This is a genomic window from Flavobacterium sp. 1355 (assembly GCF_017833415.1).
Lineage (GTDB): Bacteria > Bacteroidota > Bacteroidia > Flavobacteriales > Flavobacteriaceae > Flavobacterium.
Genome location: NZ_JAFICC010000010.1, coordinates 115,344 through 173,014, shown reverse-complemented (window position 1 = coordinate 173,014; position 57,671 = coordinate 115,344). Strand labels below are relative to the sequence as shown.

The 57,671-nt window shown below is 34.8% G+C and carries 48 protein-coding genes and 2 riboswitches (2 of these 50 cut by a window edge); of the genes, 38 read left to right on the top strand and 10 right to left on the bottom strand.

The window, feature by feature from the left end; translation table 11 throughout:
- The 4 genes from JOD96_RS14360 to JOD96_RS14345 all read left to right on the top strand — a co-directional run.
- Positions 1-573: the final stretch of a DUF5686 and carboxypeptidase-like regulatory domain-containing protein gene (locus JOD96_RS14360; protein ID WP_209564928.1), read on the top strand. It extends 1,929 nt beyond the left edge of the window; 573 of the gene's 2,502 nt are visible here — the last part of the coding sequence; its start codon lies off the left edge, out of view; it ends in the stop codon at positions 571-573.
- A gap of 133 nt (positions 574-706) precedes the next feature.
- Positions 707-1,306: a DNA-3-methyladenine glycosylase family protein gene (locus JOD96_RS14355; protein WP_209564927.1), complete on the top strand. Its 600-nt coding sequence runs from the start codon at positions 707-709 to the stop codon at positions 1,304-1,306.
- A gap of 112 nt (positions 1,307-1,418) precedes the next feature.
- The gene (locus JOD96_RS14350) at positions 1,419-1,949 is read left to right on the top strand and encodes an inorganic diphosphatase (protein WP_055097158.1); all 531 of its coding nucleotides are present in this window, start codon (positions 1,419-1,421) and stop codon (positions 1,947-1,949) included.
- A 112-nt stretch (positions 1,950-2,061) separates the two neighbouring features.
- Complete coding sequence (locus JOD96_RS14345; protein WP_209564926.1) at positions 2,062-4,611, top strand: sodium-translocating pyrophosphatase; 2,550 nt, start codon at positions 2,062-2,064, stop codon at positions 4,609-4,611.
- 177 nt (positions 4,612-4,788) lie between these two features.
- Here the strand turns inward: JOD96_RS14345 and JOD96_RS14340 are convergent, their stop codons facing one another.
- A complete protein-coding gene (locus JOD96_RS14340; RefSeq protein WP_209564925.1) occupies positions 4,789-5,403 on the bottom strand; it encodes a deoxynucleoside kinase in 615 nt (204 codons plus the stop codon).
- The gene (locus tag JOD96_RS14335) at positions 5,403-6,218 is read right to left on the bottom strand and encodes a hypothetical protein (protein WP_209564924.1); all 816 of its coding nucleotides are present in this window, start codon (positions 6,216-6,218) and stop codon (positions 5,403-5,405) included. Before JOD96_RS14335 ends, JOD96_RS14340 begins: the two co-directional genes overlap by 1 nt.
- A 223-nt stretch (positions 6,219-6,441) precedes the next feature.
- Here JOD96_RS14335 and JOD96_RS14330 point away from each other — a divergent pair, with 223 nt between their 5' ends.
- From JOD96_RS14330 to JOD96_RS14320, 3 genes are all read left to right on the top strand, one after another.
- Positions 6,442-7,317 carry a GLPGLI family protein gene (locus JOD96_RS14330; RefSeq protein WP_209564923.1) on the top strand — a complete coding sequence of 292 codons (876 nt, stop codon included), beginning with the start codon at positions 6,442-6,444 and terminating at the stop codon, positions 7,315-7,317.
- Positions 7,318-7,349: 32 nt separating this feature from the next.
- Entirely contained in the window at positions 7,350-10,043 is a 2,694-nt protein-coding gene (locus tag JOD96_RS14325; RefSeq protein ID WP_209564922.1) for a carboxypeptidase-like regulatory domain-containing protein, read from the top strand.
- 96 nt (positions 10,044-10,139) lie between these two features.
- Entirely contained in the window at positions 10,140-12,380 is a 2,241-nt protein-coding gene (locus JOD96_RS14320; RefSeq protein WP_209564921.1) for a hypothetical protein, read from the top strand.
- Positions 12,381-12,436: 56 nt separating this feature from the next.
- Here the strand turns inward: JOD96_RS14320 and metK are convergent, their stop codons facing one another.
- Positions 12,437-13,687 (bottom strand): methionine adenosyltransferase, encoded by a 1,251-nt coding sequence (gene metK, locus JOD96_RS14315; protein WP_209564920.1) that lies wholly within the window; start codon positions 13,685-13,687, stop codon positions 12,437-12,439.
- Positions 13,688-14,483: 796 nt separating this feature from the next.
- On the opposite strand from metK, the gene JOD96_RS14310 reads away from it, so the two are divergent.
- The 11 genes from JOD96_RS14310 (at position 14,484) to JOD96_RS14260 (ending at position 25,524) form a co-directional block, all read left to right on the top strand.
- Positions 14,484-14,669 (top strand): hypothetical protein, encoded by a 186-nt coding sequence (locus tag JOD96_RS14310; RefSeq protein ID WP_209564919.1) that lies wholly within the window; start codon positions 14,484-14,486, stop codon positions 14,667-14,669.
- 49 nt (positions 14,670-14,718) lie between these two features.
- The gene (locus tag JOD96_RS14305) at positions 14,719-16,023 is read left to right on the top strand and encodes an O-acetylhomoserine aminocarboxypropyltransferase/cysteine synthase family protein (protein ID WP_209564918.1); all 1,305 of its coding nucleotides are present in this window, start codon (positions 14,719-14,721) and stop codon (positions 16,021-16,023) included.
- Between the two features lie 214 nt (positions 16,024-16,237).
- Positions 16,238-17,326, top strand: coding sequence for an aspartate kinase (locus tag JOD96_RS14300; protein WP_209564917.1), 1,089 nt, complete (start codon positions 16,238-16,240; stop codon positions 17,324-17,326).
- 605 nt (positions 17,327-17,931) lie between these two features.
- Positions 17,932-18,132 (top strand): hypothetical protein, encoded by a 201-nt coding sequence (locus tag JOD96_RS14295; protein WP_209564916.1) that lies wholly within the window; start codon positions 17,932-17,934, stop codon positions 18,130-18,132.
- Between the two features lie 188 nt (positions 18,133-18,320).
- A riboswitch (SAM riboswitch) is annotated at positions 18,321-18,428 on the top strand.
- A gap of 76 nt (positions 18,429-18,504) precedes the next feature.
- Positions 18,505-19,488 carry an alpha/beta fold hydrolase gene (locus JOD96_RS14290; protein WP_245188416.1) on the top strand — a complete coding sequence of 328 codons (984 nt, stop codon included), beginning with the start codon at positions 18,505-18,507 and terminating at the stop codon, positions 19,486-19,488.
- A 1-nt stretch (position 19,489) separates the two neighbouring features.
- Complete coding sequence (gene thrA / locus JOD96_RS14285) at positions 19,490-21,904, top strand: bifunctional aspartate kinase/homoserine dehydrogenase I (protein ID WP_209564914.1); 2,415 nt, start codon at positions 19,490-19,492, stop codon at positions 21,902-21,904.
- A 90-nt stretch (positions 21,905-21,994) separates the two neighbouring features.
- Complete coding sequence (locus tag JOD96_RS14280; protein WP_209564913.1) at positions 21,995-22,420, top strand: OsmC family protein; 426 nt, start codon at positions 21,995-21,997, stop codon at positions 22,418-22,420.
- A 140-nt stretch (positions 22,421-22,560) separates the two neighbouring features.
- Complete coding sequence (locus JOD96_RS14275) at positions 22,561-23,733, top strand: trans-sulfuration enzyme family protein (RefSeq protein WP_209564912.1); 1,173 nt, start codon at positions 22,561-22,563, stop codon at positions 23,731-23,733.
- Positions 23,734-23,815: 82 nt separating this feature from the next.
- Positions 23,816-24,331 (top strand): alpha/beta hydrolase, encoded by a 516-nt coding sequence (locus tag JOD96_RS14270; RefSeq protein WP_209564911.1) that lies wholly within the window; start codon positions 23,816-23,818, stop codon positions 24,329-24,331.
- A gap of 95 nt (positions 24,332-24,426) precedes the next feature.
- Positions 24,427-24,930, top strand: coding sequence for an RDD family protein (locus JOD96_RS14265; protein WP_209564910.1), 504 nt, complete (start codon positions 24,427-24,429; stop codon positions 24,928-24,930).
- Between the two features lie 183 nt (positions 24,931-25,113).
- Complete coding sequence (locus tag JOD96_RS14260; RefSeq protein ID WP_008466594.1) at positions 25,114-25,524, top strand: RrF2 family transcriptional regulator; 411 nt, start codon at positions 25,114-25,116, stop codon at positions 25,522-25,524.
- Between the two features lie 88 nt (positions 25,525-25,612).
- Here the strand turns inward: JOD96_RS14260 and JOD96_RS14255 are convergent, their stop codons facing one another.
- Positions 25,613-26,395 carry a sulfite exporter TauE/SafE family protein gene (locus JOD96_RS14255; protein WP_209564909.1) on the bottom strand — a complete coding sequence of 261 codons (783 nt, stop codon included), beginning with the start codon at positions 26,393-26,395 and terminating at the stop codon, positions 25,613-25,615.
- 309 nt (positions 26,396-26,704) lie between these two features.
- Between JOD96_RS14255 and JOD96_RS14250 the strand changes: the two genes are divergently transcribed.
- From JOD96_RS14250 to JOD96_RS14185, 15 genes are all read left to right on the top strand, one after another.
- The gene (locus JOD96_RS14250; RefSeq protein ID WP_209564908.1) at positions 26,705-27,592 is read left to right on the top strand and encodes a sulfite exporter TauE/SafE family protein; all 888 of its coding nucleotides are present in this window, start codon (positions 26,705-26,707) and stop codon (positions 27,590-27,592) included.
- 27 nt (positions 27,593-27,619) lie between these two features.
- Positions 27,620-28,330, top strand: a complete 711-nt coding sequence (locus JOD96_RS14245; protein ID WP_209564907.1) for a phosphoadenylyl-sulfate reductase — start codon at positions 27,620-27,622, stop codon at positions 28,328-28,330.
- A gap of 102 nt (positions 28,331-28,432) precedes the next feature.
- Complete coding sequence (cysD, locus tag JOD96_RS14240; protein WP_072970415.1) at positions 28,433-29,332, top strand: sulfate adenylyltransferase subunit CysD; 900 nt, start codon at positions 28,433-28,435, stop codon at positions 29,330-29,332.
- Between the two features lie 133 nt (positions 29,333-29,465).
- Positions 29,466-30,710: a sulfate adenylyltransferase subunit 1 gene (locus JOD96_RS14235; protein ID WP_209564987.1), complete on the top strand. Its 1,245-nt coding sequence runs from the start codon at positions 29,466-29,468 to the stop codon at positions 30,708-30,710.
- Positions 30,711-30,794: 84 nt separating this feature from the next.
- The gene (locus JOD96_RS14230) at positions 30,795-32,885 is read left to right on the top strand and encodes a HEPN domain-containing protein (RefSeq protein ID WP_209564906.1); all 2,091 of its coding nucleotides are present in this window, start codon (positions 30,795-30,797) and stop codon (positions 32,883-32,885) included.
- The gene (gene cobA / locus JOD96_RS14225; protein WP_209564905.1) at positions 32,878-33,654 is read left to right on the top strand and encodes a uroporphyrinogen-III C-methyltransferase; all 777 of its coding nucleotides are present in this window, start codon (positions 32,878-32,880) and stop codon (positions 33,652-33,654) included. The genes JOD96_RS14230 and cobA overlap by 8 nt, the downstream gene beginning before the upstream one ends.
- Positions 33,655-33,830: 176 nt before the next feature.
- Entirely contained in the window at positions 33,831-34,412 is a 582-nt protein-coding gene (locus tag JOD96_RS14220; RefSeq protein WP_209564904.1) for a bifunctional precorrin-2 dehydrogenase/sirohydrochlorin ferrochelatase, read from the top strand.
- Positions 34,413-34,572: 160 nt separating this feature from the next.
- Positions 34,573-35,625, top strand: coding sequence for an NAD(P)/FAD-dependent oxidoreductase (locus JOD96_RS14215; RefSeq protein ID WP_209564903.1), 1,053 nt, complete (start codon positions 34,573-34,575; stop codon positions 35,623-35,625).
- A 165-nt stretch (positions 35,626-35,790) separates the two neighbouring features.
- The gene (locus JOD96_RS22540) at positions 35,791-35,922 is read left to right on the top strand and encodes a hypothetical protein (protein WP_262898523.1); all 132 of its coding nucleotides are present in this window, start codon (positions 35,791-35,793) and stop codon (positions 35,920-35,922) included.
- Between the two features lie 150 nt (positions 35,923-36,072).
- A riboswitch (SAM riboswitch) is annotated at positions 36,073-36,188 on the top strand.
- Positions 36,189-36,504: 316 nt separating this feature from the next.
- Entirely contained in the window at positions 36,505-37,509 is a 1,005-nt protein-coding gene (locus JOD96_RS14210) for a homocysteine S-methyltransferase family protein (protein ID WP_209564902.1), read from the top strand.
- A gap of 546 nt (positions 37,510-38,055) precedes the next feature.
- Positions 38,056-40,731 (top strand): methionine synthase, encoded by a 2,676-nt coding sequence (metH, locus tag JOD96_RS14205; RefSeq protein WP_209564901.1) that lies wholly within the window; start codon positions 38,056-38,058, stop codon positions 40,729-40,731.
- A 142-nt stretch (positions 40,732-40,873) separates the two neighbouring features.
- Complete coding sequence (gene metF, locus JOD96_RS14200; protein WP_209564900.1) at positions 40,874-41,830, top strand: methylenetetrahydrofolate reductase [NAD(P)H]; 957 nt, start codon at positions 40,874-40,876, stop codon at positions 41,828-41,830.
- 245 nt (positions 41,831-42,075) lie between these two features.
- The gene (locus tag JOD96_RS14195; RefSeq protein WP_209564899.1) at positions 42,076-42,729 is read left to right on the top strand and encodes a class I SAM-dependent methyltransferase; all 654 of its coding nucleotides are present in this window, start codon (positions 42,076-42,078) and stop codon (positions 42,727-42,729) included.
- A 91-nt stretch (positions 42,730-42,820) separates the two neighbouring features.
- The gene (locus JOD96_RS14190) at positions 42,821-44,044 is read left to right on the top strand and encodes a dicarboxylate/amino acid:cation symporter (protein WP_209564898.1); all 1,224 of its coding nucleotides are present in this window, start codon (positions 42,821-42,823) and stop codon (positions 44,042-44,044) included.
- Positions 44,045-44,110: 66 nt separating this feature from the next.
- Entirely contained in the window at positions 44,111-45,520 is a 1,410-nt protein-coding gene (locus JOD96_RS14185) for a pyridoxal phosphate-dependent decarboxylase family protein (RefSeq protein ID WP_209564897.1), read from the top strand.
- 46 nt (positions 45,521-45,566) lie between these two features.
- Here the strand turns inward: JOD96_RS14185 and gldA are convergent, their stop codons facing one another.
- A complete protein-coding gene (gene gldA / locus JOD96_RS14180) occupies positions 45,567-46,463 on the bottom strand; it encodes a gliding motility-associated ABC transporter ATP-binding subunit GldA (protein ID WP_209564896.1) in 897 nt (298 codons plus the stop codon).
- Between the two features lie 145 nt (positions 46,464-46,608).
- On the opposite strand from gldA, the gene JOD96_RS14175 reads away from it, so the two are divergent.
- Positions 46,609-47,187: an outer membrane beta-barrel protein gene (locus tag JOD96_RS14175; protein WP_209564895.1), complete on the top strand. Its 579-nt coding sequence runs from the start codon at positions 46,609-46,611 to the stop codon at positions 47,185-47,187.
- Between the two features lie 298 nt (positions 47,188-47,485).
- Here the strand turns inward: JOD96_RS14175 and metE are convergent, their stop codons facing one another.
- Positions 47,486-49,810, bottom strand: coding sequence for a 5-methyltetrahydropteroyltriglutamate--homocysteine S-methyltransferase (metE, locus tag JOD96_RS14170; protein ID WP_209564894.1), 2,325 nt, complete (start codon positions 49,808-49,810; stop codon positions 47,486-47,488).
- 154 nt (positions 49,811-49,964) lie between these two features.
- Here metE and JOD96_RS14165 point away from each other — a divergent pair, with 154 nt between their 5' ends.
- Complete coding sequence (locus tag JOD96_RS14165) at positions 49,965-50,426, top strand: Lrp/AsnC family transcriptional regulator (protein WP_056190279.1); 462 nt, start codon at positions 49,965-49,967, stop codon at positions 50,424-50,426.
- A 69-nt stretch (positions 50,427-50,495) separates the two neighbouring features.
- A complete protein-coding gene (locus JOD96_RS14160; protein ID WP_209564893.1) occupies positions 50,496-51,842 on the top strand; it encodes a deoxyguanosinetriphosphate triphosphohydrolase in 1,347 nt (448 codons plus the stop codon).
- Here JOD96_RS14160 and JOD96_RS14155 read toward each other — a convergent pair whose 3' ends face one another.
- From JOD96_RS14155 to JOD96_RS14140, 4 genes are all read right to left on the bottom strand, one after another.
- On the bottom strand, positions 51,843-52,847 hold the full coding sequence (locus tag JOD96_RS14155; protein WP_209564892.1) for a DUF3078 domain-containing protein: 1,005 nt from the start codon (positions 52,845-52,847) through the stop codon (positions 51,843-51,845).
- A gap of 46 nt (positions 52,848-52,893) precedes the next feature.
- Positions 52,894-54,675, bottom strand: a complete 1,782-nt coding sequence (locus JOD96_RS14150) for a 1-deoxy-D-xylulose-5-phosphate synthase (RefSeq protein WP_209564891.1) — start codon at positions 54,673-54,675, stop codon at positions 52,894-52,896.
- A gap of 65 nt (positions 54,676-54,740) precedes the next feature.
- The gene (locus JOD96_RS14145; protein ID WP_209564890.1) at positions 54,741-55,604 is read right to left on the bottom strand and encodes a hypothetical protein; all 864 of its coding nucleotides are present in this window, start codon (positions 55,602-55,604) and stop codon (positions 54,741-54,743) included.
- 17 nt (positions 55,605-55,621) lie between these two features.
- Positions 55,622-56,377, bottom strand: a complete 756-nt coding sequence (locus JOD96_RS14140; RefSeq protein WP_209564889.1) for a hypothetical protein — start codon at positions 56,375-56,377, stop codon at positions 55,622-55,624.
- A gap of 64 nt (positions 56,378-56,441) precedes the next feature.
- On the opposite strand from JOD96_RS14140, the gene JOD96_RS14135 reads away from it, so the two are divergent.
- Both JOD96_RS14135 and JOD96_RS14130 read left to right on the top strand, forming a co-directional pair.
- Positions 56,442-56,885 (top strand): nucleoside deaminase, encoded by a 444-nt coding sequence (locus tag JOD96_RS14135; protein WP_209564888.1) that lies wholly within the window; start codon positions 56,442-56,444, stop codon positions 56,883-56,885.
- Positions 56,886-57,111: 226 nt separating this feature from the next.
- A protein-coding gene (locus tag JOD96_RS14130) for an alpha-2-macroglobulin family protein (protein ID WP_209564887.1) crosses the window boundary here: on the top strand, positions 57,112-57,671 show its beginning. It continues 5,128 nt past the right edge of the window; 560 of the gene's 5,688 nt are visible here — the first part of the coding sequence; it begins with the start codon at positions 57,112-57,114; its stop codon lies off the right edge, out of view.

Sequence of the window (57,671 nt, the reverse complement as noted above, 5' to 3'; positions counted from 1 at the left end):
TTTAGTCATTTCTTTGTGAATTTTAGTTATGGTTTAAAAGGTGTTTTGAACAGTGATTTTGCTTACGAAAAAATACAGCTTTTTTACAAACAGCCTATTATTATTGGGCCACTAGGAAGATCAAATATTATTTTGGAAACCGGAAAAACATTTGGTACAATTCCATTAGGATTAATGAGTGTAATTCCTGGAAACCAGACTTATTTTACTATCGAAAATACCTTTAGTAATTTGAATTTCTACGAATTCATAACTGATCAATACACGACCCTACAATGGAATCATGATTTTGGCGGAAGATTATTTGCCAGAATTCCTTTTATGAGAAAGTTAAACTGGAGAGAGTTTGTGGGAGTTAGAGCTGTTCATGGAACAATTTCTAAAGCTAATCGCGAAATCAATGCTTCCGGATTGCCATATAATGCACCAGAAAATGTGTATTGGGAATATAATGCCGGGATTGGAAATATCTTCAAAGTTTTCCGAATTGATTTTTCATGGAGAGGAAATTATTTAGATATGCCGGATGCCCACAAATTTGCCATAAAAGGATCTTTCGGATTTTATTTTTAAAATATAAGCGAAAGCTTGCAATTTAATAATCTCGCAAAGCCGCAAAGGCGCAAAGAATTTAAAACTTAGCGACTTGGCGCCTTTGCGAGATTCTTTTTTTATTTAATTTTGGAATAGATTTAAAGCCCAAGCAATGCAAGAAGCCATCGATTTTCTATCAGCCAAAAATCCAATTTTTCTTGAAATCATAGAAAAATACGGATTGCCACAAATTCCAAAACGCCCTCAGGGTTTTGAAACTTTGGTCTTGCTTATTCTCGAACAACAAGTTTCTATAGATTCGGCGAAAGCCACATTCTTAAAAATCAAAGCACATACAATTTGCACCCCTGAAAAAATGTCGGTTTTATCAGACGAAGAATTTAGAAATCTGGGTGTAAGCCGGCAGAAAACAAAATACATTAAAATTCTGGCAGACGCCGTTTTAAACAAAGAATTGGATATTGAAAGTCTGGCAACAAAATCTCCGGTGCAAGTTCGGGAAGAGCTTATCAGATTAAAAGGAATCGGGAACTGGACAATTGATATCTATCTGATGTTCTGTTTACAAGAGCCTGATTTGATTCCGTTAGGTGATATTGCAGTTGTAAATACAATCAAGGAATTACTGGACATTCATGACAGACAGGAAATGGAAATTCATTCCCAGCAATGGAGTCCATATCGCTCTTATGCAACATATTTATTGTGGCATTATTACCTAAATAAGCGAAATAGAAAAATTACATATTAACTATCTGTTATTTAAAAGAAAAGTACATAGATTAATGGCTGTTTTTGTTTGTAAAAAAGGATTGTTTGGGTTACTTTTGCAACCGAAATTATAGATATAATAAAAAACGAAAATGACCGCAGACAAACTAACGACTTTCGATGTATTAATCGAAATACCAAGAGGAAGCAGAAATAAATATGAGTACGATTTTGAAATCAAAAGAATGCGTTTCGACAGGATGCTATTCTCTTCAATGATGTACCCTGCTGATTACGGATTTATTCCTGAAACTTTGGCTCTTGACGGTGACCCTCTTGATGTATTGGTTTTGGTAAACGAACCAACTTTTCCTGGATGTGTTATGGAAGTAAAACCAATTGGTGTTTTCCACATGGCAGATGATAAAGGACCAGATGAAAAAATTATTTGTGTACCAGTTTCAGATCCAATCTGGAATTCTTTGACAGACTTGTCAGATATGAACCCACACTTAGTAAAAGAAATTGAACACTTTTTCCAGGTTTACAAAGACCTTGAAAACAAAAAAGTAGATGTTGAAGGATGGGGAGATGTAAACGAAGCTTTTGCTATTATTGCAGAGTGCACGAAACGTTTTAACGATATCGAGAACAAACCAGAAGGATTATTTAGCATTAAATAATTTTTACCCTCATATTTTATAAAAAAAGCAATACTCCGTCAGGAGTATTGCTTTTTTGTTTAAATTCGTTTTAGTTAGATTGTTGACTATTAACCAAAACCATTAAATAATTATGAATGCATTTATGATTTACCTGCCAATTGTCATGGCAGTTTTAGGATTACTTTTCATGGGAATAAAAAGGACTTGGGTTTTAAAGCAGGATGCCGGCGATGGAAAGATGAAAGAGATTTCAGATTACATCTACGAAGGCGCATTGGCCTTTCTAAAAGCAGAATACAAATTATTAACCATATTTGTAATTATTGCAAGCATAGCTCTGGCAGGAATTACGTTTTTACCGGGAGTTAAAACACATTTATTAATCGTAGTAGCATTTATATTTGGCGCATTATTTTCGGCTTATGCAGGAAACATAGGTATGAAAATAGCAACCAAAACAAACGTTAGAACCACTCAGGCTGCACGTACCAGTTTACCGCAGGCTTTAAAAGTATCTTTTGGCGGAGGAACCGTTATGGGACTTGGCGTTGCAGGTTTAGCAGTTTTAGGTTTAACGTCATTTTTTATAATTTTCTTTAATTTATTATCCGGAGGCGTTTGGAAAGACACAGAAACAATGACTGTAGTTCTTGAAACGTTAGCGGGATTTTCTCTTGGTGCCGAATCAATAGCATTATTTGCCAGAGTAGGAGGCGGAATTTATACAAAAGCAGCTGATGTAGGAGCCGATTTAGTAGGTAAAGTTGAGGCAGGTATTCCAGAAGACGACCCGCGAAACCCTGCAACAATTGCAGATAACGTAGGCGATAACGTAGGTGACGTAGCAGGTATGGGAGCCGATTTATTTGGATCATATGTAGCAACAGTTTTAGCGGCTATGGTTCTTGGAAATTATGTTATTAAAGATATGGGCGGGAACATTGTGGATGCATTTGGCGGAATTGGACCAATTTTGCTTCCAATGGCAATTGCCGGTTTCGGAATTATATTTTCGATTATAGGAACGCTTTTGGTAAAAATCTCAGATGATAATGCCAAAGAAGCCCAGGTACAAAAAGCATTAAATATAGGAAACTGGGTATCAATTGTTTTAACAGCAATCTCGTGTTTCTTTTTAGTACAATATATGCTGCCGGAAACCATGCAAATGGGCTTTTTTGGAGAAGGTTCAAAAGATATTTCATCAATGCGTGTTTTTTATGCAACTTTAGTTGGTTTAGTAGTAGGAGGAGCAATTTCTTCCGTTACAGAATACTATACCGGACTAGGAACAAAACCCGTATTGGCTATTGTTCAAAAATCATCAACAGGAGCAGGAACAAACGTAATCGCAGGTTTGGCAACGGGAATGATTTCCACTTTCCCTACCGTGATTTTATTTGCGGCTGCTATCTGGATTTCGTATGCTTTAGCTGGATTCTACGGTGTTGCATTGGCAGCTTCGGCAATGATGGCAACTACGGCAATGCAATTGGCAATTGATGCGTTCGGACCCATTTCTGATAATGCCGGAGGAATCGCCGAAATGAGCGAACTGCCAAAAGAAGTTCGTACAAGAACAGATATTTTAGATTCGGTTGGAAACACAACTGCAGCAACCGGCAAAGGTTTTGCAATTGCATCTGCTGCGTTAACATCTTTAGCCTTGTTTGCAGCCTATGTGACTTTTACAGGAATTGACGGAATCAATATATTTAAAGCGCCTGTTTTGGCCATGTTATTTGTTGGTGGAATGATTCCGGTGGTTTTCTCTGCTTTGGCAATGAATTCTGTTGGAAAAGCAGCCATGGATATGGTTTATGAAGTTCGTCGTCAGTTTAAGGAAATTCCGGGAATCATGGAAGGAACCGGAAAACCGGAATATGGAAAATGTGTTGAAATTTCTACAAAAGCCGCTTTACGCGAAATGATGCTTCCTGGAATCTTAACAATTGGTTTTCCGATAGCAATTGTGCTTATTGGCAAATTAGTTTATGCACATAATAACCAGCTTGTTGCCGAAATGCTGGGTGGCTACATGGCCGGAGTTACCGTTTCTGGTGTCCTTTGGGCTGTTTTTCAAAATAACGCAGGAGGTGCATGGGATAATGCTAAAAAATCCTTTGAAGCCGGAGTTATGATCAACGGAGAAATGACTTACAAAGGTTCTGACGCGCATAAAGCAGCTGTAACCGGAGATACCGTTGGAGATCCGTTTAAAGATACTTCAGGGCCATCAATGAATATCTTAATCAAATTAACTTGTTTGATTGGTTTAGTAATAGCTCCCATTTTAGGAGAAGGACATTCTACAGAAGGAGCAGGAATGGCTTCTTGTTGCAGTAAAACTGAAATGCATGCCGGAGTTCATTCTAAATGCGGAGATTTATCTAAAATGACCAAAGAAGAATGTATTAAAATGTGTAAAGAAAAAGGATGTACAGCAGAAGAAACCGCAAAATGTCTGGCAAGTTACGATGCAAACGGAAAATATGTACATCAAAAAACAGATTGTTTTGATACAACTAAATACAGCAAAAATCGAGTTGAGGTTAATTTGTCTACAATTAATGGAGTTACAACAGGAACCGTTACCAAAACCGAAAATGGTAAAACAACAACCGAGGTTTTTGAAGGTACTGAAGCTGAAGTAAAAGCAAAAATTGAAGCAGCGAAATAATTTAGTAATATCCTAACAGGTTTTCAAAACCTGTTAGGTATCATTTCCGTTCAGATTAGATAAAAAAGTACTATTATACCAAACAGGTTTTTAAAACCTGTTAGGATAGCAAAAGAAAATGCCTCTAAAATTTAGAGGCATCTTTATTATTTCGTGAAAATTCGTGAAAATTGTGTTTTAAAACAACCCATTCAATTCAGCATCAATTCTATTAATTATATTCCCTAAATCTTCAGGATTATCAACAAAATTAATATTATCAACATCAATGATTAATAATTTTCCTTTGGTATAGGTCTGAATCCATGCTTCGTATCTTTCGTTTAGACGGCTCAGATAATCTATGGAGATTGAGTTTTCGTACTCACGACCACGTTTATGTATTTGTCCGACTAAATTTGGAATCGAACTTCTTAAATAAATTAATAAATCCGGAGCTTTCACTAAAGTTTCCATTAGTTCAAATAACGAAGTATAGTTTTCAAAATCACGGCTTGTCATCAATCCCATCGAATATAAGTTGGGAGCAAAAATGTGTGCATCTTCATAAATCGTTCTGTCCTGAACTATTTTTTTTCCGCTTTCGCGAATTTGCTGCACCTGACGAAAACGGCTGTTAAGGAAATAAATCTGAAGGTTAAATGACCAACGCTCCATTTGGTGGTAGAAATCATCAAGATAAGGGTTGTCAACTACATCTTCATAATGGGGCTCCCATTTAAAATGTTTAGCTAATAACTTCGTTAATGTTGTTTTTCCAGCTCCTATATTTCCTGCTATTGCTATGTGCATTACGGTGTTACGATTTTATAATTGGTAATATCTTTAGATGTAAAAATAGATAAAATTTGGTCTTTGTAGCAGAATTTATCAAAGGTTTTTTCTAAAATTTCCACTTCAGAAATTGTGTCCGAATTTGTATCAGAAATGTCTTTAAAAAATAAGAAACCATCCTTACTAAAAACATATTGATGACTGTTGACGATTATGATTTTATCAAAATCCGGCAATTTGCCTAAAGCTGTTACTTTTCCAAAAATGTCACACGAAAACCAATTGTTTTTTTTATCGATCCAATAAAAATTATTAAAATCGGTTTGATAATATTGTATATTTTCGGTTAATGGTGTAGAAACAGTTTTATATTCATTTTTCAAATAATCAAAAAGCCCAATTTGTTGATTTAATGTGTTGTAAATCCAGAGTTGGTTCTGCGTTGACATACCAATAAGCGTAACGACAATCGGGATATTGCTTTGGGAGAAATTAATCTCAGTAATTTTATTCAATTGATTGTCGAGTAAAACAACACTATTAAAATCCTCATAAAATAAAACAATTTTAAGTGGGTTTTGCAAATCAGCTTTGGTGAGATTTCCCAGTGAAATGTTCTTATATTCAAAAACTTCACTTCCTTTTACTTTTGTAAAAACATTGTTTTTTATAAAATAAGAGTATCCAAAAGAGTCATACCCCAAAAATATATCGGCGTCAATTTTTGAATGTGAAATAACTATAGGCTTTACTTTTTGATTTTGGCCCAAACAAACAGAGAAGAAACATGCAATAAAAATCAGCAATAAAAAATTGTTCAGAGTTTTGTTCATGTTTTTTCAGTTTAAGAAGACGCCAAAGTACAAAAAAACCGCAGTAGAAGTTAATTCTATAGATAAGATTTTGGACTTAAACCTTTTTTAATTGTAATAGTCTAATTAATAGCTTACTCTGTCGATTTTCTGTAAGCGTTTATATATTTAATTTTCACGCCTTTAAAATTAATAATACATTTGAATGTAAGTTTTATCGGATTACCCAATTAAAAAAATACCAATGAAAAAGATATCATATTATTTGTTTTTAATGCTTGTAGTAAGTCAGGTACAGGCACAAAAAGATTTTCAGGGAATGGCTGTTTATGAGTCAAAAACACAGGCTCCTAAATTTGAAGGTATGCGTGGAAATCGTGATATAACTCCCGAAATGCGCCAGAATATGGAGGAACGCATGAAAAAAATGCTGGAAAAAACGTTTATTCTGAACTTTGACAAATCAGCGTCAATTTACAAGGAAGAAGAAAAGCTGGAAGCTCCCGGACAGCAAGGCGGCGGAATGAGAATCATGATGAACTCTTTTATGGGCGGTGGCGGAACTTTTTACAAAGATGTAAAAACAAAATCGTATACGGTTGATAAGGAATTTATGGGAAAAGAATTTCTCGTTGTTGATTCCCTGCCAAAACTAGACTGGAAACTGGAACAGGAAACCAAACAAATAGGAGGTTATAATTGTTATAAGGCAACGGCTGTAAAAGAAGCGAGTAAAACTGATTTTAGAAATTTCAGGCCAAAAAATAACGACGATGCAAAAAAAACACCCGGAGAAACAAAAACAAATTTTGAAGACAATTTTGAAATGCCAAAAGAAATTGTAGTTACCGCTTGGTATACACCAGAAATCCCGGTAAATCAGGGACCTGAAAATTACTGGGGATTGCCAGGTTTAATTTTAGAAGTAAACGACGGAAGAACCACTATTTTGTGCTCTAAAATTATTTTGAATGCTAAAGAAAAAGTAGAAATAAAACCTTCTAAAAAAGGTAAAGTTATATCTCAGAAAGATTATGATGAGACAGTAATAAAAAAAATGGAAGAATTTAGAGAAATGAACCGCGGACGTGCGAGCGGACCCGCGTCAATGGGAAGATAGTTACATCTAAATATTATTTTAATACCTTTTCAATGAACAAATTACTTTGTTTCTTCGTTTTTTTATACACCTGTTTTTCATTTTCTCAAAGTGTCCGTTTTGATGGTTTTATTCAGGATGAACAAAAAAATCCTCTTGAAATGGCCAATATTATGGCCATAAATGCTGCAACAAAAGCAATGGATTCATACGGAATTACTAATGATAAAGGAAAGTTTCAGCTTACGTTAAAGCCAAACAGTTCCTATATCATTAAGGTAAGTTATCTCGGAATGAAATCAAAAGAAATCACTATTTCTACACAAACCGCAAATATGGTACAGAATATCGTCATGGATGGTACCGGAATTGAGCTTGAGGGTGTTGAAATTGTTCGTGAAATGCCTGTCTCTATAAAAGGAGATACAATTGTTTACAACGCAGATTCTTTTAAATCTGGAACAGAAAAGAAGCTCGAAGATGTTTTGAAGAAGCTTCCTGGTGTTGAGGTAAATGCTGATGGAGAAATTGAAGTTGAAGGGAAAAAAGTCTCAAAGTTAATGGTTGAAGGTAAGGATTTCTTTGATGGTGACACCAAATTGGGAGTCAAAAATATTCCCGCTGATGCCATTGATAAAGTTCAGGTTTTAAGAAATTACAACGAAGTAGGTGCTTTAAAGGGTCTTGAAAATGATCAGGAGAATGTAGCGATGAATATTAAACTAAAAGAAGGCAAAAAGAATTTCTGGTTTGGAGATGTAACAGCCGGAACCGGTGTTGGGGAACTGGACAGCCGATATATCATTAATCCTAAATTATTTTACTACAGCCCAAAATATAGCATTAACCTAATTACTAATTTTAATAATATTGGCGAATTACCGCTTACGGCCCAGGATTATTTTAAGTTCACGGGCGGATTTAAAAATATGATGAAAAAGGGTGGAAGCAATTTTAATGTTTCTTCTAATGATTTAGGGATTTCGATTTTGAGAAATAATCGAGCAAAGGAAATTGAAACGAAATTTGGAGCCACAAACTTTTCTTATTCACCTACAAAAGAATGGAATATAAGCGGTTTCGGAATTTTGTCTTCTTCTAAAACAGATCTGGAAACCAAATCGCAAACGACAATTTTAGATTCCGGAGACCAGCAAAAACGAGACGAAGAGACACATCAAAAAAATAATTTAGGACTTTTTAAATTGAGTTCAAGTTATAAACCAAATACAAAACTTCAGTTTGATTATGATATTTTAAGCAAATTATCCAAACAGGATGAAGATACGGATTTGCTTCGTGAATCTGTTGTAAACAATATTTCTGCTGCTGAAACAATATTTACTGCAAAAAAACAAGATCCGCTATCAATTAATCAGAATATGAGTTTGTACTACACACAAAGCGAAAAAAATATTTTTGCTTTTGAAATGCAGCATCTATATCAGGACGAAAATCCGTTTTATAATGCCAATTTACAAACACAGCCATTCGACTTATCGGGTTATATTACCGTTCCGTCAAATGAGAGAAACGATTTAAATCAAAACCGTTTTGTAAAAACCAATAAAATCGATGCAAAACTGGATTACTATTATATGGTAACACCAAAAAGCAATATCAATATTACATTAGGAAATACTTATTCGTATCAAAATTTTAATTCGCACATCTTTCAAATGTTAGATAATGGGTATAAAAATGACCTGAATAACCCTGAAAACAATAATGATGTAAATTATAATTTTAATGATGTCTTTTTGGGATTTCATTATAAAATCCTGACAGGTAAATTTACCTTAACCCCAGGTTTTAGTGTACATTCTTATGTAATGAAAAACACACAGTCGGGAACAGATTATGCACAGAATTTCATAAAAATATTACCGGATTTCTTTGCTTTATATCAAATAAAAAAATCAGAAACATTGACATATAATTTCTCCTTAACCAATGATTTTACAGACGTTAATCAGCTTGCTGCCGGTTATGTTTTATCAGATTACAGCAGTTTGTTTCGCGGAAATCGTTTTTTAGAAAATGCAACTTCACAAGTACACATGCTTCGGTATTTTAAGTATAATATGTTCAACTTCGAGAATATTTTTGCCTTTGCAACTTATACCAAAAAAGTAGATGCTATTAAAACAAAAGCTGATTTTGACGGAATTAATCAGTCTTCATCTCCTTATAATTCAAATTTAGCCGATGAAACTTTTTCAGGAATGGGAAGTTATGGACGCTCTTTTCTAAAAAATTACAAAGCATCGGCAAGTGCAAATCTTAACTGGTCAAAATTCAATAATATCCAAAATGATGAATTGTCAACAACAGAAAGTTTTGTGCAAAGTTATACTGTAAAAGCTTCAACAAATTATAAAAATCTGCCTAACATAGAATTTGGTTACAATCTTTTAATTAATAAATACAGTGGTTCGACTTTTTATACCGATAAACCTTTTGCAAGATTAGATTATTACTTTTTAGACAGTTTCTCTTTTGTTTCAGAATATGAATTCTATCATTATTACAACACAAACAAAACGGTTGATAATGAGTATGATTTTTTGAGCGCAAGTTTAATATATCAGAAAAAAGACAGTAAATGGGAATACAAAATCTCGGCTACAAATTTGTTAAATACCAGATATCTTAACGATGACAGCTTCTCGCAGTTTTCTACAAGAGTCTCTCAATACACTGTCCAGCCGCGTTACATTATATTTTCGATGAAATATAATTTATAGTATATATTAAGTATCTATTTTGAATTTTAAGACCCTTGAATTTGATAATAATCGAATATCTTTACGTTTAATATTAACAAGTCAAAAAAATTAAGGATGCGCAATTTTATATGGAGTTTCTTAGCTTTCTTTTGTTTAGTGTCTGTTGCTTTTTCTCAAACAAAAAACATCGAAAAAGGAACTTATCTGTCAACAAACAAGGGGCAAAAAATTAAATTAAACTTATTAGATGATGATAAATATGAATTAGTCTTTTATTCCGGAGGATATAAAATCCAAGGGGATTCACTGGTGTTTTCTGAAACTAAAAAAGCAGATGAATCTTTTAATCTGACTTTTAAAAATGATAAGAAAGCAAAAAAAATAAAAATTAAGTTTTTAGACCCGTCCTATTATTCTTTTTATATCGGAACGCAAAATGGTACAGAAGAAGTTCAGTACCAAAGAATTGCAGACATTAAAACAACGGTCGATCCTGAGTGGAAAAGTGTAGATGTTGATTTTGAAATAGAAAAAACCGACTTTTTATATCTAGTTTATGAAGGATATGATACTGATTCTAAAATTTACAAATACGCGTTGCCTAAAGATGTTTCTGAAATAACTATAAAATATGAGTTTGATGTTTTAGGAGATTTAAAAATATCTGGCTTTTATGACAAAAAAACAAATGAGCTTAAAATTTCCGGTCCGGGAGGAAAAGATCCAATAGTTTTTTTAAACGAAAAAAACACTCCGCCTGCAACGATTACTCAAAGTGTTGCTCCGATTGAAAAACAAAGCATTTCAAAATGGACTTATCCTGGAAAAGAAGCTTATTCAGAAGATTATGGTGCTGCTGCAGCGGCAGATAGTGCTGCAGCGGTTGTAGATGCCTATACACAACCCAAAATAGATTTCAAATTTAAAGTTGAAAATAATTTAAAGGATGCCATCGCAGCTACAAAAAATGCCAAAACTAAATTCCTGGTTGTTTATTCAGACAGTAAAAATGCTTCGGCAAAAGCCGACTTTGATGCTTTTATTAAAGATCAGGAAGTTCAGGTTGGTTATAATATGTATGATGTTTATGATCCTCAATATGATATTTTTAATTATTATCTGGCCACTGCCGATGATAAAAAATGGCTAAAGGCCAACAAATTAACAGACAGCCCAAGCGTAATAGTTTTAAACGGGGACGGGGATATTTTGACTTCTGCAAAATCTACTTTAAATGATCAAAAGGAAAAATTTAATTACTACGATGATTTTTGCAAAAAAGTACAGAGAGCAAATGCTTTTTATACTTTTAATAAAGTTATAAAAAACAAAAAAGCAACCGATGCTGATTTGGTTTCTGCTTTTAACAGAGCCGCTATACTCGAATTACCTTACGATTACGACTCAGATTATACTGTTGTTGCAGAATCTAATGCTGCTGAATTTAATCTAAACAATGCTTCTTTGGATAAAAAAGAGGTTTTGCAAATTTGGAAGAAATTAATTGAGGCACATCAAAAAGATGCTAAACCCAATATGCTTTTGGTAGGGACAATCCTGAAGGAAATTAAGAATCAGGGATTTTATAAGCAATTCTTCAAAGAAGACCGAGTGCTGAATGATGCTGATTTTCTTTCTATAGATTATTTGATTAAATATTATGATGCGATTGAAAAAGCAAATACAGAAGTTGAAAATCCAACATATGAAGTTGCTAAAATCGGTAATCTAAGTACTGAAATTTCATCTGCCTTGCAAATGAACAGTTATGTTTCGCAGGAAGGTGTTGAAGGAAGTGCGAGTCAGGATAAAATCATTTCTATCTACAAAAAACTAATTGCAGCCGGAAAAGGCGGGTTTGATTGTTATAAAAATTATTTTGCTTATTTAAGTCAGGATAGCGAAACAAAAACTAACGATACCGCTTATTTAAAAGAATTTAGTACGTATTATGATTCTTATTTATCTGCAGAAAAAGGAAATGTAATTGAGAAACTTGATAACATGTACGCTACAATAGATCCTAATTCTGAGTATGCTTACGGAGGATGGAACTCGTTTAAAGATTATCATTCGAATCTGGCAAATTCTGCTTCCTGGTCAGTAGTATTAAAACCCGAAAACTCAGATTTTATTAAGAAAGCGATTAACTGGTCAGAATATAGTTTGGTAGTAACCAAAAACAATCCGTATTATTTGGACACTTTGGCACAGTTATATTACAAAGACGGGCAAAAAGAAAAAGCTATTGAGACACAGAAAAAAGCATTGCAATATTCAGCTACAGTTTATGAAGAACAAACCTTAAACGACATGAAAGAAGTATTGGACAAAATGCAAAACGGAACATATTAAAACTAAAAAAAGCCATTCTGATCAGAATGGCTTTTTTATATAGAATGCGGTTTAGATTATAATCCAAATGCAGTTTTTACCTGATCAACAAAATCAAGTTTTTCCCATGTGAATAACTCTACCGTTAAACTTTTTTCATGTCCTCCGGGAGCGAAGAAAGTTTTGGTAACAACTTCTGGTTTACGTCCCATATGTCCGTAAGCAGCAGTTTCGCTGTAGATAGGGTTTCTTAATTTCAAACGCTGCTCGATAAAGTAAGGACGCATATCAAAGATAGTTTCTACTTTTTTAGCAATTTCGCCATTAGTTAGGTTTACTTTAGAAGTTCCGTATGTATCAATAAAAATACCCATTGGTTCTGCAACTCCAATTGCATAAGAAACCTGCACTAAGATTTCGTCAGCAACACCTGCAGCAACTAAGTTTTTAGCGATATGACGTGTAGCATAAGCAGCACTTCTGTCAACTTTACTTGGATCTTTTCCAGAGAAAGCACCACCACCATGAGCTCCTTTTCCACCGTAAGTATCAACGATGATTTTTCTTCCTGTTAAACCAGTATCTCCATGAGGTCCTCCAATTACGAATTTTCCTGTTGGGTTGATATGGTAGTTGATTTTATCATTGAATAAATGAGCGTGAGCAGGATTTTTTGCAATGATTCTTGGGATCAAAATTTCGATAATATCTTTTTTGATTTTAGCCAGCATAGTAGCTTCTTCGTCAAAATCGTCGTGTTGCGTTGAGATTACAATCGCATCAATACGGGTTGGTTTATTATCATCACTATATTCTAAAGTAACCTGAGATTTTGCATCAGGGCGTAAATAAGTGATTTCTTTGTTTTCGCGTCTTAAAATCGCTAATTCCTGTAACAATTTATGAGATAAATCAAGAGCCAGAGGCATGTAGTTTTCTGTTTCATTAGTTGCGTAACCAAACATCATTCCCTGATCTCCTGCACCTTGCTCTTCTGGCTTAGCTCTGTCAACACCCTGATTGATATCTGCAGATTGCTCATGAATTGCAGAAAGAATCCCACAAGAATTCGCTTCAAACATATACTCGCTTTTAGTATATCCGATTTTACGGATTACTTCGCGGGCAATTTGCTGAACATCAAGATAAGTATTTGATTTTACTTCACCAGCCAAAATAACCTGGCCAGTTGTAACTAAAGTTTCACATGCTACTTTTGAATTAGCATCAAAAGCCAAAAAGTTGTCAATTAATGCATCCGAAATTTGATCTGCAACTTTGTCTGGATGTCCTTCACTAACAGATTCTGACGTAAATAAATAAGCCATAATAATTTATTAAATTAAAATTAATGCGAGGTGAAAAATTGCTGAAAAGGCTAAAGGAGGGTTCCTGCTTTAGCATTTTTTACTGCTGAAATTAAATCTTTCAGCATTCATAACAAATCATTTCATTATGAAGAGGTTGCAATCAGTTCAAATTTTTCCTCTGTATTCGCGTGCAAAGGTATAAAACCATTTTGATTTGCAAATTAAAGTTCAACTTTTTTTGTTTTATTACGCAGAAATTTAACATAACATACTACTTTGATAGGGTAATAGAAATATTTTATGTTTTTATTTGGCAGTTCTCAAAAAAGTTACCAAATTTGCCAAATCAAAACGAAAGGAAATAAAGAAAACATGAAATTAATCTTAAACAATATGTCTTGTATGATGCCGGAAACTTCCGCAGAGAGACTATTGTAGATTATTTTCAAATATATAATATAGAACCTCTGCCAGCTGCAGAGGTTTTTTTTGTAATAAATTGAAATATTACAATAGTCAATATCAGTAAAAACAACCTTTAAATGTTAAAAGATATCTTTTTGTTTGGTAGTTAGAAAATAGTTACTATATTTACTCTATCAAATTAGTCGAATTAAATAATTTAGAAAACAATATTATAAATATGAAAACAATAGCAGATAAAATGATGATGATATGTTGTATGCGCAAATGCGCTCCCCTCTGCTGTTGCTAAAAGTGAAAGATAAAATCTTTGTTATAGTTAAACTATAAACCCTTTTGGTAAGCCAGCCAAAAGGGTTTTTTTATTAATACTTTAAAAATTTATAAAATTATGAAAACACTAAATTCAATCGCATTCGAGTATTTGTTAAGAACAGATGCTCAAAAAAATAACAATAAGCCAGAAGAAAAAATACAAACTATAGAACAAAATCAGGAACAACATACAAAAGGTCAGCAATCCTTACTGTTTCGAATGTATGAACTGGAAGAAGAGAATGTTTTCTTTAAAAATTAAACCATAAAATTAAAAATACTATTTAATACTATTAAAAAAACTAAAAATCATGAGTACACAAAAATTTGCAACAAACGCATTACACGCAGGGCACGATGTTTCTAAAAATTCAGGAACAAGAGCAGTGCCTATTTATCAGACATCATCATATGTTTTTAATGATTCTGATCACGCAGCCAATCTTTTTGGTCTGGCCGAAGCAGGATTTATTTATACAAGATTAAATAACCCAACAAACGATGTTCTGGAACAACGGCTAGCCGCACTTGAGGGAGGAATTGGAGCAGTTGTTACGGCATCTGGAGCATCGGCAATCTCGACAACTTTATTGACTTTGCTAAAAGCCGGCGATCATATCGTAGCATCAAATAGTTTGTATGGCGGAACATATAACTTGTTAAAAGTGACTTTGCCCAGATTAGGCATTACAACAACATTTGTAGATCCTTCTGATGCAGGCAACTTCACTAAAGCAGCAAAAGAAAATACCAGGGCTTTCTTTGTGGAATCTCTTGGTAATCCAAAACTCGATGTGCTGGACCTGAAAGCAATTTCGCAGGAAGCAAAATCTTTTAAAGTTCCATTTATTGTAGATAATACCGTAGCCACTCCTTATTTATTAAGACCAATTGAATACGGAGCAAATATTGTGATTCACTCTTTAACCAAATATATATCAGGAAACGGAACATCATTAGGAGGCGTTATAATTGATGCCGGGACTTTTGACTGGTCAAACGGAAAATTCCCTGAATTTACAGAACCATCAGCAGGATATCATGGTTTGGTTTATCACGAAGCTTTAGGAAATGCTGCTTTTATTGCAAAAGCAAGAATTGAAGGTTTACGTGATTTTGGTTCGGCACTGAGCCCGTTTAATGCTTTTCAGATTATTCAGGGATTAGAAACGCTGCCAATCCGAATTAAGAAACACAGTGAAAATGCTTTGGCTTTGGCCGAATGGTTAGAGCAGCAGGATGAGGTAGTATGGGTAAATTATCCGGGTCTGAAATCGAATAAATATTTTGATTTGGCTAAAGAATATCTGCCGGAAGGACAAAGCGGAATTATAACTTTTGGATTAAAAGGAGGTTTTGATGCTGCTAAAAAAGTAGTAGACCAAACGAAGATATTCTCGCTTTTGGCAAATATAGGAGATACAAAATCATTGATTATTCATCCGGCAAGTACCACTCATCAGCAATTGACTGATGATGAACAATTAGAGACAGGAGTTTCTAAAGACTTAGTTCGTCTTTCTGTCGGAATCGAAGATATTGAAGATTTAATTGCCGATCTGCAAACGGTTTTCGCAACCATTACGCAATCGCAATACAGTATCAATAAAAATTAGGTTTTTTTGTTTTTTGTTTGAAAAATTGCCTTTAGTGATGTGGTGTTGCTAAAGGTGATTTTTTATGAAAAAGCACTCAGCATAAATGTTTGAACCCTATAAGTGATATAAGTTCATTTACAGAGCGCACAGCAGTGCGTCTAACAATATAAACGTTGAAAAATTAAGTGAACTTATATCACTTATAGGGTTTAATTAATTAAAATTAAAAATTATGTCAAAGCTTAAAATAAATATAATCCTTTTTGGAATTGGCAATATAGGAAGTACATTAATCAATCAGATTATAGAAAGTCAGGAGTTCTTTCTTCAAAACAGAAATATCGATTTTCACTTTCCTATCATTACCAATTCTACTGTAGCTTTTTTTGAGAAAGAAGGCGTTGGATATGCCTGGGAAACCAATTTTGTACAATTGGCCGTTCCGTTTAAGGTAGAAGACATTGTTGAATTTGCCAAAGAAAATGAATTCGAAAATTTGATTGCCGTAGATGCAACAGCGAGTGATGAATTAATACACCATTATAATACGTTGATCCAAAACGGCTTTAATATTGTAGCGGTAAATAAAAAAGCCAATACATTGCCAATCGAACTTTATAAGGAAATAAGAGCGAACCTGAAAAAGTACGATAAAGAATTTCTGTATGAAACATCCGTAGATATGGGCGTTCCCGTTTTACAGCCTTTAAGGGATTTGTATTACTCCGGAGAAAAGATCACAAAAATACGCGGCGTTTTTTCAGATAATCTGAGTTATGTTTTTAATCGGTTTTCGTCAGATGAGGTTACTTTTTCATCAGTTTTAAAAGATGCAAGTCTTTTAGGTTTTATGCGTTCTACATTTAAAGAAGATTTATCGGGAAATGACACAGCAAAAAAACTATTAATCTTAACAAGAGAAATAGGGAAGGATTTTGAGCTTTCTGACATAAAAATTAATTCACTTATAAAAGAAGAACATCTCGAGAAACACGGTACCCTCAACAAAGAAGCTATTGACAAATACTTCAAAATTGCAAAAATAACCCAGGCAGATAATCATGTTCTGAGATATGTTGGGGAATTTGATGTTCAGAAAAATACACTCGAAGTAAAATTGGTTTCAGAACCTGCGTCTTCTGCCATAGGACAACTCAAAGGCTCCGATACCATTTTTGAGATTTACACGCAATCTTATGCTGATGTTCCTATTGTGATCAAAAGTGCATCGGCATGTAAACAGGCTATTTCCCGCGGAATTATAACAGACATCTTAAAAGTAGCCGAAAAAATTAAAAATAAGGAAGCGGTCTGGCTTTAAGAATAATAAGTTTTAAAAATGTTCTTTGATAAACTGATTTGCGGAGAAAATCATATTATTTGTAGGTTTTTACTTAATTTTCATTGAACAAAAGTTTTGTAAGATGTTTTATATCGTTAAAAAGTCTTTTTTTGTCGGATTTTCGTATTAATTTATTGGTTTTCATTTGTGTAATTAAAAATAAAATTGCATATTTGTTAAACCCAAAAGCTAATCAATTGAACTGGAAAGTCTCTAAAATGTTTTGCGCCATTACGGTAAAAACCGTTGGGAAGTCTATTGCTTAAAAATTGTAAGAATACAATCATTATATGCAAAGCCTCCCAATTAATATCAGGAGGCTTTTAAATTATACAAAATGCAGAAATTTTTTAAAATAACAAATAAATCACAGGTTAATAAATCCCTACAGATGAACAAGATGTTCACTGTCGCAGCTATTTGTGCATGCGTCTGTTGATTCCAAAAGAATATATAAGTGTAAACAACTTAAAACCCTTTTGGCGTCAGAAACCAAAAGGGTTTTTTTATTCCATCGGGTTGCCTTAACAAAAAAATAAAAGATTAATAAAGATTATAACACAACTGAACTAAAACTTAATATCATGAAAACAGCAAACTACTTAACAAAAGCATTTTCTAAATTGAAAAACATCAGAACCAAAAGAAACAATCCGCCGCCAACAAACGAATTGATTCATCCAAGTTTTGGAATTACTGAGACAGATAAAAACGCAGAAAAAAAAGCACCAAATTCATTATTGTTTTTGATGTATTCTAAAGAAAATGAAACACTTTTCATCTAAATCGAAAAGTACCAACGGATAGGGTAAAACCCGCTTAATTTTACTGGGCATAATGTTCGGTAAATTTTTGCGTACAATAGTTTTTGATTTAAAGTATATTCATTGATTTCAAGATTTGATTCAGATAAATTTGCTTGTTTAAGAAAATAGTAGTTAATTTGCACCGTTAAGTTCAGAAACGTATTGAAATGTTATAAAGAAAGGACGAGGGATTAGACCCGATGAATCCTTAGCAACCCTTCGTTAATTCGAAGAAGGTGCTGCATTCTACCACGCCCAACGTGGAAAGATAACAACAAGAATTTGTCTGGTTTCATCTAGACTTTCTTTCTAATATTTCCAGATACAAATCATAATACAACAGATTTGAAATTGGAAAATATACCAAACCCTATAAACATACAAAATTTCACCACAGAAAATGGTGCACGCTATCATACATTACCTTTAAGTTTTACGCTTTCTGGTTTGCCGTTGCACAGTGCTCCAATTGTTCTGGTAAATCATGCCCTGACAGGAAATGCTGAGGTTACCGGCGAAAACGGCTGGTGGAGCGATTTAATAGGCAACGGGAAAACAATCGATACCAACATTTATACCGTGCTGGCATTTAATGTTCCCGGTAACGGAAATGACTCGTTTATCATTGAAAATTACAAGGATTTTACGACCAGAGATATTGCCAGAATTTTTTTAACAGGACTTGAGGCCCTTAATATAAATTACGTCCATACTATAATCGGCGGTTCTGTTGGCGGCGGAATTGCCTGGGAAATGCTGGCCTTGCAGCCAAAAATTGCAGAACATCTAATCCCGATTGCAACAGACTGGAAATCGACAGACTGGATGATTGCCAATTGCTTTTTGCAGGAACAGATCCTTAATAATTCAACAAAACCAATTGAGGACGCCAGAATTCATGCGATGTTGTGTTACAGATCTCCGGAATCATTCAAAGAAAAATTTCAACGAACCATAAATACGAATCTTTCTGTTTTTAATATAGAAAGCTGGCTGGCGCATCACGGAGAAAAATTACAAAAGAGATATCAGTTATCATCCTATAAACTGATGAATCAATTGCTTAAAACAATAGACATTACCAGAAACAGCGATGATTTTGAAACATTGTTGTCTAAAACAACTGCGTCGATTCATATTATAGGAATCAATTCGGACTTGTTTTTTACACCAAAAGAAAATCGCGAAACTTATGAAGAATTAAAAAAGTTCAAAGACAATGTTTTTTACAGCGAAATAGATTCTGTTCACGGGCATGACGCTTTTTTAATCGAGTACAAACAATTAGACCATTTACTTGCCGATATTTTTAAGGCAGAAACAATAAAAAGATAAAATGAAAATATTAAAATTTGGAGGTAAATCATTATCAAACGGAGAAGGACTTAACAAAGTTGTCTCAATTATTACAGATAAAGTAAATCAGGGCGAGCAAATTGCCGTTGTTGTTTCTGCGCGCGGAAATGCTACAGATGAATTGGAATTTATTTTAAGCATTGCCGCAAAAAACGGAAGTTATAAAGAATTATTAGAGAACTTTAAAAAATATCAGATCTCAGATTATCCGCAGGTTGATTTATCAGAAGAATTTAATGTCCTGGACAAACTTTTTGAAGGAGTTAGTTTAATTGGCGATTACAGCAATAAAATTAAAGATCAGATTTTGTCTAAAGGAGAATTGCTTTCGGCCAAATTATTGACTGCAATTTTGATAGAAAAAGGAATTCCTGCCAATTTTGTTGATACAAGACATCTTTTAAAAACAGATTCTAAATTTGGTGATGCCCAGCCTCTTGAACAGCTTTCTAAGAAAAACGTTATCAACTACTTTAAAGAACATAACGGAAAAACAGTAAATATTGTAACTGGTTTTATTGGTTCAAACAACAATAATGATACTACTACTTTAGGAAGAAACGGAAGTAATTATACCGCTTCTTTAATCGCAAATTATTTAAATGCAGAAGAGCTTCAAAATTTTACTCACGTTGACGGAATTTATACCGCAAATCCCGATTTGGTTGCAGATGCAAAAAAGATAGAGTTTTTATCTTTTAATGAAGCAAACGAGCTTGCCAACTTTGGAGCAACAATCCTGCATGCCAAAACGATAATTCCGTTATTGGAAAAAAACATTCCTTTACGAATTTTAAATACTTTCAATCATGAAAACAGAGGAACATTAATCACTTCTGATTCAACAAAAGAAGGAATTAAAACACTTTCTGTTTTAGAAAATGTGTCACTGGTAAATCTTGAAGGACGAGGATTACTTGGAAAAGCAGGTGTTGATGCCCGAATTTTTAAAGTAATGGGCGATCATAATATCAGTGTGAGCATCATTTCGCAGGGATCTTCAGAAAGAGGAATTGGCCTGGTTGTAGCAACTGAAAAAGCAACTACAGCAATGGTTGAATTAGAAAAAGAGTTTGAAAATGACTTTTATTCTAAAGATGTAAATCAGATTACAGTAACAGATAATGTATCTGTAATTTCTATTATCGGTCAGGATTTGAGTACATTCCATAAACCATATACTGCTTTAATTAAAAACAAAATTGTTCCGATATTATTCAACAACACTGTTACGGGTAAAAACGTGAGTTTGGTGGTAAAAAAATCCGAACTAAACAGAGCTTTGAGCGTAATTCACGGAGAGATTTTTGGAGTTTCTAAAAAAATCAACATTGCAATTTTTGGTCATGGCTTAGTTGGCGGAACTTTAATAAACCAAATATTAGAATCAACTGCAGCAATCGAAAAACGAAAAGGCATTAAACTGAATGTTTTTGCTATTGCCAATTCTAAAAAGGTGCTTTTAAATAAAAACGGCGTAACTTCAGAATGGAAGGACGATATTCAAAAAGAAGGCCTTGCATACACAATTAATGATGTTATCGCCTACGCGAATGAGCATCACTTAGAAAACTTAATTGCAATTGATAATACCGCAAGTGCTTCATTTGTAGAAAATTATATTTCACTTATCGAAAGCAGTTTCGACTTGATTTCTTCAAATAAGGTAGCCAATACCTTAAGTTATGGTTTTTATAAAGAAATCAGAAAAGCATTGGCCGAAAATCAAAAGAATTATTTGTACGAAACCAATGTTGGCGCCGGATTGCCGTTAATTGATACAATTAAATTATTACACCTTTCGGGAGAAAATATCACAAAGATTAAAGGCGTTTTCTCTGGAACACTGAGTTATTTATTTAATAATTTTTCTGCAAAAGACGCTCCGTTTAGTGAGATTTTGCAGGAAGCAATTAATAACGGATATACAGAACCTGACCCGCGTGAAGACTTATGCGGAAATGATGTGGGCAGAAAATTACTGATTTTGGCAAGAGAATTAGATTTACAAAATGAGTTTGAAGAAATTTCGATTCAAAACCTGATTCCGGAGCATTTACGTGACGGAAATGTTTCAGATTTCCTAACGAAACTAAAAGAATTCGATCCGATTTACGAGAAAATCAAAGTCGATCAAAAACCAAATCACGTTTTAAGATACATCGGTGAATTGTCCGGAGATTTGCAAAACGACAAAGGAATTTTAGAAGTAAAACTAGTATCTGTTCCTTCAGACACTGCTTTGGGCGGACTAAAAGGTTCAGATTCATTCTTCGAAATCTATACAGAATCTTACGGAGATCGTCCAATCGTAATACAAGGAGCCGGTGCAGGTTCTGCGGTTACGGCAAGAGGTGTTTTTGGAGATATTTTGAGATTATCGGAGAAAGAGTGATATCGGTCCAGTTTTGTCATTTCGATCCCGAAGCCTCGGGATCGAAATGACAAGATTGTGGATAATAAAAAAATAAAAAAATAACACACAATGAAAGTAACCCTAAACAGAGTAAACGACGCATTCCATTTTAAAGTAAAAAATGAAAGAGGTCATGTAGTCGATGTTGATAGCAGAGCCGAATTTGGCGGTAGTGACTTGGGAGCGAGTCCAATGGAATTAGTATTAATGGGTGTTGCGGGATGCAGTGCTATTGATATGATTTCTATCCTAAAAAAACAACGTCAGGAAATCACTTCTTTTAATGCTGAGGTAGAAGGAACCCGCGTTCAGATTGACGAAGCAAAACCATTTAAGGAAATAGATGTAGTTTTCTATTTAGAAGGCGATATCAATCCTGAAAAAGCACAACGTGCCGCTCAGCTTTCTTTCGAGAAATATTGCTCAGTTGCCAAAACAGTAGAACCAACAGCAACAATTAAATACAAAGTTGTTCTAAACAACGAATCATTATAGAATTAGATAATTTGGGAATTTGTCAATTAGAAAATGCTCGGATTGAATAAAAGATTAGACTCGTTTTAGTTTGGCTTTAAGTTTTGCTCACTGTAAAACCTGAAATTTTAAACCTGAAACAAAAAACAAAAAACAACACAATGAATACAGAAGAATTTGGTTTTGAAACACAAGCCATAAGAACACAATTAGAAAGAACTCAGTATCTAGAGCATTCGGTGCCATTATACTTATCGTCAAGCTTTGTATTTGAAGATGCAGAAGATATGAGAGCTTCTTTTACAGAAGAAAAAGAAAGAAACATTTACAGCCGTTTCAGCAACCCGAACACAACAGAGTTTGTCGATAAAATCTGCAAAATGGAAGGTGCAGAAGCCGGATATGCTTTTGCAACAGGAATGGCGGCAGTTTATTCTACATTCGCAGCTTTATTAAATGCCGGAGATCACATCGTTTCTGCCAGCAGCGTTTTTGGATCTACTCACGCATTGTTCATGACTTATTTTCCTAAATGGAATATCGAAACATCTTATTTTGATATCAACAAACCGGAAACAATCGAGAGTTTTATTAAACCAAATACAAAAATATTATACGCAGAATCGCCGACAAACCCGGGAGTAGACGTAATCGATATGCAATTATTGGGAGATATCGCCAAAAAACACAATCTGATTCTAATAATTGACAACTGTTTTGCAACACCATATATTCAGCAGCCAATTAAATTTGGGGCGCATTTGGTTGTGCATTCAGCAACTAAATTAATAGACGGTCAGGGTCGTGTGTTGGGAGGCGTTACAGTTGGAAGCGAGGATCTTATCAGACAAATTTATCTGTTCTCGAGAAATACAGGCCCGGCTTTGTCACCATTTAATGCCTGGGTTTTGTCAAAAAGTTTAGAAACTTTGGCAGTACGTGTTGAGAAACATTGCGAAAACGCATTGAAGGTGGCAGAATTTTTAGAAGCTCACCCAAATGTAAACAGTATCAAATATCCATTCCTGAAATCGCATCCACAATATGAGATTGCCAAAAAACAGATGAAATTGGGCGGCAATATTATTGCGTTTGAAATTAAAGGCGGAATTGAAGCAGGAAGAAAATTTTTAAACAATATAAAACTTTGTTCACTTTCGGCAAATATTGGAGATACAAGAACTATTGTGACGCATCCGGCATCAACAACACACAGCAAATTATCTGAACCAGACCAATTGGCAGTAGGAATCACACAAGGGTTGGTCCGCGTTTCTGTTGGTTTAGAAACAGTAGAAGACGTTATTGCAGATTTGAAGCAAGCACTTGCTTAACGTAAATTATACAAAAATTAAGAGGGCTATTTATTTAATAGCCCTTTTTAGTATCTGAAATTTAGTTTTTAAAATTTATATTATGCCAAAACCCAGATTGGTTATTTTATCAGATTTATTTGGAGGTAAAAACCCGGAATGGATAAAACATTATACAGAGATATTAGAATCAGATTTTGATACTCAATATTATGATATTCTTCAATTGGCGGGTATTTCTCCTGATAATGATGAAGCAAATATTCACAGTCAATTTATAAACGGCGGAATAGACAATGTCATAAAGGCATTATTGGCTTATGAGAAAAAAGAAATAACGATTTTGGGATTTAGCATAGGAGGAACCATTGCCTGGAAAGCTTCTTTAAAAGGGTTAAATGTATCTCAGCTAATTGCAGTTTCATCTACAAGATTACGTTTTGAAACAAAAACACCTAACTGCAAAATCAAATTATATTTTGGAGAAAAAGATTTAAAAAAGCCAGACCCAAAGTGGTTTTCAGACTTAAAAATAGCTGGAGAGATTTTGCAAAACGAAAGCCATCAGCTATATCTACAGCAAAAAAATGCTTTTGTAATTTGTAAAAATTTAAGGTAGACTCTTTTCTTACTTTTTAGCAATTCTTTCGTCAAAAAGTATATTTTTGTTGTTCCATAACTAAAAACATTAACAACAATAAAAACCAATTACACATGAGCAACTCTACTTATATTCTTGATGAAACATTACTGGCTTCAAGCGGCCAACGCTTTTTAAATTACATTTTAGATTTTATATTTGTTACAATCATATTTGTAATGATATGTTTATTTATCGGTGTTCTTATTGGTTTGTTTGGCCTCGATGGTTTGCGGGAAGCAATGGATGGTATGGGAGATTCCGGGTGGAATTTGGTGTTGGTAGTTATATATTTATCCTATTTTTTTATCACCGAAGGAATATTTGGCAGATCGATTGGTAAGTTTATCACAGGAACAGTTTTAGTTGATGAAAATGGTGAAAAACCAGATTTTGGATCAGTTGTCAAAAGATCTTTTTCTCGTTTAATCCCTTTTGATAATTTCTCTTTTTTAGGAAGCAGAGGATGGCATGACTCTATTTCTGATACATATGTTGTCAATAAAAAAGCCTTAGAGGAAGAGGTTCGATTGTTTCATGAATTGAAATTAATTGGTGCAACTGAAACAGAATCATAAATTATCCGTTAAGCTAAAATTGCTACAGAAGCAAATTAGTTAAACTATACTAATTTAGTAGAATATAACTTTCGTTCTGTTATATTCTCATTTAAAAAGTTTATTTTTGTTGCAGAAAAATATATAGTTTGTTACTTTGGAATAGAAATCTAAAGTCAACACTCTAACATCTAAAATATAAAAATGCTTTCAAAGAAAACAAAATACGGAATTAAAGCTTTAACCTATTTAGCCAGACGAGAAAATAACGAACCTGTACAAATAGCCGAAATTGCAAAAAGCGAACATATTTCGATTAAATTCCTGGAAAGTATTTTATTGCTGCTAAGAAACTCCGGTTTCCTTGGAGCAAAAAAAGGTAAAGGTGGCGGCTATTATCTGATAAAAGATCCAAAGGACATTAGTATGGCAAAAGTCTATCGTATTCTCGAAGGACCAATCGCCTTATTGCCTTGTGCAAGTCATAATTTCTACGAAAGATGTGATGATTGTGATGATGAATCTACTTGCGCTGCAAGACGATTAATGACAGAAGTTCGTGACAATACACTCAAAATATTAGAAAGTAATTCTTTGGCAGATATTGCCTTTTAGGTCAAATTTAATAATGAAAAACATAAAAGAAAGACCATCTCAGAAGTATGAAATGGTCTTTCTTTTTATATGTAATAACTCTTTGGTCTTAAAAAATCAACTTATAACCAGCAAGAAAAAGCATAACGGCAATAGCATTTCTAAGAAATAAATCAGGAACCTTTCCGCTTAAGCTGCTTCCGATATAAATTCCCGGAAGAGAACCTAATAATAATTGTCCCAATAAAGCTAAATCTAAATTTCCCATAGAAGCATGACCAATTCCAGCCACTAAAGTTAATGGAACGGCATGTGCAATTTCGGTTCCTACCAAACGAGGCGTGGGCAAAAGCGGATATAAAAAAAACAAGGTTACTGTTCCTAAAGCTCCCGCCCCAATAGAAGTCAGCGTTACAGTTGCTCCCAATAAAACCCCAATTGCAATAGTCAGCATATTTTGAGTAGTGCTTTCGTTATGGAATTTATCCCCGGCATGTTTTTGAGAAAAATTCAAAAGTTTCTTTTTGAATATAATAGCGACCGATGTAAATAATAATGCCCAGCCTAAACTGTATTTAATAACTCTGTTTATAGTTTCAATGTCTGTTTTAATACTATTCAATATCCACAAAGTTATCAAAGCAGCAGGAACACTCCCGAGAGTTAACCAACCCGTAATTTGCCAGTTTATATTGCTTTTTTTGTGGTGTACAAAAACACCTCCCATTTTGGTAAATGCCGCATAAAGTAAATCTGTACCAACTGCTTTAGTAGGTGGAATACCAAAGTACAGTAAAATTGGCGTCATCAATGAGCCTCCGCCAACACCAGTTAATCCTACAACAAATCCAACCACTAAACCGGCAATTACCAGACCAATCTGAAAATCCATAATAAAAATTTGGCGCTAAAATAAAAACAATTTTATAATTATCCTATAGATATTGTAGAGATTAAAATCTATTTTAAAAAACAACCATTTGACCTAAAAATATTGTTTGAATATATCGCTAAGACTGCATATTTGTTAAATAAATAAGTTTCTATTGTAAATATCTCTCTACAACGGCATTAATATCTTATTGTAGGTTTAAAAAAATCCAAATATTGTTTTGATTATTATAAATAAATAGTACTTTTGCAAAGTAATCTACTAAGCCGATAGGGTAATAGATTTTTAAGACAATATAAACTTGTTAAAATGGAAAAAGACCTGAAAATAAATAATGGTGATTCTTTAAAAGAAAAGCTCTGGATTGGAATTCCGGTTGTTTTATTAATAGGTTTATTATCTATTTTAATATATAATCACCACGCTGAGTTTTCGTGGAACGGACTTATAGAAGGATTTAATGAAGAGTTATTGGTGTTTTTTGCCATCGGAGTTTTTGCTCAGTTGGTAGATGGAACTTTAGGAATGGGATATGGAGCAACTTCAACATCATTTTTATTGGCTTATGGAGTTCCGCCGGTTGTGAGTAGTACGGCAGTACACGTTTCAGAAATGTTTACTACCGGAGCATCGGCACTTTCTCATCACCGTTTTGGAAACATCAACAAAAAGTTGGTAAGGCATTTATTAATTCCAGGCGTTTTAGGTTCTATTACAGGAGCTTATTTATTGGCAGATGTAATTAATGGAGATGTTATTAAGCCGTTTATCGCAGTATATATGATTGTTTTGGCGATTATTATCATAAAAAAAGCTTTAAGAAAAAACATCGTAAAAAAGAAAACTAAAAAATTGGGCGTTTTAGCCGTTTTTGGAGGTTTTATGGATTCTGTAGGTGGCGGAGGCTGGGGACCAATTGTAACTTCAACATTATTAGGAAGAGGAAGAAATCCTAGATATACAATAGGTTCAGTAAATGCTGCAGAGTTTGCGATTTCATTTGCAAGTGGTATCACTTTTATGCTTTTTGGAGGAATTCATGGCTGGCAGGTGATTATAGGATTGATTTTAGGAGGAGTGATTGCTGCGCCACTAGGAGCATATCTAGTAAATAAAATCAAAAGAAAGCCAATGATGGTTGCGGTTGGAATTGTAATTATAATATTGAGTTTAAAAACATTATCTAAATTATTGTAAAATAATTTTAGAAAAGGAAAAGAGAATATGAGTGCACCAATTATAGAATCATTATTAGATATAACAAAAGATCTTTCGCTAGAGGAAACCTTAGCCTTTTTAGCAAAGGAATTTCCGGGGAAAGTAACTTTTTCTACATCCTTCGGTCAGGAAGATCAGGTTATTACAGATTATATTGCAAAAAGTAATCAGGATATTACCATTTTTACCTTAGATACAGGAAGGTTATTTCAGGAAACGTATGATGTTTTTCATAAAACATTAAAAAAATATAAAAAGCCAATAGAGGTTTATTTTCCGGAAGCAACAGCAGTGGAAAATTTACTGAAACAAAAAGGACCAAACAGCTTTTATGATTCGGTTGAGAATAGAAAAGAATGCTGTTTTATTAGAAAAGTAGTTCCGTTAAGAAAAGCTTTGGCAGGAAATTCAGTTTGGATCACAGGTTTAAGAGCCGAACAATCGGAGAACAGACAAGATTTAAATTTATTTGAATACGACGCAGGTTTCGAAATCATTAAATTCAATCCATTATTAAAATGGAGTTTAGAAGAAGTTGAAACGTATTTGTCAGAAAACAAGGTTCCTCAAAATGCTTTACACAAACAAGGTTTCGTAAGTATAGGATGCGCGCCATGTACAAGAGCCATTTTTCCTGGTGAAGATATTAGAGCCGGAAGATGGTGGTGGGAATCAAGCCATAAAGAATGCGGATTGCACAGCGCTAAGAAAGAGTAAAGAGAATAGAATCAAGAGAATAGAATAAAACAATAGTTGAGAATTTCAGAGTACACCACAAAACTTGAAACCTGAAACTTGAAACTTTTTAAACAAAAAACAATGAGTTCAGTATTAAAAACAAACGCTTTAGAGAGTGAAGCAATATACATTTTCAGAGAAGTAATTTCACAGTTTGACAAACCGGTTTTACTTTTCTCTGGAGGAAAAGATTCTATAACATTAGTGCGTTTGGCACAAAAAGCTTTTTTCCCTGCAAAGATTCCGTTTCCTCTTTTGCACGTTGATACTGGACACAATTTTCCTGAAACAATTGCTTTCAGAGATAAATTGGTAGAAGAGTTAGGATTAGAATTAATCGTTCGTAATGTTCAGGATGCTATTGATGAAGGAAAAGTAGTTGAAGAAACCGGAAAATATTCTAGTAGAAACAGCTTGCAGACGATCACACTTTTAGACGCAATCGAAGAATTTAAGTTTGATGCCTGTATTGGTGGAGCGCGTCGTGATGAAGAAAAAGCAAGAGCCAAAGAACGTATTTTCTCAGTTCGTGACGATTTTGGTCAATGGGATGAAAAAAACCAACGTCCGGAATTGTTTGATATTTTGAACGGAAAAATAGAAAATGGTCAAAACGTTCGTGTTTTCCCAATTTCAAACTGGACAGAATTAGACGTTTGGAGTTATATCGAAAAAGAACATATCGAGATTCCATCCATCTATTTTTCACATAAAAGAAAAGTTTTTTTGAGAGACGGTTTAATCTGGTCGCATTCTCCTTTTGTGTATCAGGAAGAAGACGAACAAATCGAAGAACGAATTGTTCGTTTCAGAACCGTTGGAGATATGAGTTGTACAGCCGCTGTTGAATCTTACGCAGCAACCATTCAGGAAGTTGTTGGAGAAATCAGAACTTCAACTATTTCTGAAAGAGGCGCCAGAATTGACGACAAACGTTCTGAAGCCGCAATGGAAAAAAGAAAACAACAGGGGTACTTTTAATTTTTTAGTAAGAAGTTAAAAGTTAGATGTTAGAAGGGAACAACAGAAAGTAAAATTCAAAAAAAACATACAGATTTATAAGTTTTTAGATAACATGAAACCTGAAACTTTAAACCTGAAACAATATAATAAGATGGACGTTTTAAAAATAGCAACAGCAGGAAGTGTAGATGATGGAAAAAGTACTTTGATCGGAAGATTATTGTATGATACAAAATCATTGACGACAGATAAAATTGAGGCAATCGAAAAAAGCAGTAAACAAAAAGGGTACGATTATTTGGATTTTTCTTTGGCAACTGACGGATTAGTAGCAGAAAGAGAACAAGGAATTACAATTGACGTAGCACATATTTATTTTTCGACTGCAAAGAAAAGTTACATTATTGCCGATACTCCGGGTCACGTAGAATATACCAGAAACATGGTTACAGGAGCTTCTACTTCTCAGGTTTCTATTATTTTAATTGATGCCAGAAAAGGTGTTATTGAACAAACGTACCGTCACTTTTTTATCAATAATTTATTGAGAGTAAAAGAAGTAATCGTAGCGATCAATAAAATGGATTTAGTTGATTATTCTGAAGAAGTTTACAATAAAATCAAAGCTGATTTTCAGGCATTAAATGCTAAAAGTACTTTCAAAGAGCAAAACGTAAGTTACATTCCGTTAAGCGCCATCAACGGCGGAAACGTAGTGGATAAATCTGAAAATATGCCTTGGTATGACGGTCAAACAGTATTGGAACATTTAGAAGGATTACATTCTTCGGATGTTTTTGAAGCAGGAAAAGCACGTTTCCCGGTTCAGACTGTGATTCGCCCTAAAACAGAAGAATACCATGATTTCAGAGGTTATGCCGGAAAATTATACGGAAACTCTATTAAAGTTGGAGATGCTGTTACAGTTCTTCCTTCTTTAACGGAATCAAAAGTTTCAAAAATTCACTTTTTCGATAAAACATATGACGAAGCCGTTGCAGGTTCATCGATCACAATTGAATTAGAAAATGATATCAATGTGACAAGAGGCGATATGATTGTAAAATCATCAGAACTTCCAAAAATTGAAAAAGAAATCACAACAACGGTCTGTTGGATGGACAGCAAAAAACTGGTTGCCGGTACCAAATATATTGTACAGCACAACACCAATTCAGTTTTAGCTAAAGTAGAAAGTATCAAAAATACCATCTCAACAGATTATTCAGGAACAAAAGAAGCATCGCAATTAGCGATCAACGAAATTGGAGAAGTAACCATCAAATTAAGCAAGCCTTTATATTTTGATGCCTATAACGAGAATAAATCAAACGGAGCTTTTATCTTAATTGATACGGCAACGAACACCACAGCAGGAGTAGGATTTATTCGATAGTTGATAGTTTTTGGTTTTTAGTTGATAGTTATCCTGCCAACAACCAACCATAAACAACCAACCATAAACTATAAACTAAAAGAAATGGAAAGTTTTAGAACAGAAATAGAAAATCCGATAGTTCAAAAAGAGATTATCGATTTAGAAAAAAAGATTCATTTATTCCGTGGAGGAAAAATTGATGATGAGCGTTTTCGTAGTCTGCGTTTAGCACGCGGAATTTACGGACAACGTCAGGAAGGCGTTCAAATGATTCGTATTAAATTGCCTTACGGTAAAGTAACCAGCGAGCAATTGGTGCGTATCACTAAAGTTTCTGACGAATATTCTACAGGACGTTTACACATTACAACGCGTCAGGATATTCAGATTCACTATGTGAGTTTAGACAGAACACCGGAGCTTTGGGCAAATTTGGCCAAAGACGATGTTACCTTGCGTGAAGCTTGTGGTAACACGGTTAGAAATATTACAGCAAGTGAATTAGCAGGTGTAGATGTAAACGAACCATTTGATGTTTCGCCATACGCACACGCTATGTTTCAATATTTATTAAGAAACCCGATTTGTCAGGAAATGGGGCGTAAATTCAAAATTTCGTTCTCATCATCTGACGAAGATACCGCTTTGAGTTATTTGCATGATTTAGGATTTATTCCAAAAATCGTTGACGGACAACGCGGATTCAAAATTATGTTTGGTGGAGGTTTGGGTTCTCAGCCAGCTCATGCTGAATTGCTTTCAGAGTTTGTTCCGGTAAACCAAATCATCCCGACTGCAGAAGGAATCATCCGTATTTTTGACCGATACGGAGAGCGTGCAAAAAGAATGAAAGCGCGTATGAAATTCCTAATCAAAGAAATCGGAAAAGATGTTTTTCTTGATTTGGTTGAAAAAGAGAAAAAAGCAATCGCATTTGAAACGTACGAAATTGACACCACTGCTTTTGACGGACCAATTGCAGAACCGTTATTAGAAGTTCCGCAAGTTACAATTGAAGATACAGCTGCTTATGAAGCCTGGAAAAAATCAAATGTAATTAAGCAGAAACAAGAAGGCTATTACGCTATTGGAATCAAAGTTCTTTTAGGAGATTTTTATACCGATAAAGCCAGATTATTAGCCGCTTTAATTAAAAATTACGCAGCAAATGAATTACGTTTTTCATTGCGACAAAATATAGTAATACGTCATGTAAAAGAAGAGAATCTTCCCTTCTTTTACCAGGAATTAGCCAAACTGGACTTTGTTCACTTAGGTTACAATTCTACAGTTGATATTACGGCATGTCCCGGTACAGATACTTGTAATTTGGGGATTGCAAGTAGTACCGGTATTGCAGAAGAATTAGAAAAAGTAATAAATGCAGAATATCCGCAGTACTTAAACAACCGCGAAATCGAAATTAAAATTTCGGGTTGTATGAATGCTTGTGGGCAGCATAACATGTCTGCCATTGGTTTTCAGGGAATGTCTATCAATTCAGGAAAATTAGTAGCTCCGGCTTTACAAGTATTATTAGGAGGAGGAAGATTAGGAAACGGAGAAGGACGTTTTGCAGACAAAGTAATCAAAATTCCAAGTAGAAGAGGCCCGGATGCTTTGCGTACGATCTTAAATGATTTTGATGCTAATGCAAACGGAGAAAAATTCCTAAACTATTACGATCAAAAAGGAGAAAAATATTTCTATGAAATTTTAAAACCTTTTGCAGATGTAACCAATTTAACAGAAGCGGATTTTGTTGATTGGGGTAACGCTGATAACTATGTAAAAGCAGTTGGAGTTGGAGAATGTGCCGGAGTTGTAATTGATTTAGTAGCAACTTTATTATTAGAAGCTAAGGATAAATTGACTTTCGCTCAGGAATCTTTCGACGAAGGAAAATGGTCAGATGCTATTTACCATGCTTATGCAGGATTTGTAAATGGAGCTAAGGCATTATTACTTTCAGAAAACGAAAAAACAAACAATCATGCAGGAATTGTTGATTTGTTTGATAAAGTTTTTATTGAAAGCGCCAAAATCGGATTGCCTACATCATTCAGAGAATTGGTTTATCAAATCAATCAAAATGAACCGAGTGAAGCATTTGCGAAACAATATATAGAAGAAGGAATTGCATTTTTTGCAATTATAGAAAAATACAGAGCTCAGGAATTAGAAAATGCTTAATACGATAAAACCAAAAGTAACTTTAGTCGGTGCAGGTCCCGGCGATCCGGATTTGCTTACGCTGAAAGGCGCAAAAGCATTGGCTGAAGCGAATGTGGTTTTGTACGATGCATTGGCAAATGAAGAAATACTAGCTTACGCACGCAAGAATGCAATTAGAATTTTTGTTGGTAAGAAAATAGGAAATCACGCTTATACGCAGGATCAAATCAATCAATTGATTGTTGATAATGCATTGACGTACGGAAACGTAGTTCGTTTAAAAGGCGGTGATCCGTTTATTTTTGGGCGTGGAAGCGAAGAAATAGATTTTATTGAAAGCTTTGGAATTGAGACCATTGTCGTTCCCGGAATATCTTCGGTAGTTGCTGTTCCCGCAAGTCAGGGAATTTCAATTACAAAAAGAGGCGTTTCAGAAAGTTTCTGGGCAATTACAGGTACAACTTCTGACAGACAATTATCTGCAGATGTAGCCTTGGCTGCACAATCTTCTGCAACAGTGGTTATTTTGATGGGAATGCACAAATTGCCTCAAATTATCGATTTGTTTCAAAAAGAAGCAAAAGGAGATTTGCCCGTAGCGATCATTCAAAACGGAACAACTTCAGAAGAAAAAGTAGGCGTTGGAACCGTAAATTCGATTTTAGAAATTGTAAAAGAGAAGAAACTGAGTTCACCAGCCATTATTGTTCTCGGAGAAGTTGTTAGGGAAAACAATAAATTAAAAGGATTTTACGAAGAATTTCTATCAAAAGAAATCGTCAGATAAGTTCCATAGGAACGATCCATATTGTAGCGCCGGGTTTCAACCCGGGGAACGCGAGATTATGATTTCGGATTTCCATCTAATGATGCAAAGAATTAAATTAATTAGGTTAAAAACGACCGAATTTAATTCGATAAAAAATAAATCATCTAATTTTGATTAGATGAAAATAAATTAAAATGGAACAGAATGAATTATATCCAATATTCCTAAAGCTTCACAATCTAAATGTGTTGATTGTGGGTGGAGGAAATGTGGGATTAGAGAAGCTTTCTTTTTTGCTGAAGTCAAGTCCAAATGCCAATGTTGAGGTCGTAGCGCCGGACTTTCATTTAGAAATTAAAGTTTTGGCAGAAACTCATCCTTCAATTAAATTGACGGAATCGAAGTTCAAAAAGAAAATGCTGAAGAAGCGCCATATGGTAATCGCTTGTACCGATGATCTAAAAGTCAATAAAAGAGTATACGATTTGTCCCGAAAGCGGTATTTGATTTGCAATATTGCCGATACTCCAGATTTATGTGATTATTATTTAGGCGGAATCGTAACGAAAGGAAATGTAAAAATTGCCATTTCTACCAATGGAAAATCGCCAACAACCGCTAAAAGATTGCGGGAGTTTTTCGAAGAGGTAATTCCGGAAGACATCAACCAAATGGTAGAAAATCTGAACGAATACCGAAAGACCCTCAAAGGAGACTTCGAAGAAAAGGTAAGAAGAATGAACGAGATAACCGATTCATTAAAAAATAAAGAATAGCAAAAGTCACGGAGGGACAAATTATATTGTAGCGTCGTCCCGAAGCTTCGGGATTAACCCGATGAAAATTGAACAAAGAAATCAATGATAAAAATCATTGGCAGTAGAATAAATTATTCGTTTCTTTGTATTATTAAGAATGATTATAAACAACAACATAATGATTAAAACAGATATACTTATAATTGGAGCAGGACCAACAGGTTTATTTGCCGTTTTCGAGGCAGGATTATTAAAGTTAAAATGTCATATTTTAGATGCTTTGCCACAAGCAGGAGGACAACTTTCAGAATTGTATCCAAAAAAACCTATTTATGATATTCCTGGTTTCCCGGAAGTTTTAGCAGGAGATCTAATTGATAACCTACAAGAGCAAATTAAGCAGTTTGAGCCAGGTTATACATTAGGAGAAAGAGCTGAAACCATCGACAAACAAGAAGACGGAAGTTTCATTGTAACCTCAAATAAAGGAACAAAATTTCACGCACCTGTTATTGCAATCGCTGGAGGTTTAGGAAGTTTTGAACCTCGTAAACCACTTATTGAAGATATCGAGTTTTATGAAGACAAAGGAGTAAAATACTTCATCAAAAATCCGGAGAAATTCAGAGACAAAAGAGTTGTAATTGCCGGAGGAGGAGATTCAGCTTTAGACTGGAGTATCTTCTTGGCAAATGTAGCTTCAGAAGTAACTTTAATTCACAGAAGAAATGAATTTAGAGGAGCTCTTGATTCTGTAGAAAAAGTGCAGGAATTAAAAACGTCTGGAAAAATTAAATTAATTACACCAGCAGAAGTAATCGGAATCAACGGTGCTGAGCATGTTGAATCATTAGATATCGAAGAAAACGGTGCACACCGTAAAATCGAAACCGATTATTTTATTCCACTTTTTGGATTAACGCCAAAATTAGGTCCAATCGCAGACTGGGGATTAGAAATTGAGAAAAACGCAATCAAAGTAAACAATGCTTTAGATTACCAGACCAACATTCCGGGAATCTTCGCTATTGGAGACGTAAACACATACCCGGGAAAATTAAAATTGATTCTTTGTGGTTTCCACGAAGCAACTTTAATGTGCCAGGCTGCGTATCAAATTATCAATCCAGGTAAAAAATACGTATTGAAATATACCACAGTTTCAGGAGTAGATGGTTTTGACGGAACTCGTAAAGAAGCACCAAAAGCAGTTGTGAAAGCGATTGTTTAGTCTGAGATTCTAAGTAGCTAAGATTCTAAGTCACTAAGATTTTAATATTAAAAACGCCCAAACTTATAGTTTGGGCATTTTTGTTTAAGAAAAAGTAACATTAGGTTTTTGAAATAAACGAGATAAATCGTAACTTTAAAAAAAGTATTCAAAAAATTATCTACTATGAACAATTGGACTAAAGAATTAAAAGACGAAAAAGAAGTTGAAGCTGGATTTAATCAGGAAGATAATAATGAGATTATAGATCACGAAGAAGTAATTGATATGTTTTTAAAATGGGACAGAAGTTTTTAAAAACACCATTTTGATTATCAAAATAATAAACTCAAATTTTTCTAAAATTCACCACTAACATCTTACAGTAAAACAAATTAAAAAAATAGCCTTAATACTTGCAAGTATTAAGGCTATGTCTTTACTTTGCACTGTTCTTAAATTTATTGAAAGTTATCACGAAAGGCGGAGGGATAGACCCGATGAAACCTTAGCAACCCTTTATCATAAAGAAGGTGCTAAATTCTACTTTATACTAAATTCATAGTATTAAAGATAGATAACACAAATACATTACTTGTATTTCTCAAACTTTTCCTGACAACCTTACAATAATTTTACCGAATTCAGTATCATGAGCGAATCATTGGCGCATTTATGCCATCATCGTTCCCGCTTTCGCCTATATCTCTCCGTTTCACTGCGAGGATACCGGCTCTATCGGGGCTAGTTAGCCGTCAATAGTGAATTTTTAGAATTAATGCGAAAAAAAATATCGAAGGTTAAACCCGACAGGTTTTTGAAACCTGTCGGGTTTAAATAGAGCCTTCAAAATTATAATTAAAAAAGCTTTGCGCCTTAGTGCCTTAGCGACAAAAGAATATGGCAATTACGATACAAGAAGCAATTAAAAAAAATATCCTAATCCTTGACGGAGCAATGGGAACCATGCTGCAGCGCTATAATTTCTCAGAAGAAGATTTCAGAGGAGAGCGTTTCAAAGATTTTCCGCATCCGCTAAAAGGAAACAACGATTTACTATCCATAACACAACCACAAGCGATCCGCGATGTTCACGCTGCCTATTTTGATGCCGGCGCAGACATCGTAGAAACCAATACTTTTTCAGGAACTACGATCGGTATGGCCGACTATTTCCTGGAAGATTTGGTTTACGAACTAAACTACGAATCGGCTAAAATTGCCCGTGAAGTAGCAGATGAATTCACCGCTAAAAATCCGGATAAACCACGTTTCGTTGCCGGTTCCATCGGACCAACAAACAGAACAGCAAGTATGTCGCCAGATGTAAACGATCCGGGCTACAGAGCCGTAACGTTTGATGATTTGCGTATTGCGTACAAACAACAAGTAGAAGCCTTAATGGATGGTGGATGTGATTTACTTTTAGTAGAAACGATTTTCGATACGTTAAACGCTAAAGCAGCACTTTTCGCAATCGAAGAAGTAAAAGACGAACGTAATCTGGATATTCCAATCATGGTTTCAGGAACGATTACCGATGCTTCAGGAAGAACACTTTCAGGACAAACGGTTGAGGCATTTTTGATTTCAGTATCACACATTCCGTTATTAAGCGTAGGTTTCAATTGTGCTCTTGGAGCCGATTTATTAAAACCGTATTTAAAAACATTATCTCAGCATACACAGTTCAATGTTTCAGCACATCCAAATGCAGGTTTGCCAAACGCGTTCGGACAATATGATGAAACACCGGAACAAACTCAGGCCTTAATCAAAGAATATTTAGAGGATAATTTAATAAACATCATTGGTGGCTGTTGCGGAACAACTCCGGATCATATCAGATTAATTGCTGAGGTTGCGAAGGATTATAAGCCGAGAGTGGCGCCGGTTTTCGCTTAATGTTTACGTTTCCTACAAGGTTTACCAAACCTTGTAGGTATAAATTTGTTGACGAATAAAAAATAGAAACCTACAAGGTTTTGAAAACCTTGCAGGTTGAATTGAAAATAATTGAACTATAAGGAAAGTTCCGGAGGAACGAAATGTTGCTAGCAACGGAATTTATTCCGTTGAAAAAGATAAGCGATATAAAAAAAGAGTTCCATAGGAACGGAATATTAGGATGAGATTGCTTCGTTCCTCGCAAAGACAAGCAAAACCAAAACGTTTTATTTCAAAAACGATAATTGAAATCGTGAAAAAATAAATTATCTAATGAAACCAAATTTGCGTGAGGGATAGAAGTGGATAGCCCACAGCCTGACGAAGGAAGTGCGAGGACTAGGAACGGATAGCCCGACCCGGAGGGACACGCCCAAAATAAGATTATTAAAAAACGAATATACCTACAAGGTTTCGAAAACCTTGCAGGAAAACAAAGAATAAAAAAACTCAGAATCTTAGTCCCGAGGCTTCGGGATAGAATCTTAGTAACTTAAAAAAGAAATGGCAGAAAAAAGAAGAGACCTTGTATTAGCAGGATTAGAACCGTTGATTATTACGCCCGAAAGTGTTTTTGTAAACGTTGGGGAACGTACGAATGTAACAGGTTCGAGAAAATTCCTTCGCTTAATCAAGGAAGAGAAATATGACGAGGCGCTTGATATTGCAAGACAACAAGTAGAAGGTGGAGCACAGATCATCGATATTAATATGGATGAAGGAATGCTTGATGGTGTTCAGGCAATGACAAAATTCCTGAATTTAATTGCATCAGAACCCGATATTTCGAGAGTGCCGATTATGATCGACAGTTCGAAATGGGAAATCATTGAAGCAGGTCTAAAAGTAGTACAAGGAAAAAGTGTTGTCAACTCGATTTCGTTGAAAGAAGGCGAAGAAGCCTTTATTCACCATGCCAAATTAATCAAACGTTACGGAGCTGCGGCAATTATAATGGCTTTTGACGAAGTGGGTCAGGCCGATAATTTTGACCGAAGAGTCGAGATTTGTCAGCGTTCGTATGATATTTTGGTTGACAAAGTTGGTTTTCCCCCGCAGGATATTATTTTCGATTTGAATATTTTTCCCGTTGCAACCGGAATGGAAGAACATCGCCTGAATGCGTTGGACTTTTTTAGAGGGACAAAATGGGTTCGCGAAAACTTGCCTCACGCACATATTAGTGGTGGAGTAAGTAACGTTTCGTTTTCTTTTAGAGGAAATGATACGGTTCGTGAAGCGATGCATTCGGTGTTTTTATACCACGCGATCAAAAACGGAATGACGATGGGAATCGTGAATCCGGAGATGCTTTCGATTTACGATGATATTCCGAAAGACTTATTAGAGCACGTTGAAGACGTAATTCTTGATAGACGCGATGATGCAACGGAACGACTTTTGGATTTTGCTGAGAACGTAAAAGGCGAAGTAAAATCAGATGAAAAAGCGGTTCAGGAGTGGCGTTTAGGAACGGTGCAGGAAAGAATCACGCACTCACTTGTAAAAGGAGTTGATGCTTTTATTGAAGAAGATGTTGAAGAAGCACGTTTGGCTGCAACAAAACCAATTGAAGTTATCGAAATCAATTTGATGACGGGAATGAATGTGGTTGGAGATTTATTCGGAAGCGGAAAAATGTTCTTACCTCAGGTAGTTAAATCAGCACGTGTAATGAAAAAAGCCGTAGCGTATTTATTGCCTTATATTGAAGCAAGTAAACAAGCCGGCGACAAACAAGGAAACGGAAAAATTTTGATGGCAACCGTAAAAGGTGATGTTCATGATATTGGTAAAAATATTGTTTCGGTGGTTTTGGCGTGTAACAATTATGAGATCGTCGATCTTGGTGTTATGGTGCCTCCGGAAAAAATTATTGCGGCTGCGATTGAACATAATGTTGACATCATTGGATTAAGCGGACTAATCACGCCTTCGCTTGACGAAATGGTGTATCTGGCCAAAGAATTGGACAAACAAGATATTAAAATCCCGATTATGATTGGTGGAGCAACGACTTCGCGCGCGCATACTGCCGTGAAAATTGCGCCACAATACAGAGAAACTGTAATTCACGTAAACGATGCTTCGCGCGCCGTGACGGTTGCAGGAAATCTATTGGATCATAACCGAAAAATATATGCGAGTGATATTCGCGCAGAGTACGATGCGTTTAGAGAAACGTTTTTAAATCGTTCGAGAGATAAAAATTTCTTAAGCATTGAAGATGCTCGTAAAAATAAAATGCAGTTAGATTGGAGTGAGTACACGCCAAAGAAACCAAAAGTAATTGGAAAACAAATTGTTGAGGTTGAACTAGATGTTTTGGTTCCGTATATCGACTGGACACCGTTTTTTCAAACCTGGGAATTGCACGGAAAATATCCTGCGATTTTAACGGATGAGGTTGTGGGTAAAGAAGCGACTTCTGTTTTTGCAGATGCTCAGGAAATGCTGAAAATAATTTTGGCAGAGAAAAAACTAAAAGCAAAAGGGATTTACGGCATTTTTCCTGCCAATCAGGTTGATGATGATGATATCGAATTGCGTGATGAAAACGGAAAAGTGTTGGAGAAATTCTTAACGCTTCGTCAGCAATCTCAAAAAACGAAAGGCGCACCAAACATAGCTTTGTCTGACTTTATTCTGCCAAAAGAAAGCGGAATAGAGGATTATATGGGAGCTTTTTGTGTAACAACAGGTTTTGGCGTAGACGAATGGGCGGCTGAATTTGAGGCCGCTTTAGATGATTATAATTCGATTATGGTAAAAGCGCTTGCAGATCGTTTTGCTGAGGCTTTTGCCGAATATCTTCACGAAAAAGTTCGTAAAGATTTCTGGGGTTATGATAAAGAAGAATCTTTAACAAACGAAGAATTGATTAAAGAAAATTATAAAGGAATTCGTCCGGCGCCAGGATATCCGGCTTGTCCGGATCACCTGGAGAAACCAACGATTTGGAAGCTTTTAAATGTAGCCGAAGAAATTGGTGTAACCCTGACGGAAAGTATGGCAATGTGGCCGGCTTCATCTGTTTCCGGATATTATTTTGGAAACCCGAAAAGCAGGTATTTCGGACTTGGAAAAATAAAAGAAGATCAGGTGGTAGATTATGCTAAGCGACGCAATGTACCAACAGATTACGCAATGAAATGGTTAAACCCTAATATAGCAGATTAATAATTTATGATTTTAGAGTTTAGATTTTAGATTGAACTCATTCGTAATTTTAAAGCAAGAAGATATTTGACTTATGTTTTTTGATTCAGATTTTTTACACAAACAACTCAAAACTCATAATTCATAACTCATAACCTAAATAATGAAAGTAACAGAACATATAGAAAACGCCAAAGGAAATACCTTATTCTCATTTGAACTTATTCCGCCTCAAAAAGGGAAAAGCATTCAGGAATTATACGACAATATCGATCCGTTGATGGAGTTTAAACCGCCATTTATCGATGTCACTACTTCTCGCGAAGAGTATATTTATATTGATAAAGGCAATGGTCTTTTAGACAAAAAACTAACTCGTATGCGTCCGGGAACGCTTGGAATTTGCGCTTCTATAAAACATAAATACAATGTTGATACTGTTCCGCATTTGCTTTGCGGAGGATTTACACAGGAAGAAACAGAATACATGTTGGTCGATTGTCAATATTTAGGAATCACCAACGTAATGGCGCTTCGTGGAGATGCGATGAAAGACGAGCAGTCTTTTGTGCCGAAATTAGGTGGTAATCATTTTGCTATAGATTTAGTTCGCCAAATTAAAGATTTAAATTGCGGAAAATATCTGCATGAAGTTATGGATGTCGACAATAAAGCTGATTTCTGTATTGGCGTTGCCGGTTATCCGGAGAAACATCTAGAATCTCCTTCGTTACAATCCGATCTTAAAAGACTGAAAGAAAAAGTAGATGCAGGTGCTGATTATGTGGTAACCCAAATGTTTTTTGACAATGCTAAATATTTTGCCTTTGTAGAAAAAGCAAGAGAAATGGGTATTACAATTCCGATTATTCCTGGAATTAAACCAATTGCAGTTCAAAGACATTTACAGATTTTACCACAAATTTTCAGAATCGATTTGCCGGAAGATTTAATCGACGCGGTTGATAAATGTAAAAATAATGCCGAAATCAAACAAGTAGGAATCGAATGGGCAATTCAGCAGTCTCGTGAGTTAAAAGCAGCCGGAGTTCCGGTTTTGCATTATTATTCAATGGGGAAATCTGAGAATATTCGTCAGATCGCGAGTCAGATTTTTTAAGGGTTTACTCGTTTTAGTCATTTGCGTACAGTTTTGTCATTCCGAGGAACGAGGAATCTCACAAAAAGCTCGACAAAGATTGTCCTCTTTTCTGTGCGGAGTTACTTGTGAGGTTCCTCGTTCGTCGGAATGACAAAAAGACGTAAAATGATAGTATGGTTGCTTCGTTCCTCGCAATGACAAGTAAGCTGGAATTTGCTCCCGAAGCCTCGGGATTAATTTTGAATTTTTTAAATTTAAACATTATGGAAAAAGAAGAATTACAAGCAATCGCTTCTCAGCTCAAACATCCCACCGGAGAAAAAGGCATAGAAATGGCAAACATGATGCATGAAACCAACATCAACATGACACGCCATTCGATTCAAAATCTCAATGTACAAGGCGGAAATTCGATTTTGGAATTAGGTCACGGAAATGCCGGCCATGTAGAATTTCTATTCGAACAGGCCGAAAACATAAAATACTACGGACTTGAAATGTCGGAACTAATGTTTCAGGAAGCGCGTCAGATCAACAGAAATTTTGTCTCTCAAAAACAGGCCTTCTTTTCTGTTTATGACGGAAACACAATTCTGTATCAAGACGAATTTTTCGATAAAATATTTACCGTAAATACCATTTATTTTTGGAAGAAGCCAGAAAAATTGCTTTCAGAAATTTATAGAGTTCTTAAGCCAAATGGAAATTTCTGTCTGACATTTGCAGAGGAAAGTTTTATGAAAACACTTCCATTCACACAATTTGAATTTGAACTTTACAGTACTGAAAAAGCACAGAAACTAATTGAAAAAACAGCTTTTAAAATAGTTTACACTGAAAGTCAAACAGAAAAAGTAAAAACTAAAACCGGAGAATTCGTTGACAGGGCTTTTACAACAATAGTTCTGGAAAAGTAAGAAATATTACGTTTTAAAGCTGTATTAAACTTTATTTTTGAATACTTTCATTGGTTTTTATTGTGTATTATTTATAGTTATAATTTGAATTATGGAGACTGAAAAAATCAATTTTCTAAAAAGCTACAGTAGTATACTTTTACTTCTTGGCGGTATAATAGTCGGCAGTGTTTTTGGGTTAGTTTTTGGAGAAAAAGTTGAAGTTGTAAAACCACTTGGGGATATTTTCTTGAATTTGCTTTTTACAGCAATAATTCCATTGATTTTTTTTACAATTGGCTCTTCGATTGCTAATTTGGAGAAAACAGAAAAACTGGGAAAACTATTTATTATAATGATACTGGTTTTTCTTTCGACAATTCTTATCTCTGGAATTGTAATGATTTTTGCAGTTTATCTTTTTCCGATTCACCAGGATATGATTGTTTCAAAAGTTCCGTTTGAAAATATACAATCGGGTTCTGTCGGAGATCAGATTACAAAATTGATTACGACAAATGATTTCTTTGAATTATTGTCCCGAAAAAGTATGCTCGCACTAATTATCTTTTCTTTTTTAATTGGTTTTGCCACTTTGCAATCGGGAGAAAAAGGAAACGTTTTTAAAAGTTTTTTGGATTCCGGAAACGAAGTCATGAAGCAATTATTAAACCTGATAATGAAACTCGCACCAGTTGGTTTGGGAGCCTATTTTGCGTATCAGGTTGGTGTTTTCGGACCACAGTTATTAGGTGTTTATGCAAAACCTATGGCAGTTTACTATGGAGCTTGCGTGGTTTATTTCTTTACTTTTTTCAGTTTATACGCTATTATTGCGGGAGGAAAAAGAGCTTTTAAAGTTTTTTGGAGCAACAACATAACACCTTCTTTGACCGCAATTGGAACCTGCAGCAGTATTGCCACAATTCCGGCTAATTTGGATGCCGCACAAAAAATGGGAATTCCATCACACGTTAGAAATTTGGTAATTCCGCTTGGAGCACCTTTGCATAAAGATGGTTCCAGTATGTCATCCATTTTAAAAATTACCTTTTTGTTTGCCATGTTTGGAAAAGATTTTACTGAACCATCAACTATATTATTAGCATTAGGAATTACAGTAATTGTTTCCATTGTAGAAGGCGGAATTCCTAATGGTGGCTATATAGGAGAAGTTTTGGCCATTACAGTGTATGGTTTCCCTATGGAACAAGCTTTGCCTGTTGCCATGATCTTAGGAACACTGGTTGACCCAATTGCTACTTTATTAAATGCTAATGGCGATGTGATTTCTTCTATGATGGTTTCTAGGTTTTCGGAGAAAACCAAATGGTAATTAATTGTCCTTCAATACTATTTTAATCTGCTTTAAACTGCACAATCTGTGTGAAACTTTATTATTATGAATTCAATATTACAACAAGATCTTAACGATTTCGAATATATCTTAGAAAAAGCAAAACAACAAGGAGTTTCTTTTCTGAATAATCTGGATACTATTCCAACTTCAAATAAAATAACAATTGATCCAAAACGTGACTTAAACGAATTAGGACTGGGATCTGAAAAAGCTTTAATTGAATTTAATGACCGATTAGCACCTTTATTAGTTTCGTCGCCAGGCCCTCGTTATTGGGGATTTGTAACGGGAGGTTCAACTCCGGCTTCAATTGTTGGCGACTGGCTGGCATCAGTTTATGATCAAAATACGCAGGCGGTAACATCACAAGGAGGAAATTCTGCATTAATAGAATTTGAAACTATTAATCTATTGCTCCAATTATTAGAGCTTCCGGATACTTTTTTAGGCGGATTTGTTACAGGAGCGACGATGTCTAATTTTACATGTCTTGGAGTTGCCAGACAATGGTTTGGAAAGCAGCTTGGAAAGGATTATGCTAAAAACGGAGTTTCTGAAACCATCAATATTTTGACAGCCACACCCCATTCGTCTTCTGTAAAGTGTTTGTCTTTGCTAGGAATAGGAAGTCAGAACTACACTACAGTAAAAACAATTGAAGGCAATCGGGAAGCTATTGATATGAATGATTTAGAAGAAAACATTAAAAAACTAAATGGGCAGCCTTTTGTGTTAATTTCGAGTGCCGCAACTGTAAACACAGCAGATTTTGATGATTTTGAGGCTATTTTAAAACTAAAAGAAAAATACAATTTTTGGTGGCATATTGATGCCGCTTTTGGAGGTTTTGCATCAGTTTCAGATAAATACAAGCATCTTGTGCAGGGATGGGAGGGAGCAGACAGCATTACAATTGATTGCCATAAGTGGCTGAATGTTCCTTATGAAAGTGCTTTTTATTTAATTAAAAAAGAACATATTAACCTGCAAATAGAAACGTTTCAGAATTCAAATGCACCATATCTTGGAAATGCACTTGAGAATTTTAATTATTTAAATGTACTTCCGGAAAATTCACGCCGTTTAAGAGCTTTACCAGTTTGGTTTTCTTTAGTAGCTTATGGGAAAAAGGGATTTTGCGATATTGTAGAAAAAAGCATATCACTGGCTTTGCATTTTGGTAATGCCCTAATTGAAAATGATAATTTTGAGCTTCTTGCCCCAATTAGATTAAATAATGTTTGTTTTACTTTAAAAGGAAATGAAAACCAGGACAAAGTAACCCAGTTTTTAATGCTGCTTAATGATGGTGGTAAAGTATTTATGACACCAACAATTTATCAGAACAGAAAAGGAATAAGAGCTTCTTTTGTAAATTGGAGAACAACAGAAAATGATATTAAAATTGTAATTGAGGAAATGAAAGCTCTTGTTTTAGATTTAAATGACTAGTCCTATAATCTGTATCGGTTATTTAGGACTAGCCAGGAACTAAGGCTTACTTAGTAATCTCTCTAAAAACAGCTTCCAGGTTTTTATTTTTCTGATTTAACTGAAGCGTTTTTAAACCATTTTCGTTAGCAAAATCAAAGATGGCCGGGCGCATGTCTTTTTCAGTAACAAAAGTTAGTTCCCAGGTCATGTCATGGGTGTTTTTATAAGAACTGATATTTTCAAGTTTAGCCAATAGTTGTTCTTCAACTTTATAATCAAACTCTACCTCGATAATCTGTTCTTTATTTTCAGAGATCAATTTATCCAGTTTTTTATCAGCAACAATTTGTCCTTTGTCAATAATTATGACACGATCACAAATAGCTTCAACTTCCTGCATGATGTGTGTTGACAGGAAGACAGTCTTATCTTTTCCAACATTTTTAATCACATTCCTAATTTCCATTAACTGATTAGGATCCAGACCGGTAGTCGGTTCGTCTAAAATTAAAACATCGGGATTGTGCAGCAAAGCATTTGCCAATCCCACACGCTGACGGTATCCTTTTGACAGTTGCCCTATTTTTTTATGACTTTCGGCTGACAGGCCTGTCAGTTGAATAACTTCTTCAATTCGTGACTTTGGCACTTTGTAAACATCAGCATTAAAAGCCAAATACTCACGAACATACAGATCTAAATATAATGGATTATGCTCTGGCAGGTATCCTATAGACTGCTGTACTGCTTTTGCGTTTGTCATGACATCGTGGCTATTTACAAGGGCTGCGCCACTATCTGCCAATAAATAAGTAGTCAAAATTTTCATTAAAGTAGATTTTCCTGCTCCATTTGGTCCAAGAAATCCCACGATTTCTCCCTTCTCAATTTTAAAGGAAATTTCATTTAAAGCTTTTTGCTCTCCGTAACTTTTTGATATACTGTTTACTTCTATCGACATGACTTTTTATTTGTTACAAAAGTAAACAGAAATAGTCTCGATTGCTAAGATTTATCTTTTAAAGTATTGCTAAAAAAAATAAAAATCCCAGTATTGACGGCATTGTTATTGTTAAAGGAATGCTAAATAAAATAAAATCCAAATTATGAAAAAATTTTTAGTGATGGCTGCATTAGCTATCTGCAGTTTTGCAAATGCTCAAAAAGGAACAATTTTAGTAGGTGGAAGTGTTGGTTATTCTTCAGAAACAAGAACTCTTGCTAATAACGAAGTAAAAAACAATGAATTTGACTTTTCTCCTAAAGTAGGTTACCAATTTCACGATAATTGGACAGTTGGAGGTGAAGCTTCTTTTGGTTCTTCTAAAACAAAACAAGGAGTAAACGAAGAGAAATTTAATACTACTCAATTAGGTGCATTTTTACGTTACACTATGCCATTGAATCCAACTTTCTCATTCTTTGCAGAATTAGGATTAGGTTATCAAAGTGAAAAAAACAAAACTTATGAAGGACCTGTTACTACAACTTTTGAAGGTGACGGTATGTATGTTGGTGTTACACCAGCACTTTTCATAGATATGAAAAAAGGTTTTGGTTTAAACTTTAATATTGGAGGTTTAAGCTACGGTACAATAAACTACGAAAACAACGGTCCAGAATACAAAAATTTCGATTTTAATTTTGGTAGAACATTTAATATTGGAGTTTCTAAAAATTTCTAATCTTAGATATATATTCAATTTCAGAAAAGCATTCGCCGCGGCGAATGCTTTTTTGTTTCTTCCTGAAATCTTATGAAAACTAAAAATTATTAACTAGCCCCGATAGAAGTGATATCCTTTTGTGGCGGGGTTCGCCACAAAAGATATAGCGAATAGCGGGACTGAGCGTGTTGTGAAAATGAAAATTTCTGCTTCAAAAAATAATGCCAACAAAAATGAAATCGAAATTAAATCATAACTACAAGAATTTTCGATTCCACTTGTCGGCATTAAAAAACAAAAATATATTAAGATAAAATTAGGCAGTTACTCCGTTTTCAACGGCAGCTCTCATTTCCTGAGCTGCGGCAACCATTTCGATCAACGCTTTTTTGGTTTCATCCCAATGGCGTGTTTTTAAACCACAATCAGGATTTACCCACAATTGATCTACCGGAATTACTGCCGAAGCTTTTTCTAATAAACGAACCATTTCGTTGCTTGACGGAACACGTGGCGAGTGAATATCATATACTCCTGGCCCAATTTCGTTTGGATACTTAAAGTTGGCAAAAGCATCTAAAAGTTCCATTTGCGAACGCGAACATTCGATTGTAATGACATCAGCATCCATGTCGGCGATATTTTGAATGATATCGTTGAATTCGCTGTAACACATGTGGGTGTGAATTTGCGTATCGTCATCAACACCAGATGCAGAAATACGAAAAGCTTTTACTGCCCAGTCTAAATAATTGGCCCATTCTTCTTTTCTCAATGGCAAACCTTCGCGAATTGCCGGCTCATCAATTTGAATAATTTTAATTCCTGCTTTTTCCAAATCCACAACTTCATCACGAATCGCCAAAGCGATTTGCGTACAAGTTTCAGAACGTGGCTGATCGTTACGAACAAACGACCATTGCAAAATGGTTACAGGACCGGTCAACATTCCTTTTACCCATTTTGGGGTTAAGGATTGTGCATATTTCGACCACTTTACGGTCATCGGATTTGGTCTCGAAACGTCGCCGTAAATAACCGGAGGTTTCACGCAGCGGCTTCCGTAGCTCTGTACCCAGCCATTTTTGGTAAACGTAAATCCAGCCAATTGTTCCCCGAAATATTCGACCATATCGTTACGTTCGAATTCTCCGTGAACCAAAACATCGATACCTGTTTCTTCCTGAAAACGAATCGTAGCTTCGGTTTCCTTTTCGATTAAATCATTGTATTGTTCGGTTGTTAATTCTCCTTTTTTAAATTTTGCCCTCCAATTTCTTACTTCGGCTGTTTGAGGAAAAGATCCAATTGTGGTTGTCGGAAACAGAGGCAGATTCAAAGCTTCAATCTGGCTTTTTCTTCTCGTTGCAAAAGCACTTTTACGTTTATCATCAGAAGCTGTAATTCCGGCAACACGAGCTTTAACTTCATTATTGTGAATTAATTTTGAAGTTTTTCGGTTTTCATTTGCAATTGTATTTTGTTCAAAATCAGCAGAAGTTTTAGTGTCAGCTTCATTCGAAGCAAATTGTTTTAAAAGTACAATTTCGTTGATTTTTTGTTTTGCAAAAGCCAGCCATTGTTTAATTTCCGGAGTTAGCGTTTCATCATTGGTTTCTAAATCTAAATCGCACGGACTGTGAATTAAAGAGCAGGAAGGAGCAACTAAAATTCTATTTTCTCCCAAAGCATCAGTAGCTTTTTTGATTAAATCCAGTGACTTTTTAAAATCATTTTTCCAGATATTTCTTCCGTCAACTACACCTAAAGATAAATTTACGTTTGAAGCTAATTTTCCGGATTCTAAAATATCATTTAATTGAAGCGGACAACGCACTAGATCTAAATGGAAAGTATCAACTGGCAACGCCAAAGCTGTAGCTAAGTTTTCGCCAAAACAATCAAAATAATTCGCTAAAATAATTTTAAGTTTTGGGAAACGTTTGTTGATTTCGTTGTACACTTTCGTGAAAGCATTCCTCTCTTTGTCGCTTAGGTTTAAAGCTAAGAAAGGTTCATCTAATTGAATGTATTTAGCATTTTCTGCTTGTAATCTCTCCAGAATTTCGAAATAAACAGGAAGCAAAGCATCAAGAAGATCAATTCGGTGAAAACCTTCTTCTTTTTCTTTTCCTAATAATAAATAAGAAACAGGGCCAATTAAAACAGGTTTTGTTTTAATTCCCAAATCATTTGCTTCTTTAAACTCATTGAGTATTTTTTCTGAAAACAATTCAAATTTTTGGTTCTTCGTAAATTCGGGAACAATATAATGATAGTTGGTGTCAAACCATTTTGTCATTTCCATTGCCACAACATCCTGTCCGTTTTTTTGTGCACCTCTGGCCATGGCAAAATACAAATCAAGCGATGAGTTTGTTTTGGCAAGTTCATGATATCTTGCAGGAATTGCTCCAACAGTCAAAGTTAAATCGAGCACCTGATCGTAAAAAGAAAAATCATTAGACGGAATTAAATCAACTCCCGCTTCTGATTGTAAATGCCAGTTCCTGATGCGGATTTCTTTTCCTGCATCGATAAGTTCATCTGCAGAAATTTGCCCTGCCCAATACAATTCACTTGCTTTTTTTAACTCTCTGTTATTTCCAATCCTTGGATAACCTAAATTATTTGTTTTCATTGATTCAGTATTTTTTACTGAACAAATTTATAGTATTAGATTTTATAACTTATATTTGAGGTTTATTTCAGTAAAATGTATTTTATAAATAACTATTTAAAGATTTTATTACTGTGAATATCTGTGAAGCTAACCTTTAGCCGTAAAAATTACTATGGAAAATTTAGATAAAACCGATTTATTGATATTGAAACACCTTCAGGAAAACTCAAATATCAACACAAAAGACCTTGCCAGTAAATTATTCCTGACCGTAACTCCTGTTTACGAGCGTATAAAAAGGTTAGAAAGAGATGGTTATATTACCAAATATGTGGCATTGCTTGATAAGAATAAAATGAATCGCGGCATGACTGTTTTTTGTAATGTACGTTTAAAAGAACATGCCAAAAATGTCGGAAGTAATTTTGTAAAAGATATTGTCGCTCTTCCCGAAATTATAGAATGTTACAATATTGCTGGGGATTATGATTTTATGCTAAAAATTTTAGTTAAGGACATGGCTAGTTATCAGGATTTTGTAATGAACAAATTGTCGACAATAGAAAATATAGGAAATACAAATAGTATTTTTGTAATGGGAGAAATCAAACACAGTACGGCACTGGAGTTTTAGTCTTAAAAATAATATGTATTTTTGAACATTAGAATCTAAAATCAACAATCTGAAATCTAAAATATCAAAATGAACTGGGAACAACTTTTATCTCTTAAAAAGCAAGGTGACACAAGCAAAAGATTACGTATAGAACAAGATGATACCCGTTTAGGATTTGAGGTAGATTATGACCGAATTATCTTTTCGGCCGCTTTTAGATCATTACAGGATAAGACACAAGTAATTCCGCTTTCTAAAACAGATTTTGTGCATACACGTTTGACACACAGTTTAGAAGTTTCAGTTGTTGGCCGTTCCTTAGGTCGTTTAGTTGGAAAAAAAATCATTGAAAAATATCCTTATTTAAAAGAAGTTCACGGTTATCACATGAATGATTTTGGAGCCATTGTCGCCGCAGCTTCTTTGGCGCATGATATCGGAAATCCGCCTTTTGGGCATTCTGGTGAAAAGGCCATTGGAGAATATTTTTCAATCGGAAAAGGAATTAAATATAAAGATCATTTAACCGCCAAACAATGGCAGGATTTGATCGATTTTGAAGGAAATGCAAACGGTTTTTCTGTGCTTACAGCAAGTCGTCCAGGAATAGAAGGAGGCTTAAGAATTTCATACGCCACTTTGGGTGCTTTTATGAAATATCCGAAAGAAAGTCTTCCTAAAAAACCAACTTCAAATATCGCAGACAAAAAATATGGTTTCTTCCAGGCAGATAAAGTTTTCTTTGAAGAAGTAGCAAATGATATGGGAATGATAGCCAATAAATCGGATGGTGATATTGGTTTTGAAAGACATCCTTTGGCTTATTTAGTAGAGGCGGCAGATGATATCTGCTACACTATTATAGATTTTGAGGATGGTATAAACCTTGGTTTAGTTTCCGAAGATTATGCTTTAGAATATTTAATCAAATTGGTAAAAGACAATATTGGAGTTACTAAGTATAAATTATTAGAAACTAAAGAAGACAGAATAAGTTATCTGCGTGCACTTGCAATTGGTGCATTAATTAATGATGCTGTCGATGTCTTTATTGAAAACGAAGAAGCAATCCTTGCCGGACAATTTCCCTACGCCTTAACAGATAAAAGTAAATACAAAGCGCAGATGGATGATATTATCAAATTAAGTGTTGAAAAAATCTATCAGAGCCGTGAAGTAATCGAAAAAGAAATTGTTGGTTACCAAATTATCCAGACATTGCTGGACAAATTTATTACCGCATTTAATAACAAATATGAAGGAAAAGCATCGAATTATGATAAGTTACTCCTAAAAATGCTGCCTGAAAAACACCACTTGGAGAAAACAGATTTATACAGCCGTTTGCTTCATATTTGTCATTACGTTTCTCTTTTGACAGATGGGAATGCGTTAGAGTTATTTGAAATGATTAATGGCAGAAAGCCTAATTAATTATTGAAAAGCATACACGAGGCCAACTCCCAAAACCTGTCTTAGCTGAGCTCTTGGCCCGTCATTAACCTGACTTGTATTTCCGGTTACAGGATCTACAACATCTTTTTTGGTTTTAATATCGTCGTCATATACTAAGTGAATACCAATATTTGCTTTTACATAAGCATTAACAACAAGGTCCAGACGTGTGTCGTAATCAACGTCTACGTTTCCAAATCTGTTGAGGTAATCGGTATATAACGTTAGTCTGTTTTCATAAAAAATGTTTTTGAAGATTTCATTTTTCATGTACGCCGTTAACAAAATACCAAATTCGGCTTTTACTTTTTGTCCTTCTTCAACTAAAATCTGAGCGTTTGGATCAAGAGGATCAGGTGCATAAACAGCTTTTTTAACACCAAATGCTCCCTGGTTTGCCAGGTACTGGTCTAAAACCAAAGTAGTTTTTAATGTTATAGGAGAGAAGTAAAAAGTCCTGTTTTTTGCTTTGTTAGAATTTTCTGCTCCGGCTCCCAGAAAGATGTAAGCAGGTGCAAATGGTTTCGATATAGCAATATCCTTATTGGGATAATTATAACCGTTTGTAAATTGAGTATTGAAGTTATATTTTGCAGAATAGTACCAGTTTGACGTTGTATCTCTTCTAAATCCGTACGTTGAGTTAAGCTGGACAGCATCATCTGTTTTTCTAAGTTCGGTACCATCTTGTTTGTTTAAACCGTACTTAATAATTAATTCATTAAACCACTTGTGATTCCCTTTTATATATGTTCTTGAAAATTCACCTTTAAATAAACCCGAAATAGAACTTGTTCCCCCGGCACTCCAATTCACAAAAGCAATTTCGGAAATGTCAAAACCCAGCTGATTTTTTTTAGTCCAGTTAGAAGGCGGTTTCGGAAGCTGGTTTGGTTCTAAAGTCGTTTTAATAATACCCTGCGCAGAAATTGTAGCAGTAAACGTAAAGAGTAAAAGTAATAAGGTGAATCGAAATAATTTCATTAGGCTTGAATTTTGATTTTTTTTTGGCTTCGCAAAATAATTCTTTTCAGTGGTTTGAAAAAAGAAATACCAAACTTTTAACGTCAATTTTGCACATTTGTTGTAATTCCAAGACCGTTCCATGCTCAATAAATGTATCTGGTACACCTAAAATTTTGATTGCATTAGTGAAGTTATTTTCAGCCGCAAATTCTAAAATGGAACTTCCAAAACCTCCTTTTATTGCACCGTCTTCAATTGTAATAACCGTTTTATACTTATTAAAGATCTCCTGTAATAGGTTATTATCCAGAGGTTTAATAAAAGGGAAGTCATAATGCGCAATATTCTCAGCATTAGGACACTCGTTAAGAGCTGTAATTACATTATTGCCAATAGTTCCAGTGGATAAAACGGCTGTTTTAGTGCCATTTTTCAGGCGGATTGCCTTTCCAATTTTAACATTTTCGTATTGTCCGAAATTTTCTACTTCCCAGTTAGGTAAAACGCCTCTCCCTCTTGGATATCGAATTGCGATTGGATGATTCAGTCCAAATTGAGCAGAATAAAGAATATTTTGTAATGCAATTTCGTTGATTGGTGCGTAAATAATTATATTGGGAATTGTTCTTAAATACGCAATGTCAAAAACCCCGTGATGCGTTGCTCCGTCTTCACCAACCAAACCTGCGCGGTCCAGACAGAAAATTACGGGTAAATTTTGCAAAGCAACATCATGAATCACCTGGTCATACGCCCGTTGAAGAAATGTTGAATATATATTGCAATACACAACCATACCCTGAGTCGCCATTCCGGCGGCAAGCGTTACAGCATGTTGCTCTGCAATTCCAACATCAAAAGCACGTTCAGGAATTTCATCCATCATAAACTTTAAGGAACTTCCCGATGGCATTGCAGGCGTAATACCTATGATTTTTTCATTCTTTCTGGCTAAATCCAAAATGGTTAAACCAAAAACATCCTGATATTTTGGAGGTAAATTTTCTTCAGATTTAAAATGAAGTTCTCCTGTAGATGCGTCAAATTTTCCCGGTGCGTGATATTTTACCTGATTTTCTTCGGCTTGCTGTAAACCTTTGCCTTTTGTAGTGACAATATGAAGGAATTTTGGTCCCTTGATCTTTTTTAATCGGTTTAATTCTTTAATTAAATTCGGAAAATCATGACCGTCAATTGGTCCCGAATAATCAAAATTCAAGGATTTTATAATGTTATTCTGTTTAGGATTTTTACCGTTTTTAACCGCAGTCAAATATTTTTTTAACGCACCAACACTCGGATCAATTCCAATTGCGTTATCATTTAGGATAACCAGAATATTTGCATCTGTAACTCCGGCATGATTTAAACCTTCAAAAGCCATTCCCGACGCAATAGAAGCATCTCCAATAACCGCAATGTGCTGTTTGTTTATTTCACCTTTCAGTTTTGAGGCAATCGCCATTCCAAGCGCCGCAGAAATTGAAGTAGAAGAGTGGCCAACACCAAAAGTGTCATAAATGCTTTCGCTTCTTTTTGGAAATCCCGAAATTCCACCGAGTTGTCTGTTGGTATCAAAATTATGTTTTCTTTCCGTTAGGATTTTATGCCCGTAAGCCTGATGCCCAACATCCCAAACCAATAAATCCTCTGGTGTATTAAAAACATAATGCAGCGCAATCGTAAGTTCTACAACGCCAAGACTAGCCCCCAGATGTCCTTCTTTTACGGAAACAATATCAATGATAAAATCACGTAATTCTTTGGCCAATTGTGGTAACTGGGTTTCGCTGAGTAAACGTAAATCGGCTGGGTTGTTTATGTTCGAAAGTAAATTGCTTTTCATTTTTGAATAAAAAACAAATTTACGGTTTTAAATTTAATTTTATTATGGAGATGTGTTTAAGGTTTTTATTGTAAAACTATTGGCAATGAATATTGTCGTCTTATTTTTCTTCCATTAGATTCTGCAGGCTGCCATTTGGGAGAGAGACTTAAAACTCTTATAATTTCTGTTTGTAACGTTTTGTCAATGGCTGGCTCCGATTGCAAGAAAGACATAGAACCATTTCTTTCTACCAAAAATGAAATAGTAAGTTTGGGATTTGTGGTTGCAATATCGTCTGGTTTTTTAAATTCTTTTCCAAAAAAATTATAGAATTGGTCAATGCCACCCGGGAATTCGGCATTTGTTTCTATTGCAACGCCTCCATTATACACTACATCTTCAACAATAGTTTCTTGCTTTTTTTTATTATAATCAACTTTTTTTGATTTTATTTCTGGTTCGCCTTTTACAAATTTCACCTGATCCACTTTTGCAGGCGGCGGAGGCGGTACAATAGACTGATTTGTATCGGTTTCATCAATTGTGGGCTCGCCAAGCAAAATATGCTCAGTGGGAACATTGTCTGTAACGACTTCTACTTTGTCTATTTTTTTCTTATTACCATTCTTGTCGGCACAGCTAAATAAAGTGGTTCCCATAGCAGCAAACAATGCAAGCAAAAACATTTTGTGGTAACTTGTTTGGGAGTAAAAAACCTGATTTGGAATTTGAATGTTGATCGTATCTAATTGAGATTTTCTAAATCTCCCGCAAATTTTATTATTTTGATTTTGAATGAAAAAATGTTGAATTTCATCAGGCAGCAACGAAGTAAAATCAACAACCGTTTTAGAACAGCTCATGCAGAAACGGCCATTTTCTTTTGGAGTCATTTTGTCCCAGTTTTCATTGCAGGGTTCCGGAATAGTTATTTGTTTTATATTCATAAATTAAAAAGCGGGGATTATTTAAATCTAATCGGCATATTATAAACAGATCGAACCTCATGATTGTTTATTTTTCCGGCCGCCCATTTGGGAGACATTTTCAATACTCTTAAGATTTCTTTTGCACTCTCCATTTCAATGTTGTTTTCAATTTTAATCTCACTTAAGGTGCCATCTTTTTCTACAATAAATGAAAGGTATATTGTCTCTTTGTGGTTTTTGCATTTATTGGGAATGACATAATTTTTTTTGATGAAATCACAAAATTTAGTCATTCCAATTTCCGGATGCGCTATGGCATCCAGCTCAGCCTGATTTTTAATACCATCATAATTAACAGAGTTATTATAGAGAGCGGTATCGTCTACACGCAAACGTGGCCCGCCAGTTGCAAATCCTTCCTGTTCTGGAGATACAACCTCTACTTTGTCGATTTTTTGTTTGTCTCCATTTTTATCTGAGCAGCTAAACAAAGTAGTTCCCATGGCAATAAAAAATGCCAGTAAAAACATCTTATGATAATGGGTTTGAGAATATAAAACACGACTCGGAATCTGAACAATCATTTGGTCTAACTGCGTGTTTTTAAATCTTCCACAAATGTTTGTTCCGTTTTTTGAAACAAAATATTGCTGAATTTCATCAGGCGGCATTTTTGTAAAATCGACGACATTCTTATTACAGCTCAAACAAAATCTTCCGTTATCATTAGGAGTCATTTTGTCCCAGTTTTGGTGACAGGGTTCGGGAATAATGATTTTGTATTTATCCATCGATTTAAAATTTCAAAATTTAAATGTAATAAAAAATACATTCTAAAATCCTATTTTTGCAATTATGATAAATCCCTTCACCGACGAATATTTTATGAAGAAAGCTTTGCAGGAAGCTGAAATGGCTTTTGATAAAGGCGAAATTCCTGTTGGAGCTGTAATCGTTGTTGCAGACAAAATTATTGCCAGAACCCATAATCTGACCGAATTACTAAATGATGTAACGGCGCATGCCGAAATGCAGGCCATTACAGCAGCGGCTAATTTTCTGGGAGGAAAATATCTGAAAGACTGTACTTTGTATGTTACACTTGAGCCTTGCCAGATGTGTGCAGGCGCGTTGTATTGGAGCCAGATTACCAAAATTGTTTTTGGAGCCAGAGATGAGCAACGCGGTTTTATGACAATGGGTACAAAACTGCACCCAAAAACTACTGTAGTTTCGGGAGTTATGGCCAATGAAGCTGCAGAGTTAATGAAACGCTTTTTTATAGAAAGACGTAAATAATTTTCCTTGTAAATGTTTTAAATTCTATCAGAACTAGGACAGAACTTAAAGAAATTTTTTGTTGAATGAGACAAAAAATAATAATAATAATTTAAAGAATTTTCTTCTTAACAACCACAAAAATAATTTACTTTTATCTCGATTTAATTTGTATTTTGCTCGTATAACTTTCCCCCCGCAAATCGTATTAAATTTCTAATTTGTTAACCATTAACTCCAGATAAAAGTGAAATCAAGAAAATTAGTTTACGTATTTTTTGTGTTTTTTATTCTACAAGCCTGTGGCAGAAAATCAGCTGCCGATTTTAATTCTGACTTTTCATTATTCAGAGAATACATAACTAGTTTTACCGGCGGGATAGTTCCCTCGCAATCAGACATACGTGTGGTTTTAGCTTTTGATAAAAAAGAATGGAAAATCAATGAAGAACTTGACGATGATTTATTCGATATTTCGCCAAGCGTAAATGGGAAAGTGGTTGCGCTTTCCAGCAATACAATAGCTTTTATTCCGGAGAAAAAATTAAAACCGGGTACAGAATATCAGGTTACACTAAACTTAGATAAACTAATTACACTTTCTAAAGAAAAGGAAAAGGAACTTTCTAAATTTAATTTTACAGTAAAAACGGTTAAACAGGATTTTACAATAAACACGCTTGATATCCAGTCACGCAGTAAAGAGTCCCAATATTTAAACTGTGTATTAAAAACAGCAGATGACATTGACCTTGAAACGGCTCAAAAACTGGTTTCGGCAAGTCAGAAAGGAGAAGACCTTCAGAT

Bases quoted from the DNA above. Each gene is read 5' to 3' on its own strand.
- JOD96_RS14320 (WP_209564921.1), top strand. From the start codon at position 10,140: ATGCGCAATTTTATATGGAGTTTCTTAGCTTTCTTTTGTTTAGTGTCT.
- metE (WP_209564894.1), bottom strand. From the start codon at position 49,810: ATGAAAACAAATAATTTAGGTTATCCAAGGATTGGAAATAACAGAGAG.
- JOD96_RS14140 (WP_209564889.1), bottom strand. From the start codon at position 56,377: ATGGATAAATACAAAATCATTATTCCCGAACCCTGTCACCAAAACTGG.
- JOD96_RS22540 (WP_262898523.1), top strand. From the start codon at position 35,791: ATGAACAATTGGACTAAAGAATTAAAAGACGAAAAAGAAGTTGAAGCT.
- JOD96_RS14155 (WP_209564892.1), bottom strand. From the start codon at position 52,847: ATGAAATTATTTCGATTCACCTTATTACTTTTACTCTTTACGTTTACT.
- metF (WP_209564900.1), top strand. From the start codon at position 40,874: ATGAAAGTAACAGAACATATAGAAAACGCCAAAGGAAATACCTTATTC.
- JOD96_RS14335 (WP_209564924.1), bottom strand. From the start codon at position 6,218: ATGAACAAAACTCTGAACAATTTTTTATTGCTGATTTTTATTGCATGT.
- metK (WP_209564920.1), bottom strand. From the start codon at position 13,687: ATGGCTTATTTATTTACGTCAGAATCTGTTAGTGAAGGACATCCAGAC.
- JOD96_RS14210 (WP_209564902.1), top strand. From the start codon at position 36,505: ATGGCAATTACGATACAAGAAGCAATTAAAAAAAATATCCTAATCCTT.
- gldA (WP_209564896.1), bottom strand. From the start codon at position 46,463: ATGTCGATAGAAGTAAACAGTATATCAAAAAGTTACGGAGAGCAAAAA.
- JOD96_RS14175 (WP_209564895.1), top strand. From the start codon at position 46,609: ATGAAAAAATTTTTAGTGATGGCTGCATTAGCTATCTGCAGTTTTGCA.
- JOD96_RS14355 (WP_209564927.1), top strand. From the start codon at position 707: ATGCAAGAAGCCATCGATTTTCTATCAGCCAAAAATCCAATTTTTCTT.
- JOD96_RS14245 (WP_209564907.1), top strand. From the start codon at position 27,620: ATGAGTGCACCAATTATAGAATCATTATTAGATATAACAAAAGATCTT.
- JOD96_RS14260 (WP_008466594.1), top strand. From the start codon at position 25,114: ATGCTTTCAAAGAAAACAAAATACGGAATTAAAGCTTTAACCTATTTA.
- cysD (WP_072970415.1), top strand. From the start codon at position 28,433: ATGAGTTCAGTATTAAAAACAAACGCTTTAGAGAGTGAAGCAATATAC.
- JOD96_RS14330 (WP_209564923.1), top strand. From the start codon at position 6,442: ATGAAAAAGATATCATATTATTTGTTTTTAATGCTTGTAGTAAGTCAG.
- metH (WP_209564901.1), top strand. From the start codon at position 38,056: ATGGCAGAAAAAAGAAGAGACCTTGTATTAGCAGGATTAGAACCGTTG.
- JOD96_RS14280 (WP_209564913.1), top strand. From the start codon at position 21,995: ATGAAAGTAACCCTAAACAGAGTAAACGACGCATTCCATTTTAAAGTA.
- JOD96_RS14135 (WP_209564888.1), top strand. From the start codon at position 56,442: ATGATAAATCCCTTCACCGACGAATATTTTATGAAGAAAGCTTTGCAG.
- JOD96_RS14190 (WP_209564898.1), top strand. From the start codon at position 42,821: ATGGAGACTGAAAAAATCAATTTTCTAAAAAGCTACAGTAGTATACTT.
- JOD96_RS14145 (WP_209564890.1), bottom strand. From the start codon at position 55,604: ATGAATATAAAACAAATAACTATTCCGGAACCCTGCAATGAAAACTGG.
- JOD96_RS14295 (WP_209564916.1), top strand. From the start codon at position 17,932: ATGAAAACAGCAAACTACTTAACAAAAGCATTTTCTAAATTGAAAAAC.
- JOD96_RS14250 (WP_209564908.1), top strand. From the start codon at position 26,705: ATGGAAAAAGACCTGAAAATAAATAATGGTGATTCTTTAAAAGAAAAG.
- JOD96_RS14325 (WP_209564922.1), top strand. From the start codon at position 7,350: ATGAACAAATTACTTTGTTTCTTCGTTTTTTTATACACCTGTTTTTCA.
- JOD96_RS14230 (WP_209564906.1), top strand. From the start codon at position 30,795: ATGGAAAGTTTTAGAACAGAAATAGAAAATCCGATAGTTCAAAAAGAG.
- JOD96_RS14345 (WP_209564926.1), top strand. From the start codon at position 2,062: ATGAATGCATTTATGATTTACCTGCCAATTGTCATGGCAGTTTTAGGA.
- JOD96_RS14220 (WP_209564904.1), top strand. From the start codon at position 33,831: ATGGAACAGAATGAATTATATCCAATATTCCTAAAGCTTCACAATCTA.
- JOD96_RS14195 (WP_209564899.1), top strand. From the start codon at position 42,076: ATGGAAAAAGAAGAATTACAAGCAATCGCTTCTCAGCTCAAACATCCC.
- JOD96_RS14265 (WP_209564910.1), top strand. From the start codon at position 24,427: ATGAGCAACTCTACTTATATTCTTGATGAAACATTACTGGCTTCAAGC.
- JOD96_RS14275 (WP_209564912.1), top strand. From the start codon at position 22,561: ATGAATACAGAAGAATTTGGTTTTGAAACACAAGCCATAAGAACACAA.
- JOD96_RS14340 (WP_209564925.1), bottom strand. From the start codon at position 5,403: ATGCACATAGCAATAGCAGGAAATATAGGAGCTGGAAAAACAACATTA.
- JOD96_RS14165 (WP_056190279.1), top strand. From the start codon at position 49,965: ATGGAAAATTTAGATAAAACCGATTTATTGATATTGAAACACCTTCAG.
- JOD96_RS14305 (WP_209564918.1), top strand. From the start codon at position 14,719: ATGAGTACACAAAAATTTGCAACAAACGCATTACACGCAGGGCACGAT.
- JOD96_RS14300 (WP_209564917.1), top strand. From the start codon at position 16,238: ATGTCAAAGCTTAAAATAAATATAATCCTTTTTGGAATTGGCAATATA.
- JOD96_RS14150 (WP_209564891.1), bottom strand. From the start codon at position 54,675: ATGAAAAGCAATTTACTTTCGAACATAAACAACCCAGCCGATTTACGT.
- JOD96_RS14185 (WP_209564897.1), top strand. From the start codon at position 44,111: ATGAATTCAATATTACAACAAGATCTTAACGATTTCGAATATATCTTA.
- JOD96_RS14215 (WP_209564903.1), top strand. From the start codon at position 34,573: ATGATTAAAACAGATATACTTATAATTGGAGCAGGACCAACAGGTTTA.
- cobA (WP_209564905.1), top strand. From the start codon at position 32,878: ATGCTTAATACGATAAAACCAAAAGTAACTTTAGTCGGTGCAGGTCCC.
- JOD96_RS14160 (WP_209564893.1), top strand. From the start codon at position 50,496: ATGAACTGGGAACAACTTTTATCTCTTAAAAAGCAAGGTGACACAAGC.
- JOD96_RS14235 (WP_209564987.1), top strand. From the start codon at position 29,466: ATGGACGTTTTAAAAATAGCAACAGCAGGAAGTGTAGATGATGGAAAA.
- JOD96_RS14255 (WP_209564909.1), bottom strand. From the start codon at position 26,395: ATGGATTTTCAGATTGGTCTGGTAATTGCCGGTTTAGTGGTTGGATTT.
- thrA (WP_209564914.1), top strand. From the start codon at position 19,490: ATGAAAATATTAAAATTTGGAGGTAAATCATTATCAAACGGAGAAGGA.
- JOD96_RS14350 (WP_055097158.1), top strand. From the start codon at position 1,419: ATGACCGCAGACAAACTAACGACTTTCGATGTATTAATCGAAATACCA.
- JOD96_RS14310 (WP_209564919.1), top strand. From the start codon at position 14,484: ATGAAAACACTAAATTCAATCGCATTCGAGTATTTGTTAAGAACAGAT.
- JOD96_RS14270 (WP_209564911.1), top strand. From the start codon at position 23,816: ATGCCAAAACCCAGATTGGTTATTTTATCAGATTTATTTGGAGGTAAA.